Below are 54,705 nucleotides of genomic sequence, written 5' to 3'. Positions count from 1 at the left end.
AGGAAGGCGACGAAGCCGTCAAGGCCTACGCCGAGTACGTCTTCTACGTCCCCGAAACCCCCACCCTGCTCATGCCCCTGCTGACCACCGTCCCGCTGCAGATCTTCGCCGCGGAACTCGCGGCAGCCAAGGGCTACGACGTGGACCAGCCCCGCAACCTCGCCAAGAGCGTCACCGTCGAGTAACAGCCAGCCAATGAACAGCTGAAAGCCCCGGGCCCACTGAACCAGTCAGTGGGCCCGGGGCTTCCACCGTTAACCCTGCCGTGCCAAAACCAGGTGTTTGCGCTGATGGCGGACAACCGCAATTTCCGGGGTCAAACCGCACCCTGCACCCGCTTCCGGCCAGGCGCGCCCCCGTAGAATGAACCGCATGATCGTTGGCATCGGGGTAGACGTAGTAGACATCGAGCGGTTCGGCCGCCAGCTGGAACGGACGCCGGGCCTGAGGGACCGCCTGTTCGTGCCGGCGGAACGGGAACTGAACACCCGCTCCCTGGCAGCCAGGTTCGCCGCGAAGGAAGCCGTGGCCAAGGTCCTTGGTGCGCCCGCCGGCATGAACTGGCAGGACTGCTGGATCGGCCTTGACCACAACGGACCCACCGTCCAGGTCAAGGGGACCGTCCTTGCGGTTGCCGAGGCCAAAGGCGTCAAGCGCTGGCACCTGTCCATCAGCCACGACGGCGGCATCGCCACCGCCACGGTCCTGGCCGAAGGCTGACCAGGCAGCCGCCGCATGATCAACGCCTACACCGGAACGCAGGTCCGGGCCGCCGAGCAACCCCTCCTGGCCACCGGCCTGGGGGACGTGCTCATGCAGCGCGCCGCACACGGCCTGGCCGGCGCCGTCGTCCAGGAACTCAAGTCCCGGGGCCGCCGCCTGAGCGGTGCCCGCGTGGTGGTGCTGGCCGGCAAGGGCAACAACGGTGGCGATGGCCTGTTCGCAGCCGCCTTCCTTGCCGTCCGCGGAATACGCACGACGGCGGTACTCACCGGCGATTCCGCCCATCCGGCTGGCCTTGCGGCATTCGAGCGCGCCGGCGGCCGGGTGCACCGGCTCACTGAATCTGCAATCCCGGGACTGGCGGCGGAAGCTGCCGCGGCCGATGTCGTCATTGACGCCGTGCTGGGGACCGGAGCGAAAGGCGGGCTGCGGGGCAGCGCTGCAGACCTGGTCCAGGCTGTCAGTGACGGCATCAGGAGCGGTCTGGTGGTGGCCTGCGACCTCCCGAGCGGCGTGGACGCCGATACCGGCGAGGCAGCCGGGCCGGTCCTTTCCGCCGACCTGACCGTAACGTTCGGGGGAGCGAAGGCCGGCCTGCTGGCGGACCCGGGCGCGGACCATGCGGGACGCGTCCTGGTGGTGCCGATCGGGATCGAGGAGCATCTGCCGCAGCCGTCCCTTCGCCGGCTGGAGGATGCCGAACTGGCCCACCTCCTGCCCCGTCCTGCACGGCGGGCCCAGAAGTACTCCCGCGGAGTGCTGGGAGTGGTGGCCGGATCCGAGGACTATCCCGGCGCCGCAGTCCTGGCGTGCCGGGGCGCCCTGGCCGCAGGAGTCGGCATGGTGCGGTACCTCGGTCCGCCGGCCGTGGCCGACCTCGTCCGGCAGTCCTGTCCTGAGGTGGTGTGCAGCACGGGGAGCGTGGCCGACAACCGGGTGCAGGCGTGGCTGGTGGGCTCGGGCATGGGCCCGCAGGACCACGACCAGTTGACGCGTGCCCGCGATGCCATCGCGTCCGGACTTCCCGTCGTTGCCGACGCCGGCGCGCTGCCCGCGTTGCCGGCCATGCTCGCCCCGCACATGGTGCTGACCCCGCACGCCGGCGAGCTGGCGTCGCTGTTCCAACGCCTGGGCGGTGGGGAGGACCGGGAAGCCGTGGAAGCCGGAACCCTCGCCGCCGTACGCCAGGCCGCCAACCGTACGGGAGCCACCGTCCTGCTCAAAGGCGCCACCACACTCGTGGCGGCACCCTGGGGAGAGACCTTCAGCCAGGCGGACGGTACGCCCTGGCTCGCCACTGCAGGCAGTGGGGACGTCCTGGCCGGGGTCATTGGTGCGCTGCTCGCCCAGGCGGGGCCCGACGTCGGCCGCTTCAGTGAGGTGGGCATAGCGGCGGAGGGGCGGTGGGCCGCAATTGCCGCACTGGGCGCCGCGCTGCACGGGCGGGCAGGGCTGGCGGCGTCGGAGGCGGTGACAGGTGGTCCGATCACGGCCGGCGGCGTCGCGAATGCCATACCCGAAATTTGGGGTAAAGTCAGCATGCTTAGTAAATATGGAGCCTGGAAACGTAATAGTCACAGCCAACCACTACGGTAGGCATTAGTTCGCACCAGCAGCGGGGCGTTCCGATGCCCTCTGCTGCTGACCACAAAATGAGGAGCACGATGGAAGTCTGGCCTGGAACTGCCTATCCGCTGGGAGCGACCTTTGATGGCACCGGCACCAATTTCGCCCTGTTCAGCGAACGGGCCGAGCGGGTCGAACTCTGCCTCCTGGCTGATGACCTGACCGAAACGCGCATCGAACTGACCGAAGTGGACGGCTACGTGTGGCACTGCTACCTTCCGCACATCCAGCCCGGCCAGAAGTACGGCTACCGCGTGCACGGTCCCTACGATCCCGCCAGTGGCAACCGCTTCAACCCGAACAAGCTGCTGATGGATCCCTACGCCAAGGCCATCCAGGGCCAGATCGACTGGGACCCGGCCCTATTCTCCTACGAATTCGGCGACCCCGACTCCCGCAACGACGCCGATTCCGCCCCGCACACCATGCACGGCGTGGTCATCAACCCCTTCTTCGAATGGGACGGCGACCGCCAGCTGCGGATCCCGTACCACGAGTCGGTGATCTACGAAGCCCACGTCAAGGGCCTCACCGAGCTCCACCCGGAAATCCCGGACGAACAGCGCGGCACCTACGCCGGTGTGGCCCACCCTGCGGTCATTGAGCACATGAAGAAGCTCGGGGTCACGGCCATCGAACTCATGCCCGTCCACCAGTTCGTCAACGACGGCACCCTGGTGGAAAAGGGGCTCAGCAACTACTGGGGCTACAACACCATCGGCTTCTTCGCCCCGCAGAACACCTACAGCGCCACCGGCGACGTGGGGCACCAGGTCCAGGAATTCAAGGCCATGGTGCGCGACCTGCACCGCGCCGGCATCGAAGTGATCCTCGACGTCGTCTACAACCACACTGCCGAGGGCAACCACCTGGGCCCCACGCTGTCCTTCAAGGGCATCGACAACCAGGCCTACTACCGCCTGGTGGACAACGACCTCAAGCACTACATGGACTACACCGGCACCGGCAACTCCCTGAACGTCCGCCACCCGCACTCGCTGCAGCTGCTCATGGACTCCCTGCGCTACTGGGTCACGGAGATGCACGTGGACGGCTTCCGCTTCGACCTTGCCTCCACCCTGGCCCGTGAGTTCTACGACGTGGACAAGCTCTCCACCTTCTTCGAACTCATCCAGCAGGACCCGGTAGTTTCCCAGGTGAAGCTGATCGCCGAGCCGTGGGACGTCGGCCCGGGCGGCTACCAGGTGGGCAACTTCCCGCCGCAGTGGACCGAATGGAACGGCAAGTACCGCGACACCGTCCGCGACTTCTGGCGCGGCGAGCCCTCCACGCTTGGCGAGTTCGCCTCCCGGCTAACCGGCTCCGCCGACCTCTACGAAAGCTCCGCCCGCCGTCCGGTGGCCTCAATCAACTTCGTCACCGCCCACGACGGTTTCACCATGCGGGACCTGGTCTCCTACAACGAGAAGCACAACGAGGCCAACGGCGAGGGCAACAACGACGGCGAATCGCACAACCGCTCCTGGAACTGCGGCGTTGAAGGCGACACCGACGACGACAAGGTCCTGACCCTGCGCGCCCGCCAGCAGCGGAACTTCATCGCCACGCTGCTGCTCTCCCAGGGCGTGCCCATGCTGCTGCACGGCGACGAGCTGGGCCGCACCCAGCAGGGCAACAACAACACCTACTGCCAGGACTCCGAGCTCAGCTGGATCCACTGGGAAGCCATGGACCAGCCGCTGGTGGAGTTCACAGCCTTCGTGAACAAGCTCCGCCACGACCACCCGACGTTCCGCCGCAGCCGCTTCTTCGACGGCCGGCCGGTGCGCCGCGGCGAAGGCGAAAAGCTGCCGGACATCGTCTGGCTCAAGACGGACGGCACCGAAATGCTGCCGGAGGACTGGGGGAGCGGCTTCGGCCGCACCATCGGCGTGTTCTACAACGGCGACGGCATCCAGGAACAGGATTCACGCGGTCGGCGCATCACGGACGACAGCTTCATCATGGCCTTCAACGCCCATGACGATGCCGTGGACTTCTGCCTTCCCAACGAAGAGTACTCACAGTACTGGGAGGTCCTGATTGACACCGCGGCCCAGGCTGACGCGTATGAACCGCTCAAGGCGAAGGCAACGCTGACCCTGGACGCGAAGTCCATGGTGGTGCTGCGCGCCTACTCCGGCCCGGAAGCTGAGGTGGACACATCCGCTGCCGCTTCACTGGCGTCCAGGGTAGAGCACGAGGAAGCCCAGGAGGAGATGGTGGAGGCCCAGACCAAGGCCGCGGAAGCGAGCGAGGCAAAGGCCGAGGAAACCAAGGCAGCCAAAGCCGAGGACGCCAAAGCTGCGAAGGCGGAGGAGACCAAGGCTGCGAAGGCAACCGAGGCATGAGGACACCCGTCTCCACCTACCGTTTGCAGATCCGCAGCAGCTTCACCCTGTTCGACGCCGCCAACCAGGTCCCGTACCTGAAGGACCTCGGCGTGGACTGGGTATACCTGTCGCCCATCCTCACTGCGGAAAAAGGTTCGGACCACGGCTATGACGTGACCGACCCGTCCGCCGTGGATCCGGACCGCGGCGGCCCTGAAGGGCTGCTGGCCCTGTCCAGGGCAGCGCGCGAGCACGGCATGGGCGTCCTGGTGGACATCGTGCCCAACCACGTGGGCGTGGCATCCCCTCCCCAGAACCCGTGGTGGTGGTCCCTGCTCAAGGAGGGCCGCGAATCACCCTACGCGGAAGCTTTCGACGTCGACTGGGACCTGGGCGGCGGAAAGGTCCGGCTCCCCATGCTGGGCTCCGACGCCGACCTGGACAAGCTGGAGGTCAAGGACGGCGAACTCCGCTACTACGATCACCGGTTCCCCCTGGCCGAAGGCACATACAGCGACGGTGATTCCCCGCAGGACGTGCACAGCCGCCAGCACTACCAGCTGATGGACTGGCGCCGCGCCGACGCCGAGCTGAACTACCGGCGCTTCTTCGCGGTCACCACGCTCGCCGGAATCCGCGTCGAAGAACCCTCGGTCTTCCAGGAAGCGCATGCCGAGGTGGGGCGCTGGTTCACCGAGGGCCTGGTGGACGGGCTACGCGTGGACCACCCGGACGGCCTCGCCGATCCCACCGGCTATCTCCGCTGGCTGAAGGACCTCAGCGGCGGCGCCTACGTCCTGGTGGAGAAGATCCTGGAACCGGGCGAGGTGCTGCCGCAGGAGTTCGCGTGCGAAGGCACCACCGGATACGACGCGCTGGCGGACGTGGACCGGGTCTTTGTGGACCCCGCGGGGCAGCAGGCACTGGACGCACTGGACGCCAGGCTGCGGGGCTCCTCAGAGCCCGCGGACTATGCCGCAATGATCCGCGGCACCAAGCGCATGATCGCCGACGGCATCCTGCGCTCGGAAGTGCTGCGGCTGGCCCGGCTGGTCCCGGAGTCCTACGGCCTCGCCCTGGACCAGGCAACCGACGCCATCGCGGAGATTATCGCGTCCTTCCCGGTGTACCGTTCGTACCTGCCCGTGGGCGCCGATGTCCTCAAGGAAGCATGCGAATCCGCGGCAGCCCACCGGCCGGACCTGGAAGTGGCGGTGGGAACCCTCCTTCCGCTGCTGCTGGATCCGGCCAACGCCATCGCCATCCGGTTCCAGCAGACCTCCGGCATGGTCATGGCCAAGGGCGTGGAGGATACGGCGTTCTACCGCTACACCCGCCTTGGAACCCTGACCGAGGTGGGCGCTGAACCCACCGAGTTCGCCGTGGACCCGGAGGAATTCCACCAGCGGATGCAGCGGCGCCAGCAGGACCTCCCGCTGTCCATGACCACCCTGTCCACCCACGACACCAAACGCAGCGAGGATGCCCGGGCACGGATCTCGGTCATCGCCGAGCTGCCGCAGGAGTGGGCGGAAACGCTGGAGAGCCTTCGCGGCCTGGCGCCCATCCCGGACGGCCCGTACGAAAACCTGCTGTGGCAGGCAATCATCGGTGCCTGGCCGGCAAGCCGGGAACGGCTTCAGGGATACGCCGAGAAGGCGGCCCGGGAAGCCGGGAACTCCACCACCTGGACCAATCCCAATGAGGACTTCGAGGCCGCGGTGAAGGCCGCCGTGGACGCAGTCTTCGACGACGCCAAGGTCGCCAACGTGGTGACGGACTTCGTGGCCCGCATCGACTCCTTCTCCGCCGCCAACTCGGTTTCCGCCAAGCTGGTCCAGCTGACCATGCCCGGCGTGCCGGACGTGTACCAGGGCAGCGAGTTCTGGGAACGTTCGTTGACGGACCCGGACAACCGCCGGCCGGTGGACTTTGGTGCCCGGCAGGCTGAGTTGGCAAAGCTCGACGCCGGCACCTTGCCGGACGAGGGCACAGAGGCCAGCAAGCTCCTGGTCACCTCACGGGCACTCCGCCTGCGCCGGGACCGGCCGGAGCTGTTCCAGGGCTACACGCCAGTCCCAGCCACCGGCGCGGCTGCTGGGCACCTGCTCGCATTCACCCGCGGAACCGATGCCTCCTCCGGCGCCCTCACGCTTGCCACCCGGCTCCCCGCCGGACTGGAAGCCGGCGGCGGGTGGCGGGACACCGCCGTCGACCTTTCCACTGCCATGCGCGACGAACTTACGGGAGCCAGCTACGGGCCGGGCCCGGTTTTGGTGGCAGATGTGCTGGGTACCTACCCGGTGGCCCTACTGGTACCCGAAGATGGAGAGAAGGCATGACCCTGGTCAACGTTGGACCTGAGCGCTTCGATGTCTGGGCGCCGGACGTTTCATCGGTGGTTTTGCTGGCCGATGGCCGGCAATATCCCATGCAGAAGAAGGACACGGCGCCGGGATCGGAAGGGTGGTGGACGGCCCCCGACGCGCCCGCGGACGGCGACGTGGACTACGGCTACCTGCTGGACGGGGAAACCACCCCCGTCCCGGATCCCAGGTCCCGACGGCTTCCCGCCGGCGTGCACGACCAATCCCGGACCTACGATCCCGCAGCCTATGCATGGCAGGATTCCGGCTGGCGCGGCAAGGACCTGCAGGGTTCCGTCATCTACGAACTCCACGTGGGCACCTTCACCCCCGAAGGAACCCTGGACGCCGCCGCGGAGAAGCTGGGCTACCTGGTGGACCTGGGCATCGACTTCGTGGAGCTGCTGCCGGTCAACGGATTCAACGGCACGCATAACTGGGGCTACGACGGCGTCCAGTGGTACACCGTGCACGAAGGCTACGGCGGGCCGGCCGCGTACCAGCGATTCGTTGACGCCGCCCATGCCGCCGGACTGGGCGTCATCCAGGACGTGGTCTACAACCACCTTGGCCCCAGCGGAAACTATCTGCCCAGGTTCGGCCCCTATCTGAAGCAGGGGGACGCCAACACCTGGGGCGACTCGGTGAACCTGGACGGGCCCGGCTCGGACGTGGTCCGCGAATACATCCTGGACAACGCCGCTCTCTGGCTGCGCGACTACCACGTGGACGGGCTCCGCCTCGATGCCGTGCACGCGCTGCGGGACGAGCGCGCGGTGCACATCCTGGAGGACCTGGGGGCTTTGGGCGACGCGATTTCAGCCGGGACCGGGCTGCCCAAGACGCTCATCGCGGAATCGGACCTCAACAATCCGCGCCTGCTCTACCCCCGTGACGTCAACGGGTACGGACTGGCCGGGCAGTGGAGCGACGACTTCCACCATGCCGTGCATGTCAGCGTCAGCGGCGAGACCACCGGCTACTACTCCGACTTCAAATCCCTGGCCGTGCTGGCCAAGGTGCTGAAGGACGGGTTCCTGCACGACGGCAGCTACTCCAGCTTCCGCGGACGCCACCACGGCCGGCCCATCAACGCCGCCCTGGTGGACCCCGCGGCACTGGTGGTCTGCAACCAGAACCACGACCAGATCGGCAACCGGGCCACGGGGGACAGGCTCTCGCAGTCCCTGTCCTACGGGCAGCTCGCCGTGGCCGCGGTCCTCACGCTGACCTCCCCGTTCACCCCCATGCTGTTCATGGGCGAGGAATACGGCGCCACCACACCATGGCAGTTCTTCACCTCCCATACCGAACCGGAGCTCGGGAAGGCCACCGCGGAAGGGCGCATCAAGGAATTCGAGCGCATGGGGTGGGATCCCGCCGTCGTGCCTGACCCGCAGGACCCGGAAACCTTCCGCCGGTCCAAGCTGGACTGGGCCGAGGCCACCTCTGGCGACCACGCGCGGCTCCTGGAACTGTACCGGGCGCTGACGGCGCTGCGCCGCGGGCATCCGGAACTGGCGGGGCTTGGCTTCGGCGGGACGGAGGTTTCGTTCGACGACGACGCCGGCTGGCTGCGGTTCCGGCGCGGATCCGTCGAAGTCCTGGTGAACTTCGCGGACTCGAAGGTCCGGCTGGACGAGGCCGCCGGCAGCGTGCTGCTGGCCACGGACAACGGAACCACACTGGACGGCGGGTCCCTGGAACTGGCGCCCTGGAGCGCTGCGATCCTCAAAGCCTGAATCGACGGAAGAGAGAAACTGATGACGTACATTGCAGCAGGCGACCGCTACGAATCCATGCCCTACCGCCGGGTGGGCCGCAGCGGCCTGAAGCTCCCGGCCATCTCGCTGGGACTGTGGCACAACTTCGGCGACGACAAGCGCTTCGAGGAACAGCGGGACATCCTCCGCCGCGCCTTCGACCTGGGCGTCAACCACTTCGACCTCGCCAACAACTACGGGCCGCCGGACGGGTCCGCCGAGACCAACTTTGGCCGGCACCTGCGGGACGACTTCAAGCCCTACCGCGACGAACTGGTCATCTCCACCAAGGCCGGCTACTACATGTGGCCCGGTCCCTACGGCGAATGGGGCTCGCGCAAGTACCTGATCTCCAGCCTGGACCAGTCGCTGCAGCGCATGGGACTGGACTACGTGGACATCTTCTACAGCCACCGGCCCGACCCGGAAACACCGATGGAGGAGACCATGGGTGCCCTGGACTACGCCGTCCGTTCCGGCAAGGCACTGTACGCGGGCATTTCCTCCTATACGCCGGAGCAGACCCTCGAGGCCGCCCGTATCCTCAAGGAACTGGGCACGCCGCTGCTGATCCACCAGCCCAGCTACTCCATGCTGAACCGCTGGACCGAGGACGGTTCACCCAACCTCTACGAGGTACTGGACCAGGTGGGCGCCGGATCCATCGCCTTCTCGCCGCTGGCGCAGGGCATGCTCACCGACCGATACCTCCACGGCATTCCTGACGACTCGCGGGCAGCCAAGGCGCGCTTCCTCTCGGAGGACTCCATCACCGAGGAAAAACTGGACCGGGTCCGCGGACTGCGGAAGATCGCCCAAGGCCGGGGGCAGACCCTGGCCCAGATGGCCATCGCCTGGATCCTGCGCGACCAGCCTAAGGGCTCGCCCGTCACCTCGGCACTGGTTGGCGCCTCCAGCGTCCAGCAGTTGGAGGACACGCTGTCCTCCATCAACAACCTCGGCTTCTCGGATGAAGAGCTGACCGCGATTGACGAGTTTGCGGTTGAGTCGGACATCAACCTCTGGAAGCAAAACGCCTGACGGTGATTCTCTTTACGCAGCGGGACCGGGTGCACTGCGCCCGGTCCCGCTGCGTTGGGTAGTATGAAAAGGCGCCGCGCGGCGCCGAGCCAGCCGGCCGCCGTCGTACTGTCTGCGAGGCAAACCCGGCCGGCTGACGTTTGTCCCCAAAGGAGTTCTGTGTCTTCACATCCCATCCGTGTTGCAATCGTTGGCGTGGGCAACTGCGCCGCCTCGCTGGTGCAGGGCGTCCAGTACTACAAGGATGCCGATCCCGCAGAGACTGTTCCGGGCTTGATGCATGTTGAGTTCGGCCAGTACCACGTGGGTGACGTTCAGTTCGTCGCCGCGTTTGATGTTGACGGCAAGAAGGTCGGCGTTGACCTTGCCGACGCCATCACGGCCAGCGAAAACAACACCATCAAGATCGCCGACGTCCCGCCCACCGGTGTCACCGTCCAGCGCGGCCACACCCTGGACGGGCTGGGCAAGTACTACCTCGAGACCATCGAGGAATCCACTGAAGAGCCCGTGGACGTGGTCCAGGCCCTCAAGGACGCTGCCGTTGACGTTATGGTCTGCTACCTGCCCGTCGGCTCCCAGGAAGCGGCCGAGTTCTACGCGCAGGCCGCGATCGACGCCGGCGTGGCGTTCGTGAACGCGCTGCCGGTCTTCATTGCCGGAACCAAGGAGTGGGCGGACAAGTTCACTGCCGCGGGTGTTCCAATCGTGGGCGATGACATCAAGAGCCAGATCGGCGCCACCATCACCCACCGGGTCATGGCGAAGCTGTTCGAGGACCGGGGCGTGACCCTGGACCGGACGTACCAGCTGAACGTTGGCGGCAACATGGACTTCAAGAACATGCTGGAGCGTGACCGGCTGGAGTCCAAGAAGATCTCCAAGACCCAGGCCGTGACCTCCAACGTTGAGGCCGAGCTGGCTGCCAAGGACGTGCACATCGGTCCGTCCGACTACGTCCAGTGGCTCGATGACCGCAAGTGGGCGTTCGTCCGCCTGGAGGGCCGCAACTTCGGCGACGCCCCCGTGTCGCTGGAGTACAAGCTGGAGGTCTGGGATTCCCCGAACTCCGCAGGTGTGATCATCGACGCGATCCGCGCCGCGAAGATCGGCCTGGACCGTGGCATCGGCGGCCCGCTGCTGTCCGCGTCGAGCTACTTCATGAAGTCCCCGCCGGAGCAGTTCAACGACGACCTCGCCCGCGAAAAGGTGGAAGCCTTCATCCGCGGCGACGTGGAGCGCTAGAACTCCACACCTCGTTGGCGGCGCTCCCTCACCCTCCGGGGTGGGGGAGCGCCGCCATTTAAAACGCCCCATCACTTCCTGCTCTTTTCTGGCGACGCCCGCTCACTTTTGGCGGATTTTTCTACGACGCCCGCTCACTTTTGACGACTATTCTGGGGACGCCCGCTCGCATCTCACCGGCGAACGTTCAGTCGATCCCAGCTGAAAGTGAGCCCCGTTCAACTAGTCCCCGTTTGCGAACCCCGACGCCACCGTCGCATCCGCCACAGAGTTCTTCACGGCTCGCCTGATCTTTCTGATAGCGGCAGCGAAGCTGTCCTTCTGATCGGCCTTGTCGACGATGATGACAGTCCACCCGGCCGCTTCGAAGGCCTTGTCCCTGCGCCGATCGCTTAGTCGCTGGGCTTCCATAAGGTGATGGCCGCCGTCGTACTGGATAGCAATTCTTCGCTGCCGAAATCCGAGGTCGGCAGACGACGATCGAGGGTCTCCAGGATAAAGTGCCAGCTGCAGCTCTGGCTCCGGGAGACCAGCGTCAAACATGGCCAACCGGAGGAAGGTCTCGGGCGCGGAGTCCGATCCAACCCGCGCCAAGTCCAGTGCCTGCCGGGCACGCACAACCCCTTGAAGGTTTGGATGACGGGCAACCATGTCCCGTAGTTCCTCAATTGTTGAGTAGGCGCCCTCCCTGCCCTCCAGTTCAGGCCGGGGCAGCCGTACCAGTTGGTCCGCCATAGCCACCAAGTCTGCCAACGGCAGTAGCCGTGACATGTCCAGCCATGTCCGTGCCCGTGTGCTAATCCATATCCCCTCGACGAACTCCACCTCGCCAGGCTTCACAATGAGCCGGTGGCCGTGAATTCCTTTCCTGCGGGCTCCCGGAAGCAGCGTGGGCTTGCTTAGGTGAAGTTCACTGGAGTCGGACAACCAAGCGGGCAGGAGCGAACTCTGGAGGCGCGCCGCTGTCACATGGGAAATCCATGCGCCGGGCGTCGCCTCCGACAATGCGCGGGCAGCATGCTCGAGGCAGAAGTCCCATGCAGCAGGGCGGTAGAGGCCCCGGCTGATGTGTTCGACGTCGTTGTGACGCAGGCGGTTGTGGTCCAGTCCGGCGCTTCTTGAGCTTTCAAGCGTGAAGGGTCTGCCAGCCAGATGCACAGGCAAGGGAAGGCGGGATCGCATACTGCATTGTCATGCATATGGCGGATACCCGTGTTGAGTTATCCACAGGCCGTGCCGGTTCGCCGTTTTGCCCGACGCTCGCCGCGGAAGGGGGTGAGCGGGGGTTTGGTGTTGTGCTGCCAAAGGTGAGCGGGCGTGTCAGGTGAGGCCTACCGGGTTGCCGTCCGCGTCCACGTCCATGCGCAGGGCTGCCGGGACGGCGGGGAGGCCGGGCATGGTCATCACCGCGCCGGTCAACGCCACGATGAAGCCCGCACCTGTCTTGGGCAGGAGGTCCCGGACATGGATGGTGAAGCCCTTCGGGGCACCGAGCCGGGAGGCATCGTCCGTGAACGAGTACTGTGTCTTGGCCATGCAGACCGGCAGCCCGCTCCAGCCGTTCCGCTCGATATCGGCCAGCCGCTTCAACGCCGGAACCGAGAAATCCACGCCGTCGGCGCCGTAGATCTCCTGGGCAATGGTCCGGATCTTGTCCTCCACCGGCAGCCCCAGGGCGTAGAGGTGCCGGAAGCTGTTGGGCCCCTCCGCAGCCTGGAGGACCAACGCTGCCAGTTCGTCGCCGCCGTCACCGCCGCCGCCGCGACCCCACACGTCCGCCACGGCCGCCGCCACGCCTTCGGCAGCACACCAGGCCAGCAGCCAGTCCAGCTCCTCCTGGGAATCGGAGGAGAACCTGTTGATCGCCACCACAGGGGTGACCCCGAACTTCTCCACGTTGCGCACGTGCCGGCGCAGGTTAGCCACCCCTGTTTCGAGGGCAGCCAGGTCCGGCTGGGCCAGCCGGTCCTTGGCCACCCCGCCCTGCATCTTCAGCGCCCGCACCGTGGCCACCACCACCACGGCCGACGGCGCCAGGCCCCCGTACCGGGCCTTGATGTCCATGAACTTCTCGGCCCCCAAATCCGCGCCGAAACCGGCCTCCGTGACCACGATGTCCGCCAGCCGCCGGGCGGTCTGGGTGGCAATCAACGAATTACAGCCGTGCGCGATGTTGGCGAACGGGCCGCCATGGACCAGGGCCGGGGTGCCGGCGATGGTCTGGACCAGGTTGGGTTTGACCGCCTCCTTCAGGAGCAGCGTCAAGGCGCCCTGCACCCCCAGGTCCGCCACCGTTACGGGTACCCGGTCGTAGGTGTAGCCGAAGGTGATCCGGCCCAGCCGGGAGCGCAGGTCCGCCAGATCCCTGGCCAGGCAGAAGACGGCCATGACCTCGGAGGCCACGGTGATGTCGAACCCGTCCTGCCGCGGCACCCCCTGGGTAGGCCCGCCCAGGCCAATGACCACCTCACGCAAGGCGCGGTCGTTCATGTCCAGCACCCGCTTGAACGTCATGCGGCGGGGATCGATATTAAGCGCGTTGCCCTGGTAGATGTGGTTGTCCACCAGCGCCATCAGGGCGTTGTTGGCGGAGGTGATCGCATGGAAGTCGCCGGTGAAGTGCAGGTTGATCTCATCCATGGGCAGCACCTGTGAATAGCCGCCGCCGGTGGCACCGCCCTTCATCCCCAGGACCGGACCCAGCGAGGGCTCCCGCAGCGCGATCATCACCTTCCGGCCGGCCCTGGCCAGGGAATCCGCCAATCCCACGGTGGTGGTGGATTTGCCCTCGCCGGCGGGCGTGGGGGACATGGCCGAGACCAGCACCACCTTGCCGTAGGGAGCCGGCGCATCGAGCTTGGCCGGATCGATCTTGGCCTTGAACCGCCCGTACTGTTCCAGGGCTTCCGGATTAACCCCCGCGGCAGCCGCGATGTCCGCAATGGGACGGATCCGGGCAGCCCGGGCTATCTCGAGATCAGAAGGGAGTGCAGACATCGTTGTCCTTTCCTGCGCAGCTTCATCCTGCCCAGTCCATTCCGGCGCCGGCAGGCGCCGGAGGCCTGCCCCTAAGCTAACAGCACCCGGGGCGCCCGCGAAGGAAAAGGAAAAGCCCATGACAGAAAAGCCGGGCAGGAAACCAGGACAGGAACGTCAGGAAGCGGGAACCACCGGGGCCAGGCGCCGGCCCACAAAATTCTCGACGGCGGCATGGTAGCTTTCCAGCGTGATGGCGGCTGTGCGCTGCCAGCCGGAGTTCTGGGCGCGGATGGCGGCGGCGCGGCCCAGGTCTTGGCGGGTGGTGGGGTCGTCGTACAGGGCTTCGAGGGCATCGGCCCAGTCGGCGGCGTGGTGGCCATCCACCAGGAGCCCCGTCCGGCCGTGGAAGATGGCGCGGGACAGCCCGCCGACGCGGGTGGCCACGACGGGCGTACCGCAGGCCTGGGCCTCGAGTGCCACCAGCCCGAAGGATTCGCTGAAGGAAGGCATCACCACCACGTCCGCCGCGCGGAACCAGGACGCCAGCTCAGGTGCCTTAACCGGCGGAAGCTGCGTGACGACGTCGTCCATTCCTGCCTCCGCAACCAGGCAGCGCAGGTTGAATTCCTTGTTGCCGCTCAGGGCGCCCAGGATGGTGACGCGCAGGTCGATGTCCGGCCGGCGTTTGCGCAGCAGCGCCGCCGCCTTGACCAGGACCTGCGGGCCCTTCAGCCGTTGGATGCGGCCGGCGAACACCAGATGGAAGGTGTCCGGGCTGATGCCGTGCCGGGCCCGGGACCGCGCCCGGAATGCCGGTGTGAAGGTGGCCAGGTCCACTCCGGGCGGGGCGATGTCGATGCGGTCGTAGGTGGCGCCGTAGTGGGAAACGAGCTCGGCTGCCTCGGAGCTGGTGTTGGCGATCAGCCGTGCCGCGCCGTCCACGATGCGGTGCTCGCCCACCTCGCGCCGGCGCGGCTCCGGCTGTTCGCCGGATTCAAGGAGCAGGTTCTTGACCTTGGCCATGGTGTGCATGGTGTGCACCAGCGGCACGCCCCACAGTTCGGACAGTTCCAGCCCGGCGATCCCGGACACCCAGTAATGCGAATGGATGACGTCATAGCGGCCGTGGGGCTGCCGGCGGCGGATCTGTTCGATCTCGGCCACCATGGCGTGCAGCAACCCCGGCAGCTCCTCTTTGGGGATCTTCTTCGGCGGCCCGGCCAGGACATTGTGCACGCAGACGCCGGGATCGGGATGTTCGACGGCGGGCTGGTCGGCTGAGGTGGCGCGTGTGAAGATCTCCACTTCCACGCCCGCCTCGGCCAGGGCGGAGGCCAGCTCGCGGATATAGACGTTCATTCCGCCGGCGTCACCGGAGCCCGGCTGTTCCATGGGGGAGGTGTGGAGGGAGAGCAGCGCGACCCTGCGGATCAGTGCCACGGGACCTCCTTCCGGCCGCCGGCGGGTATCAGGGGAGCCGGCTCAGTGCGCATTCGATAAAACATTACTCCTTCCCCTAACGCCCGCCGCCTTCCCAGATCTTCCCCAAAGCCGGGAAAGCCTGCTCATAACCAGCCAGAAGCTTCGCGGCGAGGTCCGGCGAATCCACGAGCGGGTGCCGGGCGAAAGCCTCAAGGGCTGCCTCGCGGGCTCCGGTGCCGGCGGCCCGGACCACGAGCCGTTCCACCTCTTTGACCCGCTGGAGCAGCCGCAGCTGCGGGCCGTCCGGCGCCTGCTGGGGCAGGGGCACGGCGCCCCTGGCCGTCACCGTGCAGGGAACCTCGACGACGGCGTCGGCGGGAAGGCCTGGAATGGCAGGCTGGGGAGCGGGCGGGGCAGCCGTGGCGGAGGCGGGCGGGTGGCCTTCAGGTGTCCCGGCGGGTGCCGCCGTGTTCCAGGTGTTCAGGACCAGTTGGGTCTCCCCGCGGCCGGCCAGGGCCCGCATGGCCGCCAGCGCCACCCGCTCATAGCCGCCCCCGGCCAGGTCCTCCTCGGCGCGGCGCTCGCCATCGTGCCGGGCCTCGGCCAGGTAGCCCTCTTCGCGGGAGCGCCGCGCCTCCTCCCACAGCCGGTAGGCGTCCGGCCCGGCAGCAGCCAGCCGCGGGTAGAGCTCCCGCTGCTGGCTGTGGATGGTCTCGCCCCGGGTCTGCGCCATGGCCTGCATCGCCTGCCGGGCTGCGTCGCGCTGGTAGTAGTAATACAGGTACTCGTTGGGAAGCATGCCCAGTTGGGCCAGGAACGGCTGCGGGAAAAGGCGGCCTTCCTCGAACGACTGCAGTGCGCCGGCATCCGCCAAAAGGCCACGCAGCACGTCCCGGCCGCCGGACTCCAGGCGGTACAGCCAGCCCAGGTGGTTCAGCCCGTAGTAGCCCACGCCGTCGAGCCTTCCCTCCGGCAACTGCACCCCGGCAGCGGCCGCCGCCCGCTGCACCAGACCGCCGGCAGAGTCGCAGATCCCGATGACCCGGTGGCCCAGGACGGGAAGCAGCGCCTCGGTGACCATCCCGGCAGGGTTGGTGAAGTTGACCAGCCACGCGTCAGGGCAGTGCTCCCGCATCAGCCGGGCAAGGCCAAGCATCTGCGGAATGGTCCGCAAAGCGTACGAAATTCCGCCGGCCCCCGTGGTCTCCTGGCCCAGCAGCCCTAGGTCCTGCGCCACCTTCTCGTCCGCAACGCGCCCCGCTGTACCGCCCGGCCGGATCGCGGCGAACACCACGGTGGTGCCGGGCAGTGCTTCGGCAGGATCGGTGGTGGCGTGGACCGGAAGACGGGCACCATCACCCACCGGCATGCTCTCCAGCACGGCGGTGACGGCATCAAGGCGCGCGGGATCGACGTCGTACAGCACCAGCTCGGTGACCAGCCCGGCAAAGCGGCCGGACACCAGGGCCCGGTATATCAGCGGCACCCGGAAACCCCCGCCGCCGGCAATCAGAAGCCGCATACCATGCAGTGTAGGCGGGGTGTCCCGCGGCCTGTCCACGCCCGACCAAGGCCCCTACCGCAGCGGTGCGGCACGGCGTATCCTGCGCACTATGGACGCCATCCCAGCACGCCCCTACGACCCCCTGGCTGCCGTCCGTTCACCCGCCGAACCCGGATTCGACCTCTTGCTGGCCGGGACCGTGTTCCAGGACATCATCTTCACCGGCCTGCCCCACGGGCCCGAACCCGGCACGGAAATCTGGAGCGACGGCATGGGCAGCTGCCCCGGCGGGGTGGCCAACCAGGCCATTGCCGCTGCCAGGCTTGGGCTGCGCACCGGGCTGGCAGCTGCTTTCGGCGACGACGGGTACGGGGACTTCAACTGGAAGATCCTTTCCGGCCAGGAACACGTGGACCTCAGCCTTTCCCGACGCGTCCCGGGCTGGCACTCCCCGGTGACCGTGTCCCTCTGCGTGGACCAGGACCGCTCCCTGGTGACCCACGGGCACTCCGCACCGGTGACAAATTCCGAGCTGATCGGAGACCCGCCCAAGGCCCTCGCCGGAATCGCTGAGGTGGGCCTGGAAGTGGAGCCGTGGGCCCACGCAGCCCACGCCGCCGGGGTAAAGCTGTTCGGCGATGTTGGATGGGACCCCAGCGGGGAATGGGCGCCCGTCAGGCTCGACAACCTGCAGTACTTCTACGCCTTCCTGCCCAACCAGCGCGAGGCCATGGCGTTCACGGGCAAGGACAATCCGTGGAGCGCCTTGTACGCGCTGGCGGACCACGTTCCGGTGGCCGTCGTAACCCTGGGCCCGCAGGGCGCCATGGCCGTGGACTCGGAAACCGGCGAGGAAGAATGGGTCCCGTCGCTTCCGGTCAAGGCGCACGACCCCACCGGAGCCGGCGACTGCTTCGACGCAGCCTTCATCGTGGGCACCCTGGCCGGGTGGCCGCTGGGGGACCGGCTGCGCTTTGCCAACCTGTGCGCGTCCATGGCGGTGCAGGAGGTGGGCGGCTCGCTGGCGGCGCCGGGTTGGGGCGACATTGCCGACTGGTGGAGACGCGCCAACGCCCGCCCCGAACGGCAGACGAGCCAGTGGCTGCGGCGCTTCGGGTTCCTCGCTGACATCATCGACGACGTGCCGCTGTCAGCCCAGCGCAGGGCGGCCGCCACCATCGCGCACTTGTCGGATGCTTAGGCGGCGTTGGAGGCCCTGATTATTCGGCGCGAAGTGCCCGCACTAGAATCACTTAGGTGACCTACCCCGCAACAACCGGTGAATTCAGCGCTGCCTCCGGGCCGGACCCCCGCCACGAGCGGTCGGCCGTGATCGACCTGGACGCCATCCGGCACAACGTCCGCCGGCTTGCCGCCGCTGCCTCCCCCGCGAAAGTCATGGCCGTCGTCAAGGCGGATGCATACGGGCACGGCGCCGTCCCCGTGGCCCGCGCAGCCCTGCAGGCAGGCGCGGCCTGGCTCGGCGTGGCCCACATTTCCGAGGCCCTGGCGCTGCGCGCCGCCGGCATCGACGCGCCGCTTCTCGCCTGGCTGCACACCACGGACAGCAACTTCGGTGCCGCGGTGGCCGCCGGCGTCGATATTGGCTGCTCAGGGTGGGAGCTGGAACGCATCGTGGCCGCGGCCCGTGAGCAGGAGCGGCCGGCACGGGTGCATCTCAAGGTGGACACCGGGCTGGGACGGAACGGAGCCACCCCCGAGTCCTGGGACCGCCTGGTGGGGGAGGCCGTGGAATACCAGGACCAGGGCCTGCTGCGGGTAGTTGGCATCTTCTCCCACCTGGCCGTGGCCGACGAACCGGAGCGGCCCGAAACGGACCAGCAGGTGGCCGCGTTCCGGGAGGCGCTGGCCATTGCCGAGGACGCGGGCGTGGATCCCGAGGTCCGGCACCTTGCCAACACCCCCGCCACCCTGTCCCGCCCGGACACGCACTTCGACCTGGTCAGGGTTGGCCTGGGCATCTATGGGCTGTCGCCGTTTGACGGGCAGACTTCAGCAGAACTGGGACTCCGGCCCGCCATGACGCTGCGCACCCTCGTGTCGCAGTGCAAGGACGTGCCCGAGGGGCAGGGCGTCTCCTACGGGCTGCATTACCGCACCAGGACGCCGAGCACGCTGGCCCTGATTCCGGTGGGCTATGCCGACGGCGTCCCCCGGGTCGCCACCGGTGGACCCGTCCGCGTCGCAGGGAAGACCTATCCCGTGGTGGGCCGGATCGCGATGGACCAGATGGTGATCGACCTTGGGCCGGAGGCATCCGGAACTGACCTGCAGGGCGCGGAAGCGGAACTGTTCGGGGACGGCGCCGACGGCGGGCCCACCGCGGAGGACTGGGCACGCGCCGCGGGGACCATCAACTATGAAATCGTGACCCGCATCAGCCCCCGTGTTCCGCGCCGCTTCATCAACGAGGACGAGCCGGCGGGCACCGGCCACGCGGGTAACGGCCACGGCCTGGTGGGCGCGCCCGGCTCGGCGGGGGCCGCATGAGCGCGGCCGGACAGTTGGCTGCCAACTGGGAAAAGACGTTCACGGCGACGACGGCGGAACAGACGCACGCGTTCGGCGCACGTTTGGCGGAGGTGCTGCGGGCCGGGGACCTGCTGGTGCTTTCCGGTGAGCTGGGTGCCGGGAAAACCACCTTCACCCAGGGACTGGGCGAGGGGCTGGGTGTCCGCGCAGGCATCATCTCACCCACCTTTGTGCTGGTCCGGATCCACCCGAACCTGCCGGATGGTCCGCGTCCCGGCGGCCCCGACCTTGTGCACGTGGACGCCTACCGGCTGGGTTCCGCAGCGGAGATCGACGACATCGACCTCGAAAACACCATGGACTCGTCCGTGACCGTGGTGGAGTGGGGACAGGACCGGGTGGAGCACCTCAGCGAGAGCCGGCTGGAGATCGACCTTCTCCGTGCCATCGGGCTGGATGCCGCCGGCAGTGGAGGTGGAAGCCTGGACTTCGACGGCGAAGACACCGACGAGCCCCGCACCATCGTGATGCGCGGCTACGGGCCGCGCTGGGCAACTGCCCCCGAACTGGGTGCCCCCGAACTGGGCGGGCCCGAGCTGGGCGGGCCGGAGCTGGGTGGGCCGGAAGGAAACGCCCCATGCTGATCCTTGCGATTGACACTTCCGCGGTGGCCAGCGCCGCGCTGGTGTCCGATGCAGCCCCCGAAGGCGTGGTGGCAAGCTTCTCCACGGAGGACACCCGCAGCCACGCTGAGGTGCTCGCTCCCGGCATCCACACCCTGCTGTCCGAAGCCGGCGTCACCGGGCAGGACATCGATGCGCTGGTGGTGGGCGTAGGCCCCGGCCCCTTCACCGGGCTGCGCTCGGGCATTGCCACCGCCCGGACGCTGGCGTTCGTCTGGGGCAAGCCGCTGCACGGCCTGATGAGCCTGGACGCGGTGGCCCTGGAGGTAGCCGAATCCACCGCCGCCGTCCCGGAGTTCCTGGTGGCCACCGACGCCCGCCGGAAAGAGGTCTACTGGGCGCGCTACAGCCTGGGTGACGGGCAGCTGCCGCTGCTGGAGGACGGCCCCCATGTTGGTTTCGCCGCCGACCTGCCGGACCTGCCCGCCTTCGGCGCGGGCGCAGGTCTCTACGCCGACGTCCTCCAAGCCGATCCCGAGTTCGCGGGGGAGCAACCCGACGCCCTGTATCTTGGCCAGTTTGCCCTGGCGCGGCTGGCTGCCGGGGAGGCCCTGCTGGACACCACACCCCTGTACCTGCGCGAATCAGATGCCCAGGTACCCGGACCACGGAAGCGTGCACTGTGAGTACCACCCCGGAACCCCACATGGCAGGCGTCACCGTCCGCGACATGACCCTGGGCGATGTACCCGCCGTCGGCGCCCTGGAACACAAGCTCTTCCCCATCGACGCCTGGCCCGTGCAGATGTTCCTGGATGAACTCTCCCAGCCGGAAACCCGCCGCTACCTTGTGGCGGAGACCACCGACGGCATCGTGGGCTACGCCGGGCTGATGTGCATCGAGCCCATCGCCGACATCCAGACCATTGCCGTCGTTCCTGATTACGAGGGGCGGGGAATCGGCAGCAGGCTGCTCACCCAACTCATCGCCGAGGCCAGGCACCGCGGTGCCGCCGATGTCCTGCTCGAGGTCCGCGCCGACAACCCGCGGGCGCAGCAGCTGTACGTGCGGTTCGGCTTCGAACAGATCCACATCCGCCCCCGCTACTACCGCGACGGCGTGGATGCGCTCATCATGCGGCTCCAGCTGGCCGCACCGGAAACTGATGGCCACCAAGCAACGGAAGCAGGCCGGCAATGAACCGCTCACAGCCCCTGGTGCTGGGGATCGAATCATCCTGCGACGAAACCGGCGTGGGCATCGTCCGCGGCACCACCCTCCTGACCAACACCGTCTCCTCCTCCATGGACGAGCATGTCCGCTTTGGCGGCGTCATCCCCGAGATCGCCTCGCGCGCCCACTTGGACGCGTTCGTCCCCACGCTCGATCAGGCGCTGGCAGACGCAGGCGTGAGCCTTGACGAGGTGGACGCCATCGCCGTCACATCCGGGCCCGGGCTGGCCGGCGCACTCATGGTGGGTGTCTGCGCTGCCAAGGCGCTCGCCGTCGCCACCGGGAAGCCGCTGTACGCGATCAACCACCTGGTGGCGCACGTGGGCGTGGGGCTGCTGGATGACCGCGCCAACGGCCGGAAGCAGGAGCTGCCGGAGAACCTGGGCGCCCTGCTGGTGTCCGGCGGCCACACCGAAATCCTGCGGATCAGGACCATCACCAGCGACGTGGAGCTCCTGGGCTCCACCATCGACGACGCCGCCGGCGAGGCCTACGACAAAGTGGCACGCATCCTGGGTCTTGGCTACCCGGGCGGCCCTGCGATCGACAAGGTGGCCCGCGGCGGCAATCCCAAGGCCATCCGCTTCCCCCGCGGCCTCACCCAGCCCAAGTACATGGGCACGGCGGATGAGCCGGGGCCGCACCGGTATGACTGGTCCTTCAGCGGCCTCAAGACGGCAGTGGCCCGGTGCGTGGAGCAGTTCGAGGCCCGCGGCGAAGAGATCCCCGTGGCTGACATCGCGGCCGCCTTCCAGGAAGCCGTGGTGGACGTGATTTCGTCCAAGGCGGTGCTGGCCTGCCGCGAGTACGGCATCAAGGATGTCCTGCTGGGTGGGGGAGTGGCGGCCAACTCGCGGCTGCGGGAACTGACCGGGCAGCGGTGCGCGTCCGCCGGCATCCGGCTGCACGTGCCGCCCCTGGACCTCTGCACGGACAACGGCGCCATGGTGGCCGCCCTCGGCGCACAGCTGGTGATGGCCGGCGTCGAACCCAGTGGAATCGCCTTCGCCCCGGACTCGTCAATGCCGGTTACATCGGTGTCGCTGCCGGCCTGACGGCAGAGCGCCGGGCGAAAGCGAACCGTCGCGGGGCACTTTGGCGGGCTCCGCCGTCGTACATCACGATGGCGGCCGGCGTGTCCGTGCCTAAGTGCCCCACTTCGGCAGGAGCACGTTACGCGGTGGGGCCGTTCCGCATCTGCTTGACCAGGTCCAGCACCACGGCCTGGAGGTTCCCGCCATTTTCCGCGGCCACGCGGCGCTGGCGCTGGTACCCGGCGCCGCGGCGGATGATCTTCTCGACGTCGGCAAGCTCGTCGGCGCAGCGCAGCTTGGCCGCCACCGGCTCCAGCCGGTTCAGCGTCTCCAGCAGGTGCTCGGTGACCAGCTGTTCCCGCCCTGCGGCGTCCAGGATGATGATGGCGTCCATGCCGTACCGGGCGGCGCGCCACTTGTTCTCCTGCACGTGCCAGGGCGGCATGGTGGGAATGGTGCCGCCGTTGTCCAGGGTGGTGGAGAACTCGTCCACCAGGCATTGGGTGAGGGCCGCAATGGCACCCACTTCCTCCAACGTGGCCAGGCCGTCGCAGATGCGCATCTCGATGGTGCCAAGCGCGGGCACCGGCCGGATGTCCCAGCGGATCTCCGAGATGGTGTCGATCACGCCGGTGGTGAACATGTCCTGCACGTAGGACTCGTATTCCTCCCAGGATTTGAACTGGAAGGGCAGGCCGGCGGTGGGAAGCTGCTGGAACATCAGGGCCCGCTGGGAGGCATATCCGGTATCCTCGCCGCCCCAGAAGGGGCTGGATGCGGAGAGCGCCTGGAAGTGCGGGAAGTAGTTGACCAGGCCGTCCAGGACGGGGAGTGCCTTGTCGCGGCGGTCAAGTCCTACGTGCACGTGAACGCCGTAAATGACCATCTGCCGACCCCACCACTGGGTGCGGTCGATGAGTTTGGCGTAGCGGGCCTTGTCCGTCACGGGCTGCAGCTGCGGCGGGCTGAACGGGTGGCTGCCGGCGCAGAAGAGTTCCACGCCCATGGGATCGGTGATTTCGCGGACGGCGGCAACGGACCGGCTGAGGTCTTCCTTGGCCTCGGCAGCTGTTTCGCAGATGCCGGTGACCAGTTCCACAGTGTTCAGCAGCAGTTCCTGCTTGATGTGCGGATGTTCGTCGTCTTCGTTGAGTTCCGGGTGGCGGGAAGCAACTCCGCGGAGCACCTGGTTGGCCACGGATGCGAGCTCGCCCGTCTTTCCGTCCACCAGGGCAAGCTCCCACTCAACACCGAGGGTTGACTGCCTCGATGGGGCGAAGTCGATCTTCACACGTTTCCTCACTGTCCGGTTTGCCGCTGGCTGATGCCGCTCACAGGCTGCTGCCGGCAGGCGAACGGGTGGTTCAAGTCTAGTGCAGGGGTAGCATCGTATTGATGGCCCCGTTCCCCACGCGTCACAGACCTGCCAAAACCACTCCCGCCAAATCCTTCCCGCTCCTCCTGGCCCTGTCGGCCCTGGCGCTGGCCTCCTGCACAGCCTCTCCAACAGCAGCCCCGCCGTCGTCGTCCTCCGGGCCCGCCGGGGCCCCTTCGGCGTCTGCAAGTACGACGACGGCGCCTCCCACCGCTTCTGCCTCACCTGACGCAGGCTCCCGCCCCCTGGGGTGGGGCCCGGAGCAGCGCGACCAGGACGCCGCCGTCGCGGCCGTGGCAGCCATGACTCCGGAGGAGAAGGCGGGCCAGGTTCTGCTCCCGTTCTTCAAGGGCAACCAGGTGGAAACGCACGCCGCGCTCATCCAGCGGCTGCACCTGGCCGGATCCATCATCATGGGCGACAACGTGCCACGCGATCCGCAGGGGAACGTGGATGTTGCCGCCATGGGCGCGGTGAACCAGCGGCTGCAGCAGGCTGTCGCCGCCGGCGGCCGGCGGTGGCCCGGGATCATCGGCGTGGACCAGGAAGGCGGCGCCGTGGCACGCCTGGGGCAGCCCCTGACTGAATGGCCCACGCCCATGAGCTACGGAGCGGCCGGCAAGCCGGCCCTGACCCGGGAAGCAGGAAAGGGCCTGGCCGGCGAGCTGGTGCCGCTGGGATTCGACCTCGACTTCGCGCCGGATACCGACGTGACCATCGGGCCCAGCGACCCCACCATCGGCGCGCGCTCCATGTCCGCGGATCCTGCCGCCGCCGCAGCCCACGGGGTCGCCTTCGCCCAGGGCATGCTGGACGCCGGCGTGCTTCCCACCGTCAAGCACTTTCCCGGCCACGGCTCGGTGACCGCGGACTCCCACCTCAGCCTCCCGGTCCAGCCGGCCGGCATCGACCAGCTCCGGGCCCGGGACTGGAAACCCTTCCAGGCGGCGGTGGCCGCGGGCCTGCCGGTCGTCATGACGGGCCACATCGCTGTGCCTGCGCTGGAGCCCGGTGTGCCGGCGTCGCTCTCCGCACCGAGCTACGCCGCGATGAGGGAGCTCGGATTCAAAGGTGTAGCCGTGACGGACGCCCTCAATATGGGAGCCGTGGACAAGCAGTACCCCGCCGGCGCAGCAGCCGTAAAAGCTTTGGGAGCCGGCGCCGACCTGTTGCTGATGCCCGCGGATGTGGAACAGGCGCACGCCGCCATCCTCCAGGCCCTGGCCGCCGGCACGCTTCCCGCCTCCCGGCTGGATGAGGCCGCGCAGCGGGTGGCCACCATGATGATCTGGCATGCCCGGACCACGCCGCCTGCCGGAACAGCCGGCACAGGTGCCCCGGCCGGAAGCGGTGCGGCGTTGTCGGCGCGGGTTTCGGCGTCGGCCGTGACGGTTGTCTCCGGTCCCTGCAGCGGGCCCCTGGTGCCCGGTGCGGTGCGCGTTGCCGGCGGGGGACCGGGGGACCGGGAGCGCTTCGAAGCCGCGGCCGCACGTGCCGGCCTCGCGGTTGGATCAGGACCGCTGGTGAACCTCATCGGCTTCGGCGGGAATCCAGCGGCCGGGGACATTGCCGTGGCCCTGGATGCCCCCTGGCCGCTCCAAAACTCCACGGCTCCGGTGAAGCTGGCGCTGTACGGCCGCACCGACGCCGCCTTTGATGCGCTGGTGGCCGTGCTGGCAGGAAAGGCGCCTGCTCCCGGGAAGCTGCCCGCCGGCGTCGGGCCTTTCCCCGCGGGAACCGGCTGCGCCTGACCTCTGGCTCCTGCCCCGGACCCGGGACCGGGGATCCCGCACGATGGCTGGAACGCGTTTAATGGTCTGGTGCCCATTCTGAATAAAGACATGACCCTCTGCATCTCGCTGTCGGCCCGCCCCAGCAACAACGGGACCCGCTTCCACAACCATCTGTACGGGCAGCTGGGCCTGAACTGGATCTACAAGGCGTTCGCGCCCACCAACCTGGAACAGGCCATCGCCGGAGTGCGGGGCCTGGGCATCCGCGGCTGTGCCATCTCCATGCCGTACAAGGAAGACGTCATCGCGCTGGTGGACGAGATGGACCCGTCCGCCAAGGCCATCGACTCCGTGAACACCATCGTGAACACCGACGGCCACCTCAAGGCGTACAACACCGACTACACGGCCATTGAGCAGCTGCTGGCATCCAACGGGGTCCCCACCGACTATTCCGTGCTGGTCCAGGGGGCGGGCGGGATGGCCAAGGCCACCGTCGCCGCGCTCCGGGACGCCGGTTTCAAGGACGTCACCGTCATCGCCCGGAACGAGGCCGCCGGGCGTGCGCTCGCAGGCCAGTACGGTTTCCACTGGCGTGCAGCGCTCGACGGCGGGACGGCGGACATGATCATCAACGTCACCCCCATCGGCATGGCGGGCGGCGCCGAAGCGGACAGCCTGTCCTTCCCCGCGGAGGCCATCGAGGCCGCACGCGTGGTCTTCGACGTGGTGGCACTGCCCGCCGAGACGCCGCTGATCCGGGCCGCCCGCGCGGCAGGCAAGCACGTCATCACCGGTGCGGAGGTTGCCACCATCCAGGCCCTGGAACAGTTTGTGCTGTACACGGGAGTGCGCCCCACCGCGGAACAGGTCCGGGCAGCCGAGGAGTTCATGCGCGCCCAGTAGGCGTTTACACCGGTTCCACCACGATGGCCACGCGGTCCTCGCCGATGCGAGTCAGGACCAGCGTGGCCGTCCTGGCGGAACCCTTTTTGGCGGCGCCCTTGCCCTGCGGGAGGAGCTGCTTCCGCAGCTCTTCCGGGGTCACCGCTGTGCCGCGCTTCTTGATGTCCAGCACGGTGATCCCCTCCTCCTTCACCCAGGCCTTGAGTGCCTTGACGTTGTAGGGCATGACTTCCAGGACCCTGTAAGCCTTGGCGAACGGGGTGTCCAGAAGTTCCGCGGCACAGATGTAGGCAATGTGTTCATCCACCAGGTGCCCGCCGAGCTGCAGCGCCACGTCGGCAACCAGCCCGGCACGGATCACGGCGCCGTCGGGTTCGTACAGGTAACCCTCCACGGGTCCCACCGGAGCGGCCGGGCCGGCGCCGAAGTCCTCTGCGCTGGTCAGCTCGGCGGGCCCCTGGGACCCCAGGACCAGGGCAGCCCGGCGGACCCCGGGCCTGCGCACGGCGTTGAACCAGAGGGTCACCTCGGTCACGTCCCCGGCCACCGACACCCACTGGGCTTCGCATCCCGTGGGCACGGACTCGTGGGGCATGCCCGGGCCCATCTTTACGCCCACCGCCTTCCCCCCGGCGGCCAGCGACTCCACGAAGGACAACGGCGGTGAGAAAGCCTCCGGGTCCCAGATCCGCTTGGTCCCCGACGTGGAAGTGACGCGGCGTGCCGGATCCAGCCAGACGCCGTCGATCCCCTCCAGCGGGACCGATGCCGCGTCCGCGTGGACCACCGTGGCATTGGGGAAGGGGATGAGGTTCATGGTGGCGCAGGCAGCGGTGGTTTCATCCATCTCCACGGCGGTGACGGTGATGTCCAGGGAAGCCAGGGCCATGGCGTCGGCACCAAGACCGCAGCCCAGGTCCGCCACGTGCCGGATCCCGGCTGCGGCGAACCGCTGCGCGTGGTGTGCGGCGACGTTCAGCCGGGTGGCCTGCTCAAGGCCTGCCTGGGTGAAAAGCATCTGGCGGGCGAACTCACCAAACTTCGCCTCGGCCCTGGTCCGCAGCCTGGACTGCGTCAGGACGGCGGATACAAGTTCGCCCGGGTGGCCGGCTTTCCGGAGCGCCGAATTGAGCTCAAACGCGTCCTCTTCGCGGTAGGGGCCCAGCGATGCCAGCAACTCCCAGCCTTCGGGGGTCAACAGGGGTGCGATCTGGTCCTGGGGAGCGTGGGGCATGGTTTCCAGCCTAGTGGAGGACGGCTGCCGGGATGCGGATACTGTGGAAACCATGGATGACAGCGCAGCCCCAGGGGAGTCCGGCGAACATCGACCCAGGGACCGCGGTGTGGCTAGGTTTGCCCGTCCAGCCCTGATCGCCGCGGCCGTGGTGGCCGTGGTGTGCATCGCCTTGTTGGTGATCATTTTCCTGCTGGACACGTTCAACGCCACCGTTTATTCGGTGGGCGGCAACGACATCCACGACAACACGCAGGAGGCGCGGGACATCCGCGGGTTGTACGACGGCGCACGGGCCGGGAGCATTTTCTTCCTTGTTGTTGCCGTACTCACCGCAGCCGGGGCCGGTTGGGTGCTCTACCGGAAACGTCAGCAGGGAGGCGGCGAGGCCGACGGTGGCGAGGACGTGGACTTCGACGACCTGGGCCGTTAGGGAAGCATGTTTGCCGCCCTGAACCGCCGTCGGCCGGAGCCCGAAAGGCTTACGCCGATGACGAAACGTTGGCACTCACCTTGACCGAGTGCTAACCCTTACATAGAGTCTTCATTAGCACTCTCCCTAGGAGGGTGCTAACACATGAAGAGCTGCCAGCCAGGCTGCTGCCGGCACCGCGACGACGGTTTGCCAGCTACGGCGGAAAGCTTTCCAGTCCACGAATTTTGCTGACGAAAAGGAGAGGTCCGAGTGTCGGTCTCTATTAAGCCTCTTGAGGATCGTATTGTTGTCCGCCCGCTCGAAGCCGAGCAGACCACGGCTTCAGGCCTGGTCATCCCGGACTCCGCCCAGGAGAAGCCGCAGGAAGGCGAAGTTGTTGCAGTAGGCCCCGGCCGCTTCGAAGACGGCCAGCGGGTTCCGGTTGACGTTGCCGTTGGCGACGTCGTCATCTACTCCAAGTACGGCGGAACCGAAGTCAAGACCGGCGGCACCGAGTACCTGGTGCTGTCCGCCCGCGACGTCCTGGCTGTCGTCGTCAAGTAACTCTTCCGGATCCCCGTGCCGCCGGCCATGCTCATGCTGGCCGGCAGTGCGGGGTTTCTGTCTTTGAAAGGACAAAACCATGGCAAAGCAGCTTGCGTTTAACGACGCTGCCCGCCGGTCCCTTGAGGCCGGCATCGATAAGCTCGCGAACACCGTCAAGGTGACGCTCGGCCCCCGCGGCCGCAACGTCGTCCTGGACAAGAAGTGGGGCGCCCCCACCATCACGAATGACGGCGTCACCATCGCCCGTGAAGTGGAACTTGACGATCCCTACGAGAACCTTGGCGCGCAGCTGGCCAAGGAAGTAGCCACCAAGACCAACGACGTTGCCGGCGACGGCACCACCACCGCCACGGTCCTGGCCCAGGCCCTGGTCAAGGAAGGCCTGCGCAACGTTGCTGCCGGCGCCGCTCCCGGTCAGATCAAGCGCGGCATCGAAGTTGCGGTTGAAGCCGTGGCTGCCCGCCTGCTCGAAAACGCCCGCCCGGTCGAAGGCACCCAGGTGGCTAACGTTGCCGCCATCTCGGCCCAGAGCGACGAAATCGGCGAACTGCTCGCCGAGGCCTTTGGGAAGGTGGGCAAGGATGGCGTCATCACCATCGAAGAGTCCTCCACCACCCAGACCGAACTGGTCCTCACCGAGGGCATGCAGTTCGACAAGGGCTACCTGTCCCCGTACTTCGTCACCGACGCGGAACGCCAGGAAGCAGTCCTCGAGGACGCCCTTATCCTGATCAACCAGGGCAAGATCTCCTCGATCCAGGAATTCCTGCCGCTGCTGGAAAAGGCACTGCAGGCTTCCAAGCCGCTGTTCATCATCGCCGAGGACGTCGAGGGCGAGGCCCTGTCCACGCTCATCGTCAACCGCATCCGCGGCACCCTGAACGTTGTTGCCGTCAAGGCTCCCGGCTTCGGCGACCGCCGCAAGGCCATGCTGCAGGACATCGCCACCCTCACCGGTGCGCAGGTTGTCTCCCCGGAACTGGGCCTGAGCCTGGACACCGTTGGCCTGGAGGTGCTGGGTACCGCCCGCCGCATCACCGTCACCAAGGACAACACCACCATCGTCGACGGCGCAGGCTCGGCCGAGGACGTGGCCGCACGCGTTGCCCAGCTGCGCGCCGAGGTTACCCGCACCGATTCCGACTGGGACCGCGAAAAGCTCCAGGAGCGGCTGGCCAAGCTGGCCGGCGGCATCGGCGTCATCAAGGTGGGTGCCGCAACCGAGGTTGAGCTGAAGGAAAAGAAGCACCGCATCGAGGACGCAGTGTCCTCCACCCGCGCTGCCCTCGAAGAAGGCATCGTGGCCGGCGGTGGCTCGGCCCTGATCCACGCCCTTAAGGCACTGGATGAGGATGCCGCCGTCAACGCCCTCGAAGGCGACGCTGCCGCGGCCGTCGGCATTGTCCGCCGCGCACTGGTCCAGCCCCTGCGCTGGATCGCCCAGAACGCCGGCTTCGACGGTTACGTGGTCACCTCCAAGGTTGCCGACCTGGAAATCAACAACGGGTTCAACGCCAAGTCCGGCGAGTACGAGGACCTGATCGCTGCGGGCGTCATCGACCCCGTCAAGGTCACCCGTGCAGCCCTCCGCAACGCGGCCTCCATCGCCGCGCTGGTTCTCACCACCGAGACCCTTGTCGTGGAGAAGCCGGCCGAAGAGGACGAGCACGCAGGCCACAGCCACTGATCCTGCCCGTCTTCACATACAGAAAACCGGCCCAGCACCAGCTGGGCCGGTTTTCTGTGTTCCGGGTGCTACGTAGCCGCCATCTCGGCGGTTTCGACTCCGCCCGCAGGCTCGTAGACCAACGACACGGCTCCCTTGGGGTAGCTGCGTACCGGCTCGGCGAGGCGGAATGTTGAGGGGACCGTCCCGGCGTCGAAGAGCCGCTTGCCCTGCCCCAGGGTGACCGGATACAGCCAGAGATGAAGGCGGTCCAGCACTTGCGCCTCCAGCAGGGACCGGATGAGGACGCCACTGCCGAACATGTGCACCTGCTGGTACTCGTCCCGGAGCCCGCCCGCCGCCGCGGCATCCGGCAGCACGGTGGTGCCGGCCCATGCCGGATCGGACAAGGAGCTTGACACCACAAACTTGGGTATCCGGTTGAGCGTGTCCGCGATGTCCCCGGACTGCTGGGGCCAGTAGGCGGCAAAGATGTCGTAGGTCTTCCTGCCAAGGAGCAGGGCATCCATCCGCGCTATTCCAGCCGCAATGGCGGCGCCGGATTCGTCGTCGGAGACCGGTGCCTGCCAGCCGCCAAGGTTGAACCCGCCCTCGCTGTCTTCCTCGCGGCCGCCGGGCGCCTGGTAGACGCCGTCCAGGGTGATGAACAGGTTCGCGACGATGTTGCCCATCCACCAAGTCTGGAACGGGGCTCCTGCCCTGTCCAGTGCCGTGGCAGGATGGTGCCATGCTGCTCCTTGAGCTCGTCAACACCGCGGAGGCCGTCACCTCCACCCGCTCCCGGCTGGCCAAGGTGGATGCGCTGGCCCAGCTGCTGGGCCGGCTTGAGCCGGCGGAAATCCCGACGGCGGTGGGCTGGCTGGTTGCCAAGCCCCGCCAGGGACGCGTGGGCGTCGGATGGAGTGCCGTGGCGGCGGCCAAGGAGGAACCCGCCGTCGAACCAACCCTCACCCTGGCCGACCTCGACGCTGCCCTGGACCGGCTGCTTGCCACGGCGGGTACCGGATCGGGCGCGGGGCGCGCGGCCACCCTCCGGACGCTGATGGCGGCAGCCACTGCTTCTGAGCAGGCCTTCATTGCAGGTGTCCTGCTTGGCGAGCTGCGTATAGGAGCCCTGGAGGGAGTGCTGACGGATGCCGTTGCCCGCGCTGCCGGGAAGCCCGTTGCCGCCGTACGGCGCGCTGCGATGCTTTCGGGCGACCTGGGCGGAACAGCCCTGCTGGCCATCACGGGCACCGAAGCCGAGCTGGACGACGTCGGCCTGGTGGTTGGCCGCCCCGTGCAGCCCATGCTGGCGGCCACCGCGGCCAGTCCCAGCGCAGCCCTGGAGGCGACCGGGGAGGCCTCGGTGGAATACAAGCTCGACGGCGCCCGCATCCAGGTGCACCGGTCCGGCGACGACGTCAGCATCTACACGCGCAACCTCGCCGACGTCACCCACCGGCTCCCCGAGGTGGTGGACCTGGTTCGCGGGCTGCCGCTGCGGGACGTGATCCTTGACGGCGAAACCCTGGCCCTGGACGAGGAAGGCGGCCCGCGGCCGTTCCAGGAAACCATGGCGCGCTTCGGTGCGGATGCCGCGCGTGAGACGGTGCTGCATCCCTGGTTCTTCGACGTGCTGCATATCGATGGGCGGGACCTGCTTGATGAGCCGCTGTCCGCCCGGATCAGTGAGCTCGAGCGGATCGCGCCGGAGCACCGGATACCGGGGGAGGTCACGGCCGATCCCGCCGTTGCGGAACGGGTGTCGCAGGAGGCGCTTGCCGCAGGCCATGAAGGCGTTGTGGTGAAGGCCATCGGTTCCACCTACGCGGCCGGCCGGCGCGGAGCCAACTGGGTAAAGGTCAAGCCGGTGCTGACGTACGACCTGGTGGTGCTCGCCTGCGAATGGGGGTCCGGGCGCCGCACCGGGACGCTGTCCAACCTGCACCTGGGCGCCCTTGACCCCGCTGGGGAGTTCGGAGAACCCGGCGGCTACGTCATGGTGGGCAAGACCTTCAAGGGCCTCACCGACGAACTGCTGCGATGGCAGACGGAGAGGTTCCAGGAGCTTGAGGTGCGGCGCACGGCCGGCACGGTGTGGGTTGAGCCGGTCACGGTGGTGGAAATCGCCATCGACGGCGTGCAGCAGTCACCGCGCTATCCCGGCGGCATCGCCCTGAGGTTTGCCCGGGTCAAGCGCTACCGGGATGACAAGGCTGCGGCCGAAGCAGACACGATCCAGACCCTGCGCGCCCTGCTGCGGCCGTAGCGCACCGTGAATGCGGAGGCTCCTTAGTTGCGGGCCCCGCTCCGCTGGCGCCTCAGGTTCCGTGCCACCCCGTGCGGCACGCGCCTGGAAACCATGCGGTAGAAAAGCAGTACCGCGAGGGCGGCCACCACGATGCCCACGAGGTTGAGCAGCAACTGGAGCGCCGAGCCCGCAGCCTTCTGGTATTCCCCCAGGACCAGGGCCACCGCAACGTACCCTGCCGCCGGAACGGTGGTCACCGAGATGAAGACCCCGATCAGGGCCGCGGAGCGCCGGCCGATGATGGAGAGCATTCCCGCGATGCCGGCCAGGACGGCAACAATCAGCGAATACGGACCCGGATGGTAGATGAATTCCACCGCGGAACCCTTGTCCAGGGCATCCCGCGGGAAGAGACCGAGGGGCACCGACAGCCACGCCGTCAGTGCCGCCAGCAGCATGGCCACGGGGAACCCGACACCCAGGGCAATGGCAGCACGGCGGCCAAGCTTCCACTGCCGGGTGGCAAGCGAGACGGCGAGGGCGGCCAGCGGTCCGAACTCGGGACCTACCGCCATGGCTCCCACAATCGCGATGGGGGAGTCCGTCACGATGCCGATCCCGGCAAGCTGGGTTGCGAGCACCAGGAAGGCGAGGAAGTTCCATGTCAGGCGGGAGTCCTCTCCGGTTTGCCGCGTCACGTCGTCCCAGATCACTGCGTCCGCACCGTCCCCGGGGGCGGCCCGCTCCGCCCGGTCGGCTTTCTTTGACAGGACTAATTCCGGCGTGGACATGGCAATGGATCCAACGTCCTGGACCTTCAGGATCTCCAGCTTCTCGAGGAGTTCCTCCACTGACTCCCGGGCGATCAGGACCTCGATAACGTCGCCTTCCGGGACCACCGACGCACCCGCAACCAGCGCAACCTCTGCCGCGCCCCGCTGGTCCCGGCACGTCTTCAGCGTCACGGCGGACAGCTCGCCGGGCACGCAAATCCGCAGTTGGACAACCACGCCGTCTCCCTTCAATGATTGGGCCCAGCATAGTCCGAACAAGTGCGTTGACTGGCCGTTGCTGACCGCCTTGGCTAGGCTTGATGCTTTGGCTGGCGGGCGTCCTGAGAGGTTCTAGTGTCGATAACGGAAACGTCGAAGGCACCTGAACCCCCGTCCAGTGCCGCGAACAGGAAACGGAAGCCCACTTTCCGCCCCGAGGTCCAGGGGCTCCGGGCCCTGGCTGTCCTGATGGTGGTGGCGTACCACGTGTGGCTGGGCCGCGTGTCCGGCGGCGTGGACATCTTCCTGCTGATCTCGGCGTTCCTGCTCACGCTTTCCTTCGTCCGCAAAGCCGAATCCGGCCACCCTTTCAAGCTGATGGCGCACTGGCTGCACCTTTTCAAGCGACTGCTGCCGGCCGCCGTCGTGGTGATCCTTGGAGTGCTGGCAGGCACCTGGCTGATCCTGCCGCAGGGCCGCTGGCCACAGGTGCTGGACCAGGCCTGGGCGTCCCTCCTTTACCGGCAGAACTGGCTCCTGGCAGACAATGCAGTGGACTACTACGCGCAGGACCACGCCGGAGCCAGTCCGCTGCAGCACTTCTGGTCCCTGTCCATCCAGGGACAGGTCTTCATTCTGTGGCCACTGATCTTTGCCGCGACCGCTGCGTTGCTGAACCGGCTGCGCCGGGTTCCCCGCCTGCAGGGGCTGACCTACCGAGGGTTGCTCGGCGCAGTCTTTGGAACGGTTTTGGTGGTGTCGCTTGCCTACTCCATTGACCAGACCGCCGGCAACCAGGCCTACGCCTACTTCGATACGCGCGCCCGGCTTTGGGAGTTTGCGCTGGGATCGTTGCTGGCACTGGCGCTGCCCTACGTCAAGCCCGGCCGCGTGGTGCGGGTGGCCCTGGGCTGGGCCGGACTGGCAGCCATGGTGTCCTGCGGGCTGGTCCTGACCGTCGACCGGTCCTTTCCCGGGTACGTGGCACTCTGGCCCACACTGGCCGCGGCGGCCATCATCATCGCAGGGCAAACCGGCAGCCGGTTCGGCGTAGACCGGCTCCTCAGCAGCCGCCCCGCCGTCGCCCTGGGTGACAACTCCTACGCGCTCTACCTCTGGCACTGGCCGGTCCTGGTGCTGGCGCTCGCGGCCACCGGCGTGGAGTCACCCAACCTCAAGCAGGGACTGGGCATCGTCGCTGCCTCCATCGTGCTCGCTGTCCTGACCACCCGCTTTGTTGAAAAGCCGCTGCGCGACTGGCATTGGCCCAAGCTTCGCGCCTGGCGGACCGCCGTCGTCATTGTTGCCTGCGGTGCCTTGCTGGCTGGTCCCGTGGCGGTTTGGCAGACATCGCTCACCGCAGAGGAAAGCGCGACGGCGGCACAGCCCCGTGAGCTGACGCCGGGGGCCCTGGCGCTCACGCCGGAGAACGAAAGCACGCCCGCGCCCAGGGCCAGGACCATCCCCGGACCCACCGCCCTGGACAACGACTGGGCCGGGATCGACTCGCCCTGCACAGGTGCCAACGCCACGGGCGATCCCATCCTGGAGGGGTGCCGGCAGGAGCTTCCGGAGGAACCGTCCACCCGGCGCATCGTGGTGCTGGGCGACTCCCATGCCCAGCAGTACCTGGCAGCGCTGGCTCCCGTGGCGGCCGCGCGTGGGTGGGAATTGGTCACCCTCCTGATGCCCGCATGCCGGTTCGGCGCCGAATCGGTGACCAGGAATGCCGAATGCAACGCCTACAACAAGGCCAGCTCCGCCTACGTCCTGGAACACCGCCCGGATGCGGTGTTCACCGTGGCAACGCTGACCCATGAGGATGCCCCGTTCGAAACGGAGGTGCCGGGGTACCTTGACGGCGTCAAGCCGTTCGCCGACGCGGGAATCGAGATCGTGGGAATCCGCGACAACCCGAGATTCACCTTCAACATGCCCCAGTGCGCCCAACGGAACGGCGCCGGCGCGGCTGCCTGCAATCCATCGCTCGCCGAGTCCCTGGTGGAGCCATCGCCACTGGAGAACTACCGCGGCAAGCTGCCCGGGCTGCACCTGATGGACATGAGTGACTTCATCTGTGCCCGGGGCGTTTGCCCTGCGGTGGTGGGGAACGTGTACGTCTACAAGGACGACAACCACCTGACCAGAACCTATGTGGAGACCATGATCCCCATGTTCGAGCAGCGGCTGCTGGCTGCAACCGGCTGGAGCTGAGCCGGCCCTAAGGGTGGGTGGGGGCGTGCGGTTGCTCACATTACCGGCGTGGAATAGGGGGATCGGCGCCGAGGTTCTAATATTTACTCAACACTTTCTGCCCCCGGAACGCCGTCCTGCACGGTGGTCCCGCAGGATCGTCTGCACAGGCCAGTTCCGTAATAACGGGCTGGTCATCGGCTGCAACCCCTACCCGTGACCCAGCAACCAAGGTAAGAGGCGCACTCATGACCGAGCCCGAACACAACCCCTTTGGCTTCATCGGCCTGACCTACGATGACGTCCTGCTCCTGCCGGGCCACACCGACGTGATCCCGTCCGAAGCAGACACCTCCTCGCGGATCTCCAAGCGGATCACGGTGCAGACCCCTCTGCTCTCCGCCGCAATGGACACCGTGACGGAATCCCGCATGGCCATCGCGATGGCCCGCCAGGGTGGCCTGGGCGTGGTGCACCGCAACCTGTCCATCGCCGACCAGGCTGACCAGGTGGACCGGGTCAAGCGGAGCGAGTCAGGGATGATCACCAACCCGCTCACCATCCGTCCCGAGGCCACGCTGCGGGAACTTGATGACCTTTGCGCCCACTACCGCGTCTCCGGCCTGCCCGTGGTGGACGAGGACAACCGCCTGCTGGGCATCGTCACCAACCGCGACACCCGCTTTGTCCCCGAGTCCGATTTCCCGCTGCGGCTGGTCAGCGACGTCATGACCAAGATGCCCCTGGTCACCGGACACGTGGGAATCAGCCGCGAGGAAGCCTCGCACAAGCTCGCAACCAACAAGATCGAAAAGCTCCCGCTGGTGGACGAGCAGGGCCGGCTCAAGGGCCTCATCACCACCAAGGACTTCACCAAAGCCGAGCAGTACCCGCTGGCCACCAAGGACGACGAGGGCCGGCTCCGCGTGGGTGCTGCCATCGGCTTCTTCGGTGACGGCTGGGAGCGGGCCATGGCCCTGGTGGACGCAGGCGTCGATGCCCTGTTCGTGGACACCGCCAACGGCCACTCCCAGGGTGTGCTGGACATGATCCGCCGGCTCAAGTCCGACCCCGTGGCCGCCCACGTGGACATCATCGGCGGCCAGGCTGCCACCCGCGAAGGCGCCCAGGCACTGATCGACGCCGGCGCGGACGGCATCAAGGTGGGTGTTGGTCCGGGCTCCATCTGCACCACCCGCGTGGTGGCCGGCGTGGGCGTCCCGCAGATTACCGCCATCTACGAATCCGCCAAGGCTGCCATGCCGGCCGGCGTGCCGCTGATCGCCGACGGCGGCCTGCAGTACTCGGGCGACATCGGCAAGGCATTGGTGGCCGGAGCCGACACCGTCATGCTGGGATCGCTGCTGGCGGGCTGTGACGAGTCCCCGGGCGAGCTGATCTTCGTCAACGGCAAGCAGTTCAAGTCCTACCGCGGTATGGGCTCCCTGGGCGCCATGCAGTCCCGCGGCAAGAACACGTCCTACTCCAAGGACCGCTACTTCCAGGCGGACGTGTCCGGCGACGACAAGCTGATCCCCGAAGGCATCGAAGGCCGCGTTGCCTACCGCGGGCCGCTGTCCTCGGTGGCGTACCAGTTGGTGGGGGGCCTGCGCCAGACCATGTTCTACACCGGGGCACCGACCATCCCGGAGCTGAAGGCCCGCGGCAAGTTTGTCCGCATCACGTCTGCCGGACTCAAGGAATCGCACCCGCATGACATCCAGATGACCGTGGAGGCGCCGAACTACGGTTCGCGCTGATCCCGGTGGCTTAATGCTGCAGAAGGAGGTGGGGAATTCCCCGCCTCCTTCCGCATTTAAGCCCCTATACCGCCGGCTGCAGTTCCGACGTCAGCTCCTCAAGGGTGGGCGGATTGGCGCCCGGGCGGCTGACCGTAATCGCGGCAGCCTTGGATGCCATCCTGCCCAGGGTTTCCAGGACGGACGGCGCCAAGCCATCGGTGCTCCGGCAGAGCAGGCCGTAGATCAGGGCCGCCATATAGGAATCACCGGCTCCGATGGTGTCTGCCACTACCGTTTGGACGGACGGAATGTGCACCCGTGTGGCGGGTGTTGCCAGCAGCGAGCCGGCTGAACCCATGGTGACCACAGCCAGGCCCGCACCAAGTTCCAGGATCCGCGCCGCGGCGTCCTCGAACGTCACCCCCGGGTAGAGCCACCGGGCATCCTCGTCGCTAAGCTTCAGCACGTCCGCTAAGGGGGCCAGGTCTTCGAAAACAGCGAGGGCTTCCGCGTGGCTGCCCAAGAGTGCGGGGCGGATATTGGGATCGTAGGAAACCAGGCATTCACGGTGCGCCCGTTCCAGGAGGCTCTTGACGGAACCGGCTCCGGGCGCCAGGAAGCTGGCGATCGAGCCGGTGTGGAGCACCTTGGGAAAGGTGGCGGGGTGCACCGGCGGCAGCTCCCAGGAAACGTCGAATTCGTAGCTGGCGGACCCGTCAGCGCTTAGCGTGGCGGTGGCGGAAGCCGTGCGGCCCGGTGATTTCGACCCTGGCAGCAGCGCAACTCCGGCGCTGCCCAGGTGGCGCTCGATCAGGGCGCCGCGTTCGTCGTCGCCTATTGAGGTCAGGAGGCTGGTTCGCACGCCCAACCGTGCCAGACCGTAGGCGACGTTGGCCGGGGAACCGCCGGGGTGCTCCGCCGTTCCTTCGGAGGTGTGGACGACGTCGACGAGTGCTTCGCCAACCACGATGACATCGGGAGTGGAGGCGCTGGTGCCGGAGCCACTGGTGTAGGGCATGGGAGCAAACTTTCGTGAAGACGGGCGCGGACCTGCCGCCCGGGGCAGGCGAGCAGGTCCGCGAACAGGAAGGGGAGTGAAGGAAAGCGGTCGAACGCGGATCAGGCCGTGGCGGCGCCGGTCATGATGGCCACCGCGTCGGTCATGCTGTGCGACTTCGGAGTGATCGTGGCGGCGCATTTGCCGAGACGCTGGATGTGGATCCTGTCGGCAACGTCAAACACGTGCGGCATGTTGTGGCTGATCAGGATGACTGGAAGGCCGCGGTCCCGCAGATCCCGGACCAGCTGGAGGACCTGGTTCGACTCCCGAACGCCCAGTGCCGCGGTGGGCTCGTCGAGCACCACCACCTTGGAACCGAACGCTGCTGCCCTTGCCACAGCCACGGCCTGGCGCTGTCCGCCGGAGAGGTTCTCCACTGGGACGGTGACATCCTGAAGGGTTGAAATTCCGAGGCGGTTGAGCTCCTCCTTCGCCTTACGGCGCATCCCCTTGGTGTCCAGGACCCTGAAGATGGACCCGAGCGGTCCGGCCACCCGTTCCTCCCGGCCCAGGAACAGGTTCGACGCCACGTCCAGGGCCGGCGAAACCGCCAGGTTCTGGTAGACCGTTTCGATTCCATGCGCGCGGGCATCCTGCGGACGCTTGAAGTGCACCGGCTGGCCGGAAACCAGGAGCTCGCCCGAGTCCGGAACCTCGGCCCCGGTGAGGCACTTGATGAGGGTGGACTTGCCGGCGCCGTTGTCGCCGATGATGGCCAGCACTTCGCCCGGATACAGCTCAAGGCTGACACCGTCAAGGCCAACCACCTTGCCGAAGGTCTTGACGAGGTTCCGCGCCTGGAGGATCGGCTGCCGGGTTTCGGTCTTGGGGGATTCAATCCCGGTGGAGGTCATGACTTCACCTTTCGGATCCACTGGTCGATCGACACAGCGATGATGATGAGGACGCCGACGGCGAGGGTTTGGAACAGCACGTCCAGCCCGGCCAGGGAAAGCCCGTTGCGGAAAACGCCCACGATCAGCGCACCGAGGAGGGATCCCCAGACGGAGCCGCGGCCGCCGAAGAGGCTGGTCCCGCCAATCACGACGGCGGTAATGGAGTCCAGGTTCAGGTCCACCCCGGCGTTGGGGCTTGCTGCGTTGGTACGCCCGATCTGGATCCACGCTCCGATCGCCAGCACCGCGCCGGCCGCGAGGTAGACGCTCATCAGGACGCGGTTGACGGGGATACCGGCCAGGCGGGCGGCTTCCTTGTCATCGCCGACTGCGTACACGTGCCGCCCCCACGCCGTCTTGCCCAGGATGAAGGCGACCGCCACATAGAGCAGGAGCATCATGACCACGCCGGTGGAGATGCGAACGGGCCCAACGGGGAACGTGCTGCCCATCCAGGTCAGGAGCCCCGGCATGCTCGAGCCACGGACCGTGGAGCCGCCCGAGTAGAGCAGGGTCAGGGCGATGAAGATGTTCAGGGTTCCCAGCGTCACGATGAACGGAGGGAGCCGGAACCTGGTCACCAGGAAGCCGTTGACAGCCCCAGCGGCAAGTCCGACGACGAGCCCCGCCACCAGTGCGATGGGTCCTGGCATGCCGTTGTTCACAGCCAACTGCGCCACCACCATGGAGGCCAGGATCATCACGGCGCCCACGGAAAGGTCGATTCCGGCGGTGAGGATGATGAGGGTCTGGGCGATGGCCAGGGTTCCGACGACGGACACCTGCTGGGTGATCAGGGACAGGTTCTCGAACCGCAGGAAGCGGTCATTGAGCAGGCCGAACACCACCACCGCCACAATCAGGACGATGGCCGGGCTCAGTGCCGGGTAGCGGTGCAGCACATTGCGGATGCGGCTAAGGGGAGTTTGGCGGTCGAGGAATTCCTCGGCCAGGTCGGTGGGCCCGGTAACCGGCGGGCCTGCGGTTTGTTGCTGGGTCATCGTTGCTCCTGTCACAGTTCCGGCTTACTTGCCCCAGCAGATCTGGGTGGCGTCCGTGGTCGTGATGCTCTTGACGCCGTCAGCCGCCTTGTCGGTGACCAGTTCGACGCCGGTGTTGAAGAAGTCCAGGCCGGCAGAGTTTTCGGGCTTCTTGCCGGTCTTGGCGAGGTCGACGATTGCCTTGACGCCCAGTTCGGCCATCTTGACCGGGTACTGCTGCGCGGTCGCACCGATGATGCCGGACTTGACGTTGTTCACGCCCGCGCAACCGCCATCAACGGAGACCACCAGCACGTCCTTTTCCTTACCTGCAGACTTCAGGGCTTCAAAGGCGCCCGCTGCGGCCGGTTCGTTGATGGTGTAGACGACGTTGATGTTCGGATTCTTGGAGAGCAGCGTTTCCATGGCGGTTCGGCCACCGTCCTCGGCGCCCTGCGAAGCCTGGTTGCCCACGATCTCGTACTCGCCGCCCTTGCCGCCGGTGTACTTTCCGGTCTTGGCTTCGTCGCCGTTCTTCTTCTTGTCGGCGGTGTCAACGCCCAGGCCGGTCAGGAAGCCCTGGTCGCGGTTGTAGTCAACCGAGACAACCTTGTCGTCGAAGAGGTCGATCAGCGCGATGGTGGCCTTCTTGCCGCCCAGCTGCGCCGCGGTCCACTTGCCGATCAGCTCGCCGGCGGCGAAGTTGTCGGTTGCGAAGGTGATGTCGGCGGCATCGGCCGGGTCCGGCGGGGTGTCCAGTGCGATGACGAACAGCCCGGCGTCCTTCGCCTTCTTCAGGGCGTCGACGACGGACGGGCCGTTGGGCGTGATGAGGATGCCTTTGTCGCCCTTGGAGATGGCGTTTTCGATTGCCTGGATCTGGGTGTCTTCGTCGCCGTCGGCCTTTCCTGCCGCGAGCTTGAGGTCGACGCCGTCCGTAGCAGCCGCCTTCTTCGCACCCTCCTGCATGGAGACGAAGAACGGGTTCGACGTGGTCTTCACGATCAGTGAGACACCGATTTTCTCCGAGGAAGTACCGTCGGTGGAGCCTGTTGCGGAAGAGTTGCCCCCGCAGGCCGAGAGGCTGAGGGCGCCCAGGGTCAGGACTGCGCCGATGGCGAGGGAACGAGTAACAGTGTGCCGCGGGGTTTTGGAACTCAACATTGAATCTCCTGGTCTCAGGGCACTTAGCGTGCCTGACAACGATGTCATCGCTCATGTAATCAATGTCACAGGGTAGAGTCAAGTGTGAATCGATGATGAAGAGCGAGGTATTGACAACGATGTCTAATCGTTACCAGTCCGAGGTCAGCACGAACCGACCTACCATGCGCCATGTGGCCGCCTTGGCTGGCGTTGGGATCAAGACTGTTTCCCGGGTGATGAATGACGAGCCCGGCGTTTCGGAGGCCACGCGCCAGCGTGTCCTGGGAGCTTCCCAGCAGTTGCACTACCAATTGGACATGGCGGCGGGGAGCCTGCGTCGCGCCGGCCGAAAGACCTTGTCCATTGGGTTGCTGCTGCCCAGCGTTGCCAACCCTTTCAGCAGCGAAATCCACCGCGCACTGGAAGACGCCCTCGGCGAGCGCGGAATCGCCGTGTTCGCTGCAAGCCTCGACGACGACCCCGAGCGGGAGAAGGCCCTGGTGGGAGCGTTCCTCGGGCGCAGGGTGGATGGCATGGTCCTGACACCCATTGCCAGGAGCCAGGCCTACGTCATCCCCGAGCACTCCCGGGACCTGCCCCTCGTCTTCATCGACCGCGAGCCGGTGGGGATCGAGGCCGACGCTGTGGTAACCGACAACGCTGCCGGCTCTGCGCGGGCTGCAGCCCATCTCCTCAAGCACGGCCATACCAAACTTGCCTACCTGGGTGACCGCCCTGATATCCAGACTGCCCGCGATCGCCGCAGGGGCTTCATGGAGGAACTCGGCCGGGCGGGCGTTGCCACCGGTTCTGTTCCGGTTCGCGATGGCCTGCACGACGAAGAATCAGCGCGGCTCGCTGCCCACGAACTCCTTGCGTCCGACAACCCGCCTACTGCCATCTTCTCCAGCCAGAACCTCGTGACGTTCGGCGTCATGAGGGCACTGCGTGAACGGGGAGCCAGCCACCGGGTGGCGTTGGTGGGCTTCGACGACTTCACGCTCGCCGACATGATGGACCCGGGCATCACCGTCATCGCACAGCATCCTGACCGGATCGGGAAGCTCGCCGCTGAGCGGTTGCTCGCCCGCATGGACGGCGACGACAGCGCTCCCCAGGCTTATGTTGTCCCCTCGGAACTGATCGTGCGCGGCTCGGGCGAGCTGCCGCCGTCGAACTGACCCACCCACAACAGAAAGAAGCAAGCCCATGACCAAAACACTGTATGCAGAATTCACCGTCAAGCCCGGAAGCGAAGGACGCGTCGCGGAGATGATGCGGGAACTGACGGAGCGCGTGCGCCGCGAGCCGGGCAACGAACATTTCCTTCCGTATACCCGGGAGTCCAACCCGCGTGAGTACTTCGTATTCGAGGTGTACCGGGACGACGACGCTTTCCAGGAGCACATCACCGCCGAATACGGAGCCACATTCAATGCCGAGCTGGCGCGGCACATCGAAGAGGACGGGTCGGTCCTGACCTGGCTGCAGCCGGTGGAATAGTTTCGCCGGGGGCTTCAGCATGCCCGGCCACCGGATGCCGCCGGCTGGGCATGCTGAAGCCTGCTTTCTCAGCCCCGGGCCTTCCCTCCGGCGTTGACCGCCTTGAGGGACGCCAGGAACATGGCCTGTTTCATCGGTGTGACGGTGAGCGACTTCAACTGCGCAACGCCGCCTTCGGCGAACAGCGCTACCTCCTTGGCTCCGTCCGCAGGGAAGACCTGATCGGTGATTGTCCGCAGTCCGCCTTGGGCGAAGACTTCCACCGAGGACCTGTCCACGTAGATCCGGAGGGTCACATTTCCCTGGGCATCCACGCTGACCGGTGCCGAATCGACCGAGGCAAACAGCGGATGGAAGCCGACATTGCCCGAATTCGCGCGATCGACATAGACCTCTTTTGTGGCGGCGTCGTAACCGACGGCTGTGGACGATGATCCGTTTCCGAATAGGGTGATCCCGGACTTGGCCGCAGTGCCGGGAGCGAAGGTCACATCGATCCGCTGCACATCCCCCGACGCCGCGGAAGGCAGGGCATGCGTTCCGGGAGTGATGGTCCCGCCTGCGGTATTCCGGTAACTGGGTGCAGAGGCCAGCCCGTCCACCTGCTTCACTGCCTGCTGCGTCAGCCGCGGGCCGTCCGGCGTTTGCGTCAGGCCGATCTCGCGGGGCAGCGACATCGCGCTGCGCCATGGGAAAGTGGGAATGCTGTTGGCGTAGTCCCAGTTGTTCATCCAGCCGAGCATGACCCGCTTATCTTCGGGCATGTTGCCGAAGGAAACCGAGGCATAGTAGTCGCGGCCATAGTCCAGCCAGTCATAACTGTTGAGGCGCGGCCGGGCCGGCTGCGGGGAAGCGGTGAACTCGTCGGCCAGGATGTGTCCCCAGCCGAACCGGTTGTTGTCCACGACCCTGATCTGCGCTTGGCGGCCGCGGAATTCCGCCACGTTCCACGACGCCCAGTCCAGCACCTCACTGTTCGCACCGGTAGCTGTGCGCACCACTTTGCCATCCACCACCAGGTTCACGGTGGTTTCGTCCGAGCGCGGCACCGCAGCCTGGTCGGTCAGCATGACATGGTCAGCGGTGAGGTGCCCCCAGCCGCCGGTCGCCTGGTCAACGACTCGAAGCCGGGCCTGCTTGCCCGCGAATTCGGAGACATCCCAGCCCTTCCAGTTGAGCGCGCCGGCGTCGTCCCCGGCCAGGGTGCGCACCACGTTCCCGTCCACCAGCAACTGGGCCTCCAGTACTTGCCCGGACTCCGGGGAACGGTGCCCGCCGCCCACCAGCATGCTCACAAAGTTCCGGGAGAGCGTGAACTCGGGGGAGGTCAGGCTGCCTTGCCGGTCGTCACCCGGGGCCGCGCCTGTTTCGAAGGTGTTGATGCGTTTAGCGCCGATGTAGTAGTCGCCTCCCGCCGTGGCGGGCTGATACGACGGCGCGAGGTCGCCCGTGCCGGTCCAGCCGGCTTCGGCGAGGGTAGTGCCGTCCGGGACCTCGAAGCCATTGAACAGCAGGTCTCCCGGCGGCGGCGTATTGTCCAGCTTGTCGGAGGCCCGCGGATGCTGGCCTCCACCCACCAGGAAGTTGATGTAGTCGCTGTCTACGGTAAAGCCAGGCGAGGACATGGACCCCAGGGGCCAGTCGCCGTCGTTGAAGGAATTTACCAAGCCCGCGCCTACGAACCCGCCAACGAGGTTTTGGCCCGGCAGGGTTCCGGCTGCCGGAGCGTCAGTGAAGGGTCCGTTCTTCCAGTTGCCGGGTTCATTGCTCACGGCCCACCCGTTGTATGTGCCGTCGTTGAATCCCGCCACGGGGGTTCCGGAGGGTAGCGCATCGCTGGGTTTCGTGGTCTCCGAGGTAAACGTGACGCCATCGAAGCTGCCCACGAAGTACTGACCCGCCGAGCCGCCAGCCACCCCGCCGGGATTGATATTGACCACCATGACCCATTTGACGTTGTTCGGGTCTCCGTCAACGGCCAGCGGGAAGAGGTCGGGGCATTCCCACAGTCCGCCCGTGGCATTGGCGGGCCCGAATTCGCTCAGGGCCGTCCAGTCCTTGAGGTTGGTTGACTTGTAAAGCAGTACTTTGTGGTCCAGGGCCTCAACGGCCGCCATCACCCAGTAGCCGCCTTCGGCAGTGCTGTACCAAAACACCTTTGGGTCCCGGAAGTTGGCGGAGTTCCGGTTCAGGACCGGGTCCGCACTGTATTTGGTCCAGGTTTGTCCGTCATCAAGGCTGTAGGCCAGCGACTGGGCCTGGAGCCCGCGGTGCGGCGAGGCGTCTTTGTAGGCACTGGTGTAAATCGCAATCAGCGGCGGGTTCTCCGTAGTCCCCAGACCGGATGTATTGTTCTTGTCCACCACAACGCTGCCCGAGAACACGTCCTCCTGGGTATCCGTGGAAATGGCGAGCGGCTGCTCCTGCCAATGAACGAGGTCAGTGGAGGTGGCATGTCCCCAGGACATGTTGCCCCAGGTGTTTCCGGACGGGTTGTGCTGGAAGAAAAGATGGTAGATCCCCTTGTGGTAGACCATTCCGTTGGGATCGTTCATCCAGTTCTTGGCCGGCGAGAAATGGTACGCCGGCCTGTAGGTTTCCTGGCCCAAAGTGCTGCCCGTGGTGGGCCCGGGGGGAGGATTCCCGTCCGACTTCCCTGCAATCGCAGGTCCAGCGCCGGCCAACGCTCCGGTCAATATCAAACCCGTCAGCGTCAGGGCCGAAAGGAGCCGCGTGCTTCCCTTTTGTTTTCTGTGCATTTTGAGGTCGCCCTTCATCGCGCGTTCAGTTAGACAACGATGTCAATACGTGACGGAGCGTAGGTTAAGTCCACGAGACAAGTCAACGAACTCCGGCGGCCGGGCATCGGCAAGGACCTGGCTGCTTTCGAGCCCGTCTGACCGGCACGGCGCTAGACACCGTTGTCATGACAGCGGGCAAGAGGTGGGAACGGACCTGCAGAACCAGCCCCAGCCGGCCTGCGGCAACGGTTGTTGGCTGCGCCGAACGCCCTTCCGGGCTACCGCAAACTTTCGGTGCGCGCCCTAGGCTTGAGGTATGCCCCCATCACGCCATCCGGCGGAACTGAGCCCGAAGAGCGAACCCCACCGGCGGCTTGCCATACGGCCTTACGCCCGCGCCGTGGCCCAGGTCTTGCGGGTCAGTTTCCGTGCATCCCCGGGCGCGGTGATCATGAAGGTGCTCGGCTCGCTGATCTCGGCCGTTCTTCCCCTGGTCACCACCTACTTTGCGTCCCTCACCACCACCGCGCTGGCCGCAGCCTACGCGGGCGACGCCGGAGCCGGACGCGTTGCGATCGTCTACGTCATTGTCACCGCGGCGCTGGGACTCTTCTGGGGCGCCTTCAACAGCGTTGACCGGTACATCCAGCAGTTGATGAGCTTCAAGGTGGGCGCCATTGTGGGCGACCAGATGTATCAGCGTTTCCTCGCCCTCGAATTCTGGCGCTATGACGACAAAGAAACCGTGGACCTCTACGACCGCGCCAAACGGTTCTCCGACTCCTATGCAAGGGTCCTGGACCGCATTGCCGCTATCTTTACGCAGCTCATCTCGGTCATCCTGGCCATCGGCGCCCTGCTGTTGGTCAGCTGGTGGATCGCCGTGATCGTCCTGGTGGCGATCGTGCCCAGCGTGTACCTGCAGTTCAAGCTGTCCAGGGAACAGATTGCGCACTGGAACACGCAGGTGGACTCACGCCGCCAACGCCGGATGATTGAAACCAACCTCCTCCGGCCGCAGCACATTGCCGAGATGCGGCTGTATGGCATTGTCGGTTTCCTCATGGACCTACGCTCCCGGCTCCGGGACGCAGACGAGCGGCGGCGCCTTGACTACCAGCGGCGCTACATCCCCAAGCAGCTGGCCGCCGATGCACTCCAGTACGGTGCGGAGGTGGTGTCGCTGATCTGGGTGGTGGGTCAGATCATTGCCCGTGCCCAGCCCGTGGGCCAGTTCCTCTATGTGCAGCAGATCGTCAGCCGCGCCCTGTCCACCGCGAACAACCTGGTGTCCTCCTTGAGCTCCATTGATGAAGACCTCGCCAACCTGAAGGACTACGAGTTGTTCATGGCAATGCCGGTTCACTCGGAGCACGCGCCGCCGTTGCTGGCAGCGCCGAAGGAAGTCGAGCTGAAGGACATCCGCTTCACGTACACCGGCAGTGACATCGAAGTGATCAGGGGCATCAGCCTGACCATCCGCCAAGGCCAGCACATTGCCATCGTGGGGGAGAACGGTGCCGGCAAGTCCACGCTGATCCGCATCCTGGCCGGCCTTTACCGTCCGGACTCCGGCCAGGTGCTGCTCGACGGCGTGGACCTCGCCGCCGTCGACGTCACCTCTTGGCACCGCCACCTGGCGGTGCTGAGCCAGGAGTTCCTGAAATACGAGTTTGCCACCGCGGCGGAGAACATCTACTTCGGCGACGTTGACTCGCCGCGGGACGATGACCGCATCCGCAAGGCGGCCGCGGATGCCGAGGCGCTCGACTTCATCAATAAGCTGCCCAACGGCCTGGACAACCACGTCAGCAACTGGATGGAGGACCCGCGCGGCCGGAAGGGCAGCGGCCTTTCCGGCGGCCAGTGGCAGCGTCTTGCCATGGCCAGGAACTTCTACCGGGACGCGTCCTTCATGGTGATGGACGAGCCCACCTCCGCCATTGATGCCCTGGCCGAACACCGCATCTTCACCCGGCTCTTCGCGGACCGCAGCAGCACCATCATCGCCATCAGCCACCGGCTTGCCACCATCGAGAAAGCCGACATCGTGTACATGCTGGAGGACGGCGAAATCGTGGAGCAGGGCACGCACAAGGAACTGGTGGCCCTGCGCGGCAGGTACTTCAGGATGTTCGAATCCCAGCTGACGGTAGAGGAACCTACAGCAAACTAGGCCTCCACTATGGTGGTGCGCACCCTCGCGACACTGGGCCTGGGCGGGACGCTGCTGAAACCGAAGGTCACGGCGGGCCGGATGGGGGCCAGCGCGCCGGCGTCGGCGCCTTCCCATGAAACGACGGCGGAGGTCACGTGGTGCAGGTCCGTCACCCCGTAAAACTCTGCCCTGCCGCTGCCCGCCGTGCCGTAGGTGCGGGCACCGCGGGCTGCCAGGGCGGCCAGCGGACTGACTGCGGAGAGCCAGCGTGGATGGACTGCAAGTCGCCTGGGAACCGCCTTCAGCGCGGAACCGAGGTAGGTCCTCGCCCCGGTGACTGCCTGGATTGCCAGCGGCCCGGCGTCGACCGCCAACCCGCCGACGGACAGTCCGGCAGCAACGTCCACCATGCGCACCTCATCAAAGCTGTAGGTCGACGCTATGAAGCCGGCAACGTCGGCGGACGGCGCAAGCAGCAGGCGGTGACCTGAGGGCTCCTGCACCATGACGTCCGAGAAGGTCCCGAAAGGGGACTCCTGCCACATGCCAACCACCGCGCGCAGTCCGGATGTGGTGCCAATGCCGGCGATGTGCCCGTCGAAGATCCAGCGTCTGCCCATCAAGCCACTGTAGCCACCGGCCGGGATCAACGGGGCTGCTGGGATAACCTAGAGCAGTGACTTATGAGATCGAGATCGGCCGTGGCAAGCGTGGGCGTCGTGCCTACTCCCTGGATGACATTGCAATCGTCCCCAACCGTCGCACCCGCGACCCCAAGGACGTTTCCGTCTCCTGGCAGATCGACGCCTACCAGTTCGACATGCCGGTGATCGCGGCCCCGATGGACTCCGCCATGTCACCGGCAACGGCCATCGCGCTGGGCAAGCTGGGCGGCCTGGGCGTCCTTGACCTTGAGGGACTCTGGACCCGGTACGAGGATCCGCAGTCTGTTCTGGATGAAATCGCTGCGCTCCAGGACGAAACCAACAGCCCAGCCGTCACTGGCAGGATGCAGGAGCTGTACCGGGCGCCCATCCAGCCGGAACTCATCACGTCCCGCCTGGCCGAGATCCGCGAGGCCGGCGTCACCGTGGCCGGATCGCTCACCCCGCAGCGCACCCAGGAGCACTACAAGACGGTCGTGGCCGCAGGCGTCGACATCTTCGTCATCCGGGGCACTACCGTCTCCGCCGAGCATGTCTCCAAGAACCACGGACCGCTGAACCTGAAGCAGTTCATCTACGAACTCGACGTCCCCGTCATCGTGGGCGGGGCGGCCGGCTACACCCCGGCGCTGCACCTCATGCGGACCGGCGCGGCTGGTGTGCTGGTGGGCTTCGGGGGCGGCGCAACCACCACCACGCGGCGCGCCCTGGGCATCCACTCGCCCATGGCGTCAGCCATTTCCGACGTCGCGGCCGCCCGCCGGGACTACATGGACGAGTCCGGCGGCCGCTACGTGCACGTCATTGCCGACGGCGGCATGGGCACCTCGGGTGACATCGTCAAGGCCATCGCCATGGGCGCCGACGCCGTCATGCTGGGCAGCGCGCTGGCGCGCGCCGAAGAGGCACCCGGCAAGGGCTGGCACTGGGGCCAGGAGGCGCACCACCTGGAACTGCCGCGCGGTGACCGCGCCAACGTCGGCACCGTGGGTCCGCTGGAGGAAGTCCTCTTCGGGCCCGGCCACCACACCAACGGCACGTCCAACCTCATTGGTGCGCTGCGCCGCTCCATGGCGACCACCGGTTATTCGGACCTCAAGGAATTCCAGCGGGTCGACGTCGTCGTATCGCCCTACGCAGGGAACTGACGCGTTGGACGGGGCAGGGTGGGCGCCGCCCACCCTGCCCAAAGCACGCCGCCAGCAAGTAGTGTGGGTTTACAACCGGCACTAGAGGCACTGGAGGCGTTCAATGAAGAGTGTTCCTGCAAACGGCGGAGCCCTTGGCCCCGAAGCCAGGGAAGCATCCATCCAGCGGTTGCGCGCCACGTCCGAACCCGGCCGGGAACTGGACATCCTGATCGTCGGTGGCGGCATCGTCGGAGCGGGAGCCGCTTTGGACGCCGTGACCCGGGGGCTGAGCGTTGGCATCGTCGAGGCAAGCGACTGGGCTGCCGGCACGTCGTCACGGTCTTCGAAACTCATCCACGGCGGCCTGCGGTACCTGGAGATGCTCGACTTCGCCCTGGTCAAGGAGGCCCTGCAGGAACGCGGGCTGCTGCTCTCCGAAATCGCCCCGCACCTTGCCCGCCCGGTGCCCTTCCTGTATCCGCTCACCAAGCCGTTTGTCGAGCGGCCTTACGTGGGCGCCGGCATCGCGCTCTATGACCTCATGTCCATCTCCAGCGGACACAGCCGCGGCGTGCCGTTCCACAAGCACCTGAGCAAGCGCGGCACCCTGCGCGCCGCCCCCAGCCTGAAGAATGATGCCTTCGTGGGATCCATCCGGTACTACGACGGACAGGTGGACGACGCCAAATACGTGGCAAACCTGGTGCGTACCGCTGCGTACTACGGCGCCCACGCCGTGAACCAGATGGCGGTGGTGGACTTCCTGCGCGAGGGCGAGCGGGTGGTCGGAGCCAAGGTGGAGAACCATGAGGACGGGACGCAATTCAGCATCCGGGCCAAGCAGGTCATCAACGCCACCGGAGTCTGGACGGACGAAACCCAGGCCATGGTGACCGACCGGGGCCAGTTGAAGGTCCGTGCCTCCAAGGGCATCCACCTGGTGGTTCCCCGCGACCGCTTCCAATCCACCGTGGGCCTGATCCTGCGCACGGAAAAGTCGGTGCTCTTTGTCATCCCGTGGGGACGGCACTGGATCATCGGCACCACGGACACCGACTGGCACCTGGACAAGGCCCACCCCGCGGCCTCAAGCAAGGACATCGACTACGTCCTGGAGCACGTCAACCAGGTGCTCAAGCGCCCGCTGACCAGGGAGGACGTTGAAGGGGTCTATGCCGGACTCCGGCCGCTGCTTGCCGGTGAAAACGATTCAACCGCCAAGCTGTCCCGCGAGCACGTTGTGGCACACCCTGTCCCCGGCCTGGTGGTGGTGGCCGGCGGCAAGTGGACCACCTACCGGGTCATGGCCAAGGATGCGGTGGACGAGGCCACCCGCACCATGGACGAACGGGTCCCGCCGAGCTGCACGGAAACCATCCCGCTGCTGGGCGCCAGCGGCTTCCGTGCGGCCTGGAACCGGCGGAACCGCACCGCGGAGGAATCCGGGGTCCATGTGGCACGGATCGAGCACCTGCTCAACCGGTACGGCTCCATGACGCCCGAGGTGCTGGCCATCATCGAGCAGAACAAGGAACTTGCCGAGCCCATCCCGGGAGCGGATGACTACCTGCAGGCGGAGGCGGTCTATGCCGCAACCCATGAAGGGGCCCGCCACGTGCAGGACGTCCTGACCCGGCGGACGCGCATTTCCATCGAGGCCTGGGACCGCGGCGTGTCCGCTGCCCCTGTTGTCGCTAAACTGATGGGTGACGTCCTTGGCTGGAGTGACGCGCAGCGTGAAAACGAGGTCCGCCACTACATTGCCCGCGTGGAAGCCGAACGCCTCAGCCAGCAACAGCCGGACGACGAATCCGCAGACGCCGCCCGCCTGGGCGCGGAAAACATCGTGCCCTTGCGCTGAGGGGCCGTTCGCCCTGCACTGCTGACAGAAGGGATACGCCTTGGCGGAACCACTGGACCCGTATGACGCCCACCTCACCACTGCCGACATGGTGATCCTGGAAATGGAAGCGAAGGACAAGACCGACGCCACCACCCAGTTGGCGGAACGGCTGCACGCAGCCGGGCGGATCTCGGATCTTGACGGGTTCCTGAAGAACGTCAATGCCCGCGAGCACCAGCTTGCCACGGGGCTCCCGGGCGGCATCGGGCTGCCGCATGCGCGCAGCGAGTTCGTCTCCCAGACCTCGATCGCGGTGGGGATCGCCAAGTACGGCCATGCCCTGGACTTCGGCGCCGCCGACGGTCCGGCCACGGTGATCCTGCTGATTGCCACCCCCGCCAGTTCCTTTTCGGACCACCTGGAAGTGCTGGCCACCCTGGCACGGTCGCTTTCCAAGGAATCCTTCCGCGAATCGCTGCGGCGCGCCTACGACGCCGAAGTGATCGCCGAACTCATCAACTCCAGCCTGGTGTTCTTCGACCACTAGGTCCGCCCGGACCACCAGGCCCGCGTGTCCGCCCTTTCCAGGTCCGGGCGTCCCCGGCGTTTAGTTGTTCTACAAGAGTACGAAGTACGGTTAAGACGTGTGGAAAACAGCCCTCAAGCCCCGATGGATCGCAGGCTTTGTCTTCGCGATCGCGCTCTCCGGGGTCTTCGTGCTGTTGAGCCAATGGCAGTTCGGCCGCTCCACCCAACCCGAAGTGCCCGTTAATCCGGCCACCGAACAGGTCCAGCCGCTGACAAGCACGCTCCAGCCTGGCGAGTTCTTCCACGGCAGCGTCGCGGACCAGATGGTCACTGCGCAGGGAACGTACAGTGCGGACAAACAGGTCCTGGTTCCCGGCCGGCTCCATGACGGAAAGAGCGGCTACTGGGTGGTCTCGGCCTTCGCCGTGAACGGCGCCCCCACCCTGACCGGAGCCGCCGCAACACCGCAGACCTGGATCCCCGTGGCACGCGGGTGGGTGGCGGAACCGCAGGACGCGGCAGCACCGCCGTCGGGCCTTGTTGAACTGACCGGACGCCTGCTGCCGTCCGAGGCGCCGGTGGCCGGGAAAGCGCCGAAGCCGGGGGAGGCCTCGGCTGTGTCCGTGGCGGAGCTCATCAACTACTGGGACGTGAGCAGCTACCCGGGCTTCGTGTCGGCCACCGCAGAGGTGGTGGGCGGCCAGGACGTGAGTGCCGCGGCCGTACCCGGCAACCTCTTGCCGCTGGACATCGGCCCCCAGCCGCCGGCACAGCACATCAACTGGCTCAACCTCTTCTACTCCATCGAGTGGGTCGTCTTCGCCGGCTTTGCCCTCTTCATCTGGTGGCGGCTGGTCAAGGACGACTACCACCGGGACCTCGAGGAGGCCCTCGATGACGCCGAAGGTTCCGAGCAGGACGAACCGCACGAACCGCACCAGCTTCCCCCGCACCAGCCTGACCAGCACCAGCAGCCTGACCAGTCCCAGCAGAAGGTACAGCCATGATTGATCCGAAACCGGCCACCCCGTCCCCGCAGGCTCCCGGCGGCAAGACGTCCGGCAGGAAGCGCCGCTTCGGCGGCACCGAGGCCCAGATCCGGTCGGCCCTGAAGTTCTATAGGGTCATGGCCTACCTCACCGGCACCATGCTGCTCCTGCTGTGCGCTGAACTCGTGGCCCGGTACGGCTTCGGGCAGTACCTGTTCGCCGGCGGCACCAACGCCGTGACCGGCCAGCCGTTCGGTTTCGGGTTCGCGGACGCCGAGCCGCCGGGAGTACTGAACGGCGTGAACGTCTCTGTTACGGTCCTGATCGTGCACGGCTGGATGTACGTCGTCTACCTGATCTCCAACTTCCGCTTGTGGTCCCTGATGCGCTGGCCCTTCCTGAAGCTGGTCCTGCTGGCCCTTGGCGGCGTGGTGCCGTTCCTGTCCTTCATCGTCGAGAAGAAGTTCCACGCCGAGGCGGAGGCCGAACTCGCTGCCAACCCGCAGGCTCCGCAGCGGTACTAGCCCTCCGGGCTGCCGGCCGCTGAGGTGCCTGGCCCCTCGCGGCGGCCGCCCGCCGTCGTACGTCTGCTCCGTCACAGCACGGCGTCTCAAGGTGCGCCGGTGCAACGGCGCCAAGTAGGCTATTACGGTGACTACTCCCACTGCATCCCAAACTTCCCAGAAGCCGGTGCTGGTTGTTGATTACGGTGCCCAGTACGCGCAGCTGATTGCCCGCCGCGTCCGGGAAGCGAATGTGTATTCGGAAGTGGTTCCGCATACCTACACCACCGAGCAGCTCCTGGCCAAGAATCCCGCCGCCATCATCCTGTCCGGCGGACCTTCCAGCGTCTATGCCGACGGCGCCCCGAGCGTGGGTGCCGACCTCTTCGAAGCCGGCGTCCCCGTCTTTGGCATCTGCTACGGCTTCCAGGCCATGGCCAACGCCCTGGGCGGCAAGGTGGACAAGACCGGCCTGCGGGAGTACGGATCCACCGAAACCACCATCCTCGGTGACAGCCGCTCGGTGCTTGAGGGCATGCCCCAGCACCAGAAGACCTGGATGAGCCACGGCGACTCCGTCCACCAGGCGCCGGAAGGCTTCGAAGTCCTGGCGACGACGGCGGGCGCGGAGGTAGCTGCCTTCGCCAACGAGGAAAAGGGTCTCTTCGGCGTGCAGTGGCACCCGGAGGTCAAGCACTCCGCCTACGGCCAGCAGGTGCTGGAGAACTTCCTGTTCAACTGCGCCAAGCTCGAGCCCAACTGGACCACCGGCAACATCCTGGAAGAGCAGGTGGAACGCATCCGCCAGCAGGTGGGGGATGCACGGGTCATCTGCGGCCTCTCCGGCGGCGTGGACTCCGCAGTGGCGGCAGCCCTGGTCCAGCGTGCCGTAGGCGACCAGCTCACCTGCGTGTTCGTGGACCACGGACTCCTGCGTGAAGGCGAAGCGGAGCAGGTGGAGCGCGACTTCGTGGCCGCCACCGGCGTGAAGCTGTACGTCGCCAACGAACAGGAACGCTTCCTCTCGGCCCTGGCAGGCGTCAGCGATCCGGAAACCAAGCGCAAGATCATCGGCCGCGAGTTCATCCGCGCCTTTGAGG

At 66.8% G+C, this 54,705-nt stretch carries 44 protein-coding genes and 1 pseudogene (1 of these 45 cut by a window edge); 31 read left to right on the top strand and 14 right to left on the bottom strand.

Features of this window, described 5'->3' with window-relative positions; genetic code table 11:
• The 8 genes and pseudogenes from ASG79_RS22250 to ASG79_RS22215 all read left to right on the top strand — a co-directional run.
• Nucleotides 1–185, top strand: a pseudogene (locus tag ASG79_RS22250) (glutamine--fructose-6-phosphate aminotransferase); the annotation flags it as partial.
• A gap of 187 nt (nt 186–372) precedes the next feature.
• Nucleotides 373–720: a holo-ACP synthase gene (locus ASG79_RS22245; protein WP_013601780.1), complete on the top strand. Its 348-nt coding sequence runs from the start codon at nt 373–375 to the stop codon at nt 718–720.
• A gap of 15 nt (nt 721–735) precedes the next feature.
• Nucleotides 736–2,319: an NAD(P)H-hydrate epimerase gene (locus ASG79_RS22240; RefSeq protein WP_056394221.1), complete on the top strand. Its 1,584-nt coding sequence runs from the start codon at nt 736–738 to the stop codon at nt 2,317–2,319.
• Nucleotides 2,320–2,387: 68 nt separating this feature from the next.
• Nucleotides 2,388–4,700 (top strand): glycogen debranching protein GlgX, encoded by a 2,313-nt coding sequence (gene glgX / locus ASG79_RS22235; protein WP_018769184.1) that lies wholly within the window; start codon nt 2,388–2,390, stop codon nt 4,698–4,700.
• A complete protein-coding gene (gene treY, locus ASG79_RS22230) occupies nt 4,697–7,024 on the top strand; it encodes a malto-oligosyltrehalose synthase (protein ID WP_056394218.1) in 2,328 nt (775 codons plus the stop codon). Before glgX ends, treY begins: the two co-directional genes overlap by 4 nt.
• The gene (gene treZ / locus ASG79_RS22225; protein WP_056394215.1) at nt 7,021–8,790 is read left to right on the top strand and encodes a malto-oligosyltrehalose trehalohydrolase; all 1,770 of its coding nucleotides are present in this window, start codon (nt 7,021–7,023) and stop codon (nt 8,788–8,790) included. The genes treY and treZ overlap by 4 nt, the downstream gene beginning before the upstream one ends.
• A 21-nt stretch (nt 8,791–8,811) precedes the next feature.
• The gene (mgrA, locus tag ASG79_RS22220; RefSeq protein WP_018769187.1) at nt 8,812–9,852 is read left to right on the top strand and encodes an L-glyceraldehyde 3-phosphate reductase; all 1,041 of its coding nucleotides are present in this window, start codon (nt 8,812–8,814) and stop codon (nt 9,850–9,852) included.
• Nucleotides 9,853–10,011: 159 nt separating this feature from the next.
• Nucleotides 10,012–11,097, top strand: coding sequence for an inositol-3-phosphate synthase (locus tag ASG79_RS22215; protein WP_018769188.1), 1,086 nt, complete (start codon nt 10,012–10,014; stop codon nt 11,095–11,097).
• Between the two features lie 222 nt (nt 11,098–11,319).
• Here ASG79_RS22215 and ASG79_RS24265 read toward each other — a convergent pair whose 3' ends face one another.
• The 4 genes from ASG79_RS24265 to ASG79_RS22195 form a co-directional block, all read right to left on the bottom strand.
• Entirely contained in the window at nt 11,320–11,922 is a 603-nt protein-coding gene (locus ASG79_RS24265; protein WP_223992229.1) for an endonuclease domain-containing protein, read from the bottom strand.
• A 495-nt stretch (nt 11,923–12,417) separates the two neighbouring features.
• A complete protein-coding gene (locus ASG79_RS22205; RefSeq protein ID WP_056394212.1) occupies nt 12,418–14,094 on the bottom strand; it encodes a formate--tetrahydrofolate ligase in 1,677 nt (558 codons plus the stop codon).
• Between the two features lie 156 nt (nt 14,095–14,250).
• The gene (gene mshA, locus ASG79_RS22200; RefSeq protein ID WP_056394209.1) at nt 14,251–15,516 is read right to left on the bottom strand and encodes a D-inositol-3-phosphate glycosyltransferase; all 1,266 of its coding nucleotides are present in this window, start codon (nt 15,514–15,516) and stop codon (nt 14,251–14,253) included.
• Between the two features lie 76 nt (nt 15,517–15,592).
• Nucleotides 15,593–17,020 carry a 6-phospho-beta-glucosidase gene (locus ASG79_RS22195; protein WP_056394206.1) on the bottom strand — a complete coding sequence of 476 codons (1,428 nt, stop codon included), beginning with the start codon at nt 17,018–17,020 and terminating at the stop codon, nt 15,593–15,595.
• Nucleotides 17,021–17,111: 91 nt separating this feature from the next.
• Here ASG79_RS22195 and ASG79_RS22190 point away from each other — a divergent pair, with 91 nt between their 5' ends.
• Genes ASG79_RS22190 through tsaD form a run of 6 tightly spaced genes read left to right on the top strand, consistent with a single transcriptional unit; the run spans nt 17,112 to nt 22,407 of the window.
• A complete protein-coding gene (locus ASG79_RS22190) occupies nt 17,112–18,203 on the top strand; it encodes a PfkB family carbohydrate kinase (RefSeq protein ID WP_026265754.1) in 1,092 nt (363 codons plus the stop codon).
• A 56-nt stretch (nt 18,204–18,259) separates the two neighbouring features.
• On the top strand, nt 18,260–19,513 hold the full coding sequence (gene alr / locus ASG79_RS22185) for an alanine racemase (RefSeq protein ID WP_056394203.1): 1,254 nt from the start codon (nt 18,260–18,262) through the stop codon (nt 19,511–19,513).
• Nucleotides 19,510–20,139 carry a tRNA (adenosine(37)-N6)-threonylcarbamoyltransferase complex ATPase subunit type 1 TsaE gene (gene tsaE / locus ASG79_RS22180; RefSeq protein WP_056394200.1) on the top strand — a complete coding sequence of 210 codons (630 nt, stop codon included), beginning with the start codon at nt 19,510–19,512 and terminating at the stop codon, nt 20,137–20,139. The genes alr and tsaE overlap by 4 nt, the downstream gene beginning before the upstream one ends.
• Nucleotides 20,133–20,804 (top strand): tRNA (adenosine(37)-N6)-threonylcarbamoyltransferase complex dimerization subunit type 1 TsaB, encoded by a 672-nt coding sequence (tsaB, locus tag ASG79_RS22175; RefSeq protein ID WP_018769196.1) that lies wholly within the window; start codon nt 20,133–20,135, stop codon nt 20,802–20,804. The genes tsaE and tsaB overlap by 7 nt, the downstream gene beginning before the upstream one ends.
• Before the next feature lie 20 nt (nt 20,805–20,824).
• A complete protein-coding gene (gene rimI, locus ASG79_RS22170) occupies nt 20,825–21,319 on the top strand; it encodes a ribosomal protein S18-alanine N-acetyltransferase (protein WP_056394254.1) in 495 nt (164 codons plus the stop codon).
• Complete coding sequence (gene tsaD, locus ASG79_RS22165; RefSeq protein WP_018769198.1) at nt 21,316–22,407, top strand: tRNA (adenosine(37)-N6)-threonylcarbamoyltransferase complex transferase subunit TsaD; 1,092 nt, start codon at nt 21,316–21,318, stop codon at nt 22,405–22,407. Before rimI ends, tsaD begins: the two co-directional genes overlap by 4 nt.
• A 118-nt stretch (nt 22,408–22,525) precedes the next feature.
• Here the strand turns inward: tsaD and ASG79_RS22160 are convergent, their stop codons facing one another.
• Nucleotides 22,526–23,677, bottom strand: coding sequence for a glutamate--cysteine ligase (locus tag ASG79_RS22160; protein WP_056394198.1), 1,152 nt, complete (start codon nt 23,675–23,677; stop codon nt 22,526–22,528).
• A gap of 386 nt (nt 23,678–24,063) precedes the next feature.
• Here ASG79_RS22160 and ASG79_RS22150 point away from each other — a divergent pair, with 386 nt between their 5' ends.
• Together ASG79_RS22150 and ASG79_RS22145 are read left to right on the top strand one after the other, a co-directional pair.
• Nucleotides 24,064–25,512, top strand: coding sequence for a glycoside hydrolase family 3 protein (locus ASG79_RS22150; RefSeq protein WP_056394192.1), 1,449 nt, complete (start codon nt 24,064–24,066; stop codon nt 25,510–25,512).
• A gap of 69 nt (nt 25,513–25,581) precedes the next feature.
• Nucleotides 25,582–26,400 carry a shikimate 5-dehydrogenase gene (locus ASG79_RS22145; RefSeq protein WP_268760863.1) on the top strand — a complete coding sequence of 273 codons (819 nt, stop codon included), beginning with the start codon at nt 25,582–25,584 and terminating at the stop codon, nt 26,398–26,400.
• 4 nt (nt 26,401–26,404) lie between these two features.
• Here the strand turns inward: ASG79_RS22145 and ASG79_RS22140 are convergent, their stop codons facing one another.
• Complete coding sequence (locus ASG79_RS22140) at nt 26,405–27,634, bottom strand: class I SAM-dependent methyltransferase (protein WP_018769203.1); 1,230 nt, start codon at nt 27,632–27,634, stop codon at nt 26,405–26,407.
• Between ASG79_RS22140 and ASG79_RS22135 the strand changes: the two genes are divergently transcribed.
• From ASG79_RS22135 to groL, 3 genes are all read left to right on the top strand, one after another.
• On the top strand, nt 27,633–28,067 hold the full coding sequence (locus ASG79_RS22135) for a DLW-39 family protein (protein WP_235509905.1): 435 nt from the start codon (nt 27,633–27,635) through the stop codon (nt 28,065–28,067). The genes ASG79_RS22140 and ASG79_RS22135 overlap by 2 nt on opposite strands.
• Nucleotides 28,068–28,319: 252 nt before the next feature.
• A complete protein-coding gene (gene groES / locus ASG79_RS22130; RefSeq protein ID WP_018769205.1) occupies nt 28,320–28,613 on the top strand; it encodes a co-chaperone GroES in 294 nt (97 codons plus the stop codon).
• A gap of 79 nt (nt 28,614–28,692) precedes the next feature.
• A complete protein-coding gene (groL, locus tag ASG79_RS22125) occupies nt 28,693–30,303 on the top strand; it encodes a chaperonin GroEL (protein ID WP_018769206.1) in 1,611 nt (536 codons plus the stop codon).
• Nucleotides 30,304–30,371: 68 nt separating this feature from the next.
• On the opposite strand, the gene ASG79_RS22120 is transcribed toward groL, so the two are convergent.
• On the bottom strand, nt 30,372–30,974 hold the full coding sequence (locus ASG79_RS22120; protein ID WP_018769207.1) for a dihydrofolate reductase family protein: 603 nt from the start codon (nt 30,972–30,974) through the stop codon (nt 30,372–30,374).
• A 56-nt stretch (nt 30,975–31,030) separates the two neighbouring features.
• Between ASG79_RS22120 and ASG79_RS22115 the strand changes: the two genes are divergently transcribed.
• Nucleotides 31,031–32,554, top strand: a complete 1,524-nt coding sequence (locus tag ASG79_RS22115) for an ATP-dependent DNA ligase (RefSeq protein WP_056394186.1) — start codon at nt 31,031–31,033, stop codon at nt 32,552–32,554.
• A 23-nt stretch (nt 32,555–32,577) separates the two neighbouring features.
• Here ASG79_RS22115 and ASG79_RS22110 read toward each other — a convergent pair whose 3' ends face one another.
• A complete protein-coding gene (locus tag ASG79_RS22110; RefSeq protein ID WP_018769209.1) occupies nt 32,578–33,546 on the bottom strand; it encodes a DUF389 domain-containing protein in 969 nt (322 codons plus the stop codon).
• A 117-nt stretch (nt 33,547–33,663) separates the two neighbouring features.
• On the opposite strand from ASG79_RS22110, the gene ASG79_RS22105 reads away from it, so the two are divergent.
• Both ASG79_RS22105 and guaB read left to right on the top strand, forming a co-directional pair.
• Entirely contained in the window at nt 33,664–35,742 is a 2,079-nt protein-coding gene (locus ASG79_RS22105; RefSeq protein WP_377204589.1) for an acyltransferase family protein, read from the top strand.
• Between the two features lie 227 nt (nt 35,743–35,969).
• Nucleotides 35,970–37,481, top strand: a complete 1,512-nt coding sequence (gene guaB, locus ASG79_RS22100) for an IMP dehydrogenase (RefSeq protein ID WP_018769211.1) — start codon at nt 35,970–35,972, stop codon at nt 37,479–37,481.
• 64 nt (nt 37,482–37,545) lie between these two features.
• Here guaB and ASG79_RS22095 read toward each other — a convergent pair whose 3' ends face one another.
• From ASG79_RS22095 to ASG79_RS22080, 4 genes are all read right to left on the bottom strand, one after another.
• On the bottom strand, nt 37,546–38,481 hold the full coding sequence (locus ASG79_RS22095) for a carbohydrate kinase family protein (RefSeq protein ID WP_056394183.1): 936 nt from the start codon (nt 38,479–38,481) through the stop codon (nt 37,546–37,548).
• A gap of 101 nt (nt 38,482–38,582) precedes the next feature.
• Nucleotides 38,583–39,377, bottom strand: coding sequence for an ATP-binding cassette domain-containing protein (locus ASG79_RS22090; protein ID WP_056394180.1), 795 nt, complete (start codon nt 39,375–39,377; stop codon nt 38,583–38,585).
• Nucleotides 39,374–40,420 carry an ABC transporter permease gene (locus ASG79_RS22085; protein WP_018769214.1) on the bottom strand — a complete coding sequence of 349 codons (1,047 nt, stop codon included), beginning with the start codon at nt 40,418–40,420 and terminating at the stop codon, nt 39,374–39,376. Before ASG79_RS22085 ends, ASG79_RS22090 begins: the two co-directional genes overlap by 4 nt.
• Before the next feature lie 24 nt (nt 40,421–40,444).
• Nucleotides 40,445–41,563, bottom strand: coding sequence for a substrate-binding domain-containing protein (locus ASG79_RS22080; RefSeq protein WP_018769215.1), 1,119 nt, complete (start codon nt 41,561–41,563; stop codon nt 40,445–40,447).
• Nucleotides 41,564–41,727: 164 nt separating this feature from the next.
• Here ASG79_RS22080 and ASG79_RS22075 point away from each other — a divergent pair, with 164 nt between their 5' ends.
• Both ASG79_RS22075 and ASG79_RS22070 read left to right on the top strand, forming a co-directional pair.
• Nucleotides 41,728–42,726 carry a LacI family DNA-binding transcriptional regulator gene (locus tag ASG79_RS22075; protein ID WP_056394177.1) on the top strand — a complete coding sequence of 333 codons (999 nt, stop codon included), beginning with the start codon at nt 41,728–41,730 and terminating at the stop codon, nt 42,724–42,726.
• A 28-nt stretch (nt 42,727–42,754) separates the two neighbouring features.
• On the top strand, nt 42,755–43,048 hold the full coding sequence (locus tag ASG79_RS22070) for a putative quinol monooxygenase (RefSeq protein WP_018769217.1): 294 nt from the start codon (nt 42,755–42,757) through the stop codon (nt 43,046–43,048).
• 68 nt (nt 43,049–43,116) lie between these two features.
• Here ASG79_RS22070 and ASG79_RS22065 read toward each other — a convergent pair whose 3' ends face one another.
• The gene (locus ASG79_RS22065) at nt 43,117–45,825 is read right to left on the bottom strand and encodes a GH32 C-terminal domain-containing protein (RefSeq protein WP_056394174.1); all 2,709 of its coding nucleotides are present in this window, start codon (nt 45,823–45,825) and stop codon (nt 43,117–43,119) included.
• A 280-nt stretch (nt 45,826–46,105) separates the two neighbouring features.
• Here ASG79_RS22065 and ASG79_RS22060 point away from each other — a divergent pair, with 280 nt between their 5' ends.
• Complete coding sequence (locus ASG79_RS22060) at nt 46,106–47,965, top strand: ABC transporter ATP-binding protein (RefSeq protein WP_056394172.1); 1,860 nt, start codon at nt 46,106–46,108, stop codon at nt 47,963–47,965.
• On the opposite strand, the gene ASG79_RS22055 is transcribed toward ASG79_RS22060, so the two are convergent.
• Complete coding sequence (locus ASG79_RS22055; RefSeq protein WP_056394244.1) at nt 47,962–48,567, bottom strand: hypothetical protein; 606 nt, start codon at nt 48,565–48,567, stop codon at nt 47,962–47,964. The two genes, ASG79_RS22060 and ASG79_RS22055, sit on opposite strands and share 4 nt — an antisense overlap.
• A gap of 56 nt (nt 48,568–48,623) precedes the next feature.
• On the opposite strand from ASG79_RS22055, the gene ASG79_RS22050 reads away from it, so the two are divergent.
• From ASG79_RS22050 to guaA, 6 genes are all read left to right on the top strand, one after another.
• Nucleotides 48,624–49,760: a GuaB3 family IMP dehydrogenase-related protein gene (locus ASG79_RS22050; protein WP_056394169.1), complete on the top strand. Its 1,137-nt coding sequence runs from the start codon at nt 48,624–48,626 to the stop codon at nt 49,758–49,760.
• A 103-nt stretch (nt 49,761–49,863) separates the two neighbouring features.
• Nucleotides 49,864–51,603 (top strand): glycerol-3-phosphate dehydrogenase/oxidase, encoded by a 1,740-nt coding sequence (locus ASG79_RS22045; RefSeq protein ID WP_056394166.1) that lies wholly within the window; start codon nt 49,864–49,866, stop codon nt 51,601–51,603.
• Between the two features lie 40 nt (nt 51,604–51,643).
• The gene (locus ASG79_RS22040) at nt 51,644–52,132 is read left to right on the top strand and encodes a PTS sugar transporter subunit IIA (RefSeq protein ID WP_056394163.1); all 489 of its coding nucleotides are present in this window, start codon (nt 51,644–51,646) and stop codon (nt 52,130–52,132) included.
• Nucleotides 52,133–52,229: 97 nt separating this feature from the next.
• Nucleotides 52,230–53,120 carry an SURF1 family protein gene (locus ASG79_RS22035; protein WP_056394160.1) on the top strand — a complete coding sequence of 297 codons (891 nt, stop codon included), beginning with the start codon at nt 52,230–52,232 and terminating at the stop codon, nt 53,118–53,120.
• Nucleotides 53,117–53,626 carry a DUF3817 domain-containing protein gene (locus tag ASG79_RS22030; protein WP_056394158.1) on the top strand — a complete coding sequence of 170 codons (510 nt, stop codon included), beginning with the start codon at nt 53,117–53,119 and terminating at the stop codon, nt 53,624–53,626. The genes ASG79_RS22035 and ASG79_RS22030 overlap by 4 nt, the downstream gene beginning before the upstream one ends.
• Nucleotides 53,627–53,753: 127 nt before the next feature.
• Nucleotides 53,754–54,705, top strand: partial view of a glutamine-hydrolyzing GMP synthase gene (guaA, locus tag ASG79_RS22025; RefSeq protein WP_056394155.1) — the 5' portion only. The gene runs 638 nt beyond the window's last position; only the first 952 of its 1,590 coding nucleotides appear in the window; the start codon lies at nt 53,754–53,756; its stop codon lies beyond the right edge, outside the window.

It is taken from the genome of Arthrobacter sp. Soil761 (assembly GCF_001428325.1).
Lineage (GTDB): Bacteria > Actinomycetota > Actinomycetes > Actinomycetales > Micrococcaceae > Arthrobacter.
The sequence above is the reverse complement of the archived record's forward strand: the minus strand, read 5'-3'. Positions and strand labels throughout refer to the sequence as shown.

What these genes read in the sequence shown, in the direction of transcription:
- ASG79_RS22245 (WP_013601780.1), top strand. Translation starts at nt 373, where the DNA reads ATGATCGTTGGCATCGGGGTAGACGTAGTAGACATCGAGCGGTTCGGC.
- ASG79_RS22240 (WP_056394221.1), top strand. Translation starts at nt 736, where the DNA reads ATGATCAACGCCTACACCGGAACGCAGGTCCGGGCCGCCGAGCAACCC.
- glgX (WP_018769184.1), top strand. Translation starts at nt 2,388, where the DNA reads ATGGAAGTCTGGCCTGGAACTGCCTATCCGCTGGGAGCGACCTTTGAT.
- treY (WP_056394218.1), top strand. Translation starts at nt 4,697, where the DNA reads ATGAGGACACCCGTCTCCACCTACCGTTTGCAGATCCGCAGCAGCTTC.
- treZ (WP_056394215.1), top strand. Translation starts at nt 7,021, where the DNA reads ATGACCCTGGTCAACGTTGGACCTGAGCGCTTCGATGTCTGGGCGCCG.
- mgrA (WP_018769187.1), top strand. Translation starts at nt 8,812, where the DNA reads ATGACGTACATTGCAGCAGGCGACCGCTACGAATCCATGCCCTACCGC.
- ASG79_RS22205 (WP_056394212.1), bottom strand. Translation starts at nt 14,094, where the DNA reads ATGTCTGCACTCCCTTCTGATCTCGAGATAGCCCGGGCTGCCCGGATC.
- ASG79_RS22195 (WP_056394206.1), bottom strand. Translation starts at nt 17,020, where the DNA reads ATGCGGCTTCTGATTGCCGGCGGCGGGGGTTTCCGGGTGCCGCTGATA.
- ASG79_RS22190 (WP_026265754.1), top strand. Translation starts at nt 17,112, where the DNA reads ATGGACGCCATCCCAGCACGCCCCTACGACCCCCTGGCTGCCGTCCGT.
- tsaE (WP_056394200.1), top strand. Translation starts at nt 19,510, where the DNA reads ATGAGCGCGGCCGGACAGTTGGCTGCCAACTGGGAAAAGACGTTCACG.
- tsaB (WP_018769196.1), top strand. Translation starts at nt 20,133, where the DNA reads ATGCTGATCCTTGCGATTGACACTTCCGCGGTGGCCAGCGCCGCGCTG.
- rimI (WP_056394254.1), top strand. Translation starts at nt 20,825, where the DNA reads ATGGCAGGCGTCACCGTCCGCGACATGACCCTGGGCGATGTACCCGCC.
- tsaD (WP_018769198.1), top strand. Translation starts at nt 21,316, where the DNA reads ATGAACCGCTCACAGCCCCTGGTGCTGGGGATCGAATCATCCTGCGAC.
- ASG79_RS22150 (WP_056394192.1), top strand. Translation starts at nt 24,064, where the DNA reads ATGACTCCGGAGGAGAAGGCGGGCCAGGTTCTGCTCCCGTTCTTCAAG.
- ASG79_RS22135 (WP_235509905.1), top strand. Translation starts at nt 27,633, where the DNA reads ATGGTTTCCAGCCTAGTGGAGGACGGCTGCCGGGATGCGGATACTGTG.
- ASG79_RS22140 (WP_018769203.1), bottom strand. Translation starts at nt 27,634, where the DNA reads ATGCCCCACGCTCCCCAGGACCAGATCGCACCCCTGTTGACCCCCGAA.
- groL (WP_018769206.1), top strand. Translation starts at nt 28,693, where the DNA reads ATGGCAAAGCAGCTTGCGTTTAACGACGCTGCCCGCCGGTCCCTTGAG.
- ASG79_RS22120 (WP_018769207.1), bottom strand. Translation starts at nt 30,974, where the DNA reads ATGGGCAACATCGTCGCGAACCTGTTCATCACCCTGGACGGCGTCTAC.
- ASG79_RS22115 (WP_056394186.1), top strand. Translation starts at nt 31,031, where the DNA reads ATGCTGCTCCTTGAGCTCGTCAACACCGCGGAGGCCGTCACCTCCACC.
- guaB (WP_018769211.1), top strand. Translation starts at nt 35,970, where the DNA reads ATGACCGAGCCCGAACACAACCCCTTTGGCTTCATCGGCCTGACCTAC.
- ASG79_RS22095 (WP_056394183.1), bottom strand. Translation starts at nt 38,481, where the DNA reads ATGCCCTACACCAGTGGCTCCGGCACCAGCGCCTCCACTCCCGATGTC.
- ASG79_RS22090 (WP_056394180.1), bottom strand. Translation starts at nt 39,377, where the DNA reads ATGACCTCCACCGGGATTGAATCCCCCAAGACCGAAACCCGGCAGCCG.
- ASG79_RS22085 (WP_018769214.1), bottom strand. Translation starts at nt 40,420, where the DNA reads ATGACCCAGCAACAAACCGCAGGCCCGCCGGTTACCGGGCCCACCGAC.
- ASG79_RS22080 (WP_018769215.1), bottom strand. Translation starts at nt 41,563, where the DNA reads ATGTTGAGTTCCAAAACCCCGCGGCACACTGTTACTCGTTCCCTCGCC.
- ASG79_RS22075 (WP_056394177.1), top strand. Translation starts at nt 41,728, where the DNA reads ATGCGCCATGTGGCCGCCTTGGCTGGCGTTGGGATCAAGACTGTTTCC.
- ASG79_RS22070 (WP_018769217.1), top strand. Translation starts at nt 42,755, where the DNA reads ATGACCAAAACACTGTATGCAGAATTCACCGTCAAGCCCGGAAGCGAA.
- ASG79_RS22065 (WP_056394174.1), bottom strand. Translation starts at nt 45,825, where the DNA reads ATGAAGGGCGACCTCAAAATGCACAGAAAACAAAAGGGAAGCACGCGG.
- ASG79_RS22060 (WP_056394172.1), top strand. Translation starts at nt 46,106, where the DNA reads ATGCCCCCATCACGCCATCCGGCGGAACTGAGCCCGAAGAGCGAACCC.
- ASG79_RS22055 (WP_056394244.1), bottom strand. Translation starts at nt 48,567, where the DNA reads ATGGGCAGACGCTGGATCTTCGACGGGCACATCGCCGGCATTGGCACC.
- ASG79_RS22045 (WP_056394166.1), top strand. Translation starts at nt 49,864, where the DNA reads ATGAAGAGTGTTCCTGCAAACGGCGGAGCCCTTGGCCCCGAAGCCAGG.
- ASG79_RS22030 (WP_056394158.1), top strand. Translation starts at nt 53,117, where the DNA reads ATGATTGATCCGAAACCGGCCACCCCGTCCCCGCAGGCTCCCGGCGGC.